Source organism: Clostridium sp. CM74B_53, assembly GCF_036318045.1.
Lineage (GTDB): Bacteria > Bacillota > Clostridia > Lachnospirales > Lachnospiraceae > Pilosibacter.
In genome coordinates, this window is record NZ_JAWQDE010000002.1 from 173,015 (window position 1) to 225,202 (window position 52,188).

78 protein-coding genes, 2 tRNA genes and 1 pseudogene (1 of these 81 running past the window's edge) are annotated in these 52,188 nt (G+C 46.2%); 13 read left to right on the forward strand and 68 right to left on the reverse strand.

The window, feature by feature from the left end:
- Positions 1-36: 36 nt before the first annotated feature.
- Together V2546_RS02190 and V2546_RS02195 are read right to left on the reverse strand one after the other, a co-directional pair.
- Positions 37-722 (reverse strand): annotated as a pseudogene (locus V2546_RS02190) (FadR/GntR family transcriptional regulator).
- A 476-nt stretch (positions 723-1,198) separates the two neighbouring features.
- A tRNA-Leu gene (locus V2546_RS02195) sits at positions 1,199-1,282 on the reverse strand.
- Between the two features lie 192 nt (positions 1,283-1,474).
- Between V2546_RS02195 and V2546_RS02200 the strand changes: the two genes are divergently transcribed.
- Positions 1,475-1,558 (forward strand) — tRNA-Leu (locus V2546_RS02200).
- Between the two features lie 551 nt (positions 1,559-2,109).
- On the opposite strand, the gene rplT is transcribed toward V2546_RS02200, so the two are convergent.
- The 8 genes from rplT to V2546_RS02240 form a co-directional block, all read right to left on the reverse strand.
- Entirely contained in the window at positions 2,110-2,466 is a 357-nt protein-coding gene (gene rplT / locus V2546_RS02205) for a 50S ribosomal protein L20 (RefSeq protein WP_118298422.1), read from the reverse strand.
- A 38-nt stretch (positions 2,467-2,504) separates the two neighbouring features.
- Entirely contained in the window at positions 2,505-2,702 is a 198-nt protein-coding gene (gene rpmI / locus V2546_RS02210; protein WP_021906099.1) for a 50S ribosomal protein L35, read from the reverse strand.
- A gap of 27 nt (positions 2,703-2,729) precedes the next feature.
- The gene (infC, locus tag V2546_RS02215) at positions 2,730-3,224 is read right to left on the reverse strand and encodes a translation initiation factor IF-3 (protein ID WP_118298421.1); all 495 of its coding nucleotides are present in this window, start codon (positions 3,222-3,224) and stop codon (positions 2,730-2,732) included.
- Positions 3,225-3,592: 368 nt separating this feature from the next.
- Entirely contained in the window at positions 3,593-3,907 is a 315-nt protein-coding gene (locus V2546_RS02220; protein WP_118322093.1) for a DUF1540 domain-containing protein, read from the reverse strand.
- A gap of 115 nt (positions 3,908-4,022) precedes the next feature.
- Entirely contained in the window at positions 4,023-4,481 is a 459-nt protein-coding gene (locus tag V2546_RS02225) for a DUF6560 family protein (protein ID WP_118529723.1), read from the reverse strand.
- Positions 4,482-4,564: 83 nt separating this feature from the next.
- Complete coding sequence (locus V2546_RS02230) at positions 4,565-5,179, reverse strand: YcxB family protein (RefSeq protein ID WP_329751431.1); 615 nt, start codon at positions 5,177-5,179, stop codon at positions 4,565-4,567.
- 10 nt (positions 5,180-5,189) lie between these two features.
- Positions 5,190-5,759 carry a hypothetical protein gene (locus V2546_RS02235; RefSeq protein WP_329751432.1) on the reverse strand — a complete coding sequence of 190 codons (570 nt, stop codon included), beginning with the start codon at positions 5,757-5,759 and terminating at the stop codon, positions 5,190-5,192.
- A gap of 39 nt (positions 5,760-5,798) precedes the next feature.
- On the reverse strand, positions 5,799-6,719 hold the full coding sequence (locus V2546_RS02240) for an AEC family transporter (protein WP_329751433.1): 921 nt from the start codon (positions 6,717-6,719) through the stop codon (positions 5,799-5,801).
- A 225-nt stretch (positions 6,720-6,944) separates the two neighbouring features.
- Between V2546_RS02240 and V2546_RS02245 the strand changes: the two genes are divergently transcribed.
- From V2546_RS02245 to V2546_RS02255, 3 genes are all read left to right on the forward strand, one after another.
- A complete protein-coding gene (locus tag V2546_RS02245) occupies positions 6,945-7,154 on the forward strand; it encodes a hypothetical protein (RefSeq protein WP_118529719.1) in 210 nt (69 codons plus the stop codon).
- Positions 7,102-7,416: a DUF3837 family protein gene (locus V2546_RS02250; RefSeq protein WP_118529718.1), complete on the forward strand. Its 315-nt coding sequence runs from the start codon at positions 7,102-7,104 to the stop codon at positions 7,414-7,416. The genes V2546_RS02245 and V2546_RS02250 overlap by 53 nt, the downstream gene beginning before the upstream one ends.
- A 74-nt stretch (positions 7,417-7,490) precedes the next feature.
- Positions 7,491-7,706 carry a hypothetical protein gene (locus V2546_RS02255; protein WP_329751434.1) on the forward strand — a complete coding sequence of 72 codons (216 nt, stop codon included), beginning with the start codon at positions 7,491-7,493 and terminating at the stop codon, positions 7,704-7,706.
- A gap of 136 nt (positions 7,707-7,842) precedes the next feature.
- Here the strand turns inward: V2546_RS02255 and V2546_RS02260 are convergent, their stop codons facing one another.
- The 8 genes from V2546_RS02260 to V2546_RS02295 all read right to left on the reverse strand — a co-directional run bounded on the left by V2546_RS02260 (position 7,843) and on the right by V2546_RS02295 (position 13,167).
- Positions 7,843-8,115, reverse strand: a complete 273-nt coding sequence (locus V2546_RS02260) for a hypothetical protein (RefSeq protein ID WP_118529716.1) — start codon at positions 8,113-8,115, stop codon at positions 7,843-7,845.
- A gap of 416 nt (positions 8,116-8,531) precedes the next feature.
- Positions 8,532-9,272 carry a M15 family metallopeptidase gene (locus V2546_RS02265; protein ID WP_329751435.1) on the reverse strand — a complete coding sequence of 247 codons (741 nt, stop codon included), beginning with the start codon at positions 9,270-9,272 and terminating at the stop codon, positions 8,532-8,534.
- 116 nt (positions 9,273-9,388) lie between these two features.
- A complete protein-coding gene (locus V2546_RS02270; protein ID WP_329751436.1) occupies positions 9,389-9,679 on the reverse strand; it encodes a phage holin family protein in 291 nt (96 codons plus the stop codon).
- Between the two features lie 3 nt (positions 9,680-9,682).
- On the reverse strand, positions 9,683-9,931 hold the full coding sequence (locus V2546_RS02275; RefSeq protein WP_329751437.1) for a hemolysin XhlA family protein: 249 nt from the start codon (positions 9,929-9,931) through the stop codon (positions 9,683-9,685).
- A 12-nt stretch (positions 9,932-9,943) separates the two neighbouring features.
- A complete protein-coding gene (locus V2546_RS02280) occupies positions 9,944-10,366 on the reverse strand; it encodes a putative ABC transporter permease (RefSeq protein ID WP_329751438.1) in 423 nt (140 codons plus the stop codon).
- On the reverse strand, positions 10,344-11,093 hold the full coding sequence (locus V2546_RS02285) for a DUF4376 domain-containing protein (RefSeq protein WP_329751439.1): 750 nt from the start codon (positions 11,091-11,093) through the stop codon (positions 10,344-10,346). The genes V2546_RS02280 and V2546_RS02285 overlap by 23 nt, the downstream gene beginning before the upstream one ends.
- Positions 11,094-11,563: 470 nt before the next feature.
- On the reverse strand, positions 11,564-12,037 hold the full coding sequence (locus V2546_RS02290) for a hypothetical protein (RefSeq protein ID WP_329751440.1): 474 nt from the start codon (positions 12,035-12,037) through the stop codon (positions 11,564-11,566).
- Between the two features lie 134 nt (positions 12,038-12,171).
- Positions 12,172-13,167 carry a tyrosine-type recombinase/integrase gene (locus V2546_RS02295; RefSeq protein ID WP_329751441.1) on the reverse strand — a complete coding sequence of 332 codons (996 nt, stop codon included), beginning with the start codon at positions 13,165-13,167 and terminating at the stop codon, positions 12,172-12,174.
- 66 nt (positions 13,168-13,233) lie between these two features.
- Between V2546_RS02295 and V2546_RS02300 the strand changes: the two genes are divergently transcribed.
- The gene (locus V2546_RS02300) at positions 13,234-13,740 is read left to right on the forward strand and encodes a hypothetical protein (protein WP_329751442.1); all 507 of its coding nucleotides are present in this window, start codon (positions 13,234-13,236) and stop codon (positions 13,738-13,740) included.
- Here the strand turns inward: V2546_RS02300 and V2546_RS02305 are convergent.
- The 26 genes from V2546_RS02305 to V2546_RS02430 all read right to left on the reverse strand — a co-directional run bounded on the left by V2546_RS02305 (position 13,737) and on the right by V2546_RS02430 (position 33,320).
- Positions 13,737-14,639, reverse strand: a complete 903-nt coding sequence (locus tag V2546_RS02305) for a hypothetical protein (protein ID WP_329751443.1) — start codon at positions 14,637-14,639, stop codon at positions 13,737-13,739. The genes V2546_RS02300 and V2546_RS02305 overlap by 4 nt on opposite strands.
- On the reverse strand, positions 14,629-15,264 hold the full coding sequence (locus V2546_RS02310) for a putative phage tail protein (RefSeq protein ID WP_215702763.1): 636 nt from the start codon (positions 15,262-15,264) through the stop codon (positions 14,629-14,631). Before V2546_RS02310 ends, V2546_RS02305 begins: the two co-directional genes overlap by 11 nt.
- Positions 15,251-16,285 carry a baseplate J/gp47 family protein gene (locus V2546_RS02315; protein WP_329751444.1) on the reverse strand — a complete coding sequence of 345 codons (1,035 nt, stop codon included), beginning with the start codon at positions 16,283-16,285 and terminating at the stop codon, positions 15,251-15,253. The genes V2546_RS02310 and V2546_RS02315 overlap by 14 nt, the downstream gene beginning before the upstream one ends.
- On the reverse strand, positions 16,278-16,661 hold the full coding sequence (locus V2546_RS02320; RefSeq protein ID WP_329751445.1) for a DUF2634 domain-containing protein: 384 nt from the start codon (positions 16,659-16,661) through the stop codon (positions 16,278-16,280). Before V2546_RS02320 ends, V2546_RS02315 begins: the two co-directional genes overlap by 8 nt.
- Positions 16,661-16,942, reverse strand: a complete 282-nt coding sequence (locus V2546_RS02325) for a DNA helicase (protein ID WP_215702760.1) — start codon at positions 16,940-16,942, stop codon at positions 16,661-16,663. Before V2546_RS02325 ends, V2546_RS02320 begins: the two co-directional genes overlap by 1 nt.
- Positions 16,939-17,925 carry an XkdQ/YqbQ family protein gene (locus V2546_RS02330; protein ID WP_329751446.1) on the reverse strand — a complete coding sequence of 329 codons (987 nt, stop codon included), beginning with the start codon at positions 17,923-17,925 and terminating at the stop codon, positions 16,939-16,941. Before V2546_RS02330 ends, V2546_RS02325 begins: the two co-directional genes overlap by 4 nt.
- Before the next feature lie 10 nt (positions 17,926-17,935).
- The gene (locus V2546_RS02335) at positions 17,936-18,595 is read right to left on the reverse strand and encodes a LysM peptidoglycan-binding domain-containing protein (RefSeq protein ID WP_215702758.1); all 660 of its coding nucleotides are present in this window, start codon (positions 18,593-18,595) and stop codon (positions 17,936-17,938) included.
- Positions 18,595-20,499, reverse strand: coding sequence for a tape measure protein (locus V2546_RS02340; protein WP_215702757.1), 1,905 nt, complete (start codon positions 20,497-20,499; stop codon positions 18,595-18,597). The genes V2546_RS02335 and V2546_RS02340 overlap by 1 nt, the downstream gene beginning before the upstream one ends.
- 176 nt (positions 20,500-20,675) lie before the next feature.
- Entirely contained in the window at positions 20,676-21,095 is a 420-nt protein-coding gene (locus V2546_RS02345; RefSeq protein ID WP_252197394.1) for a phage tail assembly chaperone, read from the reverse strand.
- 12 nt (positions 21,096-21,107) lie between these two features.
- Complete coding sequence (locus tag V2546_RS02350; protein WP_329751447.1) at positions 21,108-21,581, reverse strand: phage tail tube protein; 474 nt, start codon at positions 21,579-21,581, stop codon at positions 21,108-21,110.
- A gap of 12 nt (positions 21,582-21,593) precedes the next feature.
- The gene (locus tag V2546_RS02355) at positions 21,594-22,643 is read right to left on the reverse strand and encodes a phage tail sheath subtilisin-like domain-containing protein (protein ID WP_329751448.1); all 1,050 of its coding nucleotides are present in this window, start codon (positions 22,641-22,643) and stop codon (positions 21,594-21,596) included.
- Positions 22,615-23,073: a phage tail terminator family protein gene (locus tag V2546_RS02360; protein WP_329751449.1), complete on the reverse strand. Its 459-nt coding sequence runs from the start codon at positions 23,071-23,073 to the stop codon at positions 22,615-22,617. The genes V2546_RS02355 and V2546_RS02360 overlap by 29 nt, the downstream gene beginning before the upstream one ends.
- Complete coding sequence (locus V2546_RS02365) at positions 23,066-23,482, reverse strand: HK97 gp10 family phage protein (protein ID WP_329751450.1); 417 nt, start codon at positions 23,480-23,482, stop codon at positions 23,066-23,068. The genes V2546_RS02360 and V2546_RS02365 overlap by 8 nt, the downstream gene beginning before the upstream one ends.
- On the reverse strand, positions 23,479-23,817 hold the full coding sequence (locus V2546_RS02370; RefSeq protein ID WP_329751451.1) for a hypothetical protein: 339 nt from the start codon (positions 23,815-23,817) through the stop codon (positions 23,479-23,481). Before V2546_RS02370 ends, V2546_RS02365 begins: the two co-directional genes overlap by 4 nt.
- Entirely contained in the window at positions 23,810-24,163 is a 354-nt protein-coding gene (locus V2546_RS02375) for a head-tail connector protein (RefSeq protein ID WP_329751452.1), read from the reverse strand. Before V2546_RS02375 ends, V2546_RS02370 begins: the two co-directional genes overlap by 8 nt.
- Positions 24,164-24,171: 8 nt before the next feature.
- The gene (locus V2546_RS02380; protein WP_329751453.1) at positions 24,172-25,176 is read right to left on the reverse strand and encodes a major capsid protein; all 1,005 of its coding nucleotides are present in this window, start codon (positions 25,174-25,176) and stop codon (positions 24,172-24,174) included.
- Between the two features lie 18 nt (positions 25,177-25,194).
- On the reverse strand, positions 25,195-25,800 hold the full coding sequence (locus V2546_RS02385; RefSeq protein ID WP_215702749.1) for a phage scaffolding protein: 606 nt from the start codon (positions 25,798-25,800) through the stop codon (positions 25,195-25,197).
- Between the two features lie 131 nt (positions 25,801-25,931).
- Positions 25,932-26,123 carry a hypothetical protein gene (locus V2546_RS02390; RefSeq protein WP_329751454.1) on the reverse strand — a complete coding sequence of 64 codons (192 nt, stop codon included), beginning with the start codon at positions 26,121-26,123 and terminating at the stop codon, positions 25,932-25,934.
- 228 nt (positions 26,124-26,351) lie between these two features.
- Positions 26,352-26,567: a hypothetical protein gene (locus V2546_RS02395; protein WP_329751456.1), complete on the reverse strand. Its 216-nt coding sequence runs from the start codon at positions 26,565-26,567 to the stop codon at positions 26,352-26,354.
- A gap of 24 nt (positions 26,568-26,591) precedes the next feature.
- On the reverse strand, positions 26,592-26,837 hold the full coding sequence (locus V2546_RS02400; protein WP_329751457.1) for a hypothetical protein: 246 nt from the start codon (positions 26,835-26,837) through the stop codon (positions 26,592-26,594).
- A 29-nt stretch (positions 26,838-26,866) separates the two neighbouring features.
- Positions 26,867-27,127: a hypothetical protein gene (locus tag V2546_RS02405; RefSeq protein ID WP_215702745.1), complete on the reverse strand. Its 261-nt coding sequence runs from the start codon at positions 27,125-27,127 to the stop codon at positions 26,867-26,869.
- Positions 27,120-28,910 (reverse strand): minor capsid protein, encoded by a 1,791-nt coding sequence (locus V2546_RS02410; RefSeq protein WP_329751458.1) that lies wholly within the window; start codon positions 28,908-28,910, stop codon positions 27,120-27,122. The genes V2546_RS02405 and V2546_RS02410 overlap by 8 nt, the downstream gene beginning before the upstream one ends.
- Positions 28,910-30,307 carry a phage portal protein gene (locus tag V2546_RS02415; protein ID WP_329751459.1) on the reverse strand — a complete coding sequence of 466 codons (1,398 nt, stop codon included), beginning with the start codon at positions 30,305-30,307 and terminating at the stop codon, positions 28,910-28,912. The genes V2546_RS02410 and V2546_RS02415 overlap by 1 nt, the downstream gene beginning before the upstream one ends.
- A gap of 11 nt (positions 30,308-30,318) precedes the next feature.
- The gene (locus V2546_RS02420) at positions 30,319-31,758 is read right to left on the reverse strand and encodes a PBSX family phage terminase large subunit (protein ID WP_329751460.1); all 1,440 of its coding nucleotides are present in this window, start codon (positions 31,756-31,758) and stop codon (positions 30,319-30,321) included.
- Positions 31,748-32,512, reverse strand: coding sequence for a phage terminase small subunit (gene terS / locus V2546_RS02425; protein WP_329751461.1), 765 nt, complete (start codon positions 32,510-32,512; stop codon positions 31,748-31,750). The genes V2546_RS02420 and terS overlap by 11 nt, the downstream gene beginning before the upstream one ends.
- A gap of 79 nt (positions 32,513-32,591) precedes the next feature.
- Positions 32,592-33,320 (reverse strand): hypothetical protein, encoded by a 729-nt coding sequence (locus tag V2546_RS02430; RefSeq protein WP_329751462.1) that lies wholly within the window; start codon positions 33,318-33,320, stop codon positions 32,592-32,594.
- A gap of 569 nt (positions 33,321-33,889) precedes the next feature.
- Here V2546_RS02430 and V2546_RS02435 point away from each other — a divergent pair.
- Positions 33,890-34,099: a helix-turn-helix domain-containing protein gene (locus V2546_RS02435; RefSeq protein ID WP_118514410.1), complete on the forward strand. Its 210-nt coding sequence runs from the start codon at positions 33,890-33,892 to the stop codon at positions 34,097-34,099.
- A gap of 152 nt (positions 34,100-34,251) precedes the next feature.
- Here V2546_RS02435 and V2546_RS02440 read toward each other — a convergent pair whose 3' ends face one another.
- The 23 genes from V2546_RS02440 to V2546_RS02550 all read right to left on the reverse strand — a co-directional run bounded on the left by V2546_RS02440 (position 34,252) and on the right by V2546_RS02550 (position 47,032).
- Positions 34,252-34,446: a hypothetical protein gene (locus V2546_RS02440; protein ID WP_329751463.1), complete on the reverse strand. Its 195-nt coding sequence runs from the start codon at positions 34,444-34,446 to the stop codon at positions 34,252-34,254.
- Positions 34,433-34,690, reverse strand: coding sequence for a hypothetical protein (locus V2546_RS02445; RefSeq protein ID WP_329751464.1), 258 nt, complete (start codon positions 34,688-34,690; stop codon positions 34,433-34,435). Before V2546_RS02445 ends, V2546_RS02440 begins: the two co-directional genes overlap by 14 nt.
- A 21-nt stretch (positions 34,691-34,711) precedes the next feature.
- Positions 34,712-35,596, reverse strand: a complete 885-nt coding sequence (locus V2546_RS02450; protein ID WP_329751465.1) for a phosphoadenosine phosphosulfate reductase family protein — start codon at positions 35,594-35,596, stop codon at positions 34,712-34,714.
- A 1-nt stretch (position 35,597) separates the two neighbouring features.
- Positions 35,598-35,894 (reverse strand): hypothetical protein, encoded by a 297-nt coding sequence (locus V2546_RS02455; protein WP_329751466.1) that lies wholly within the window; start codon positions 35,892-35,894, stop codon positions 35,598-35,600.
- The gene (locus V2546_RS02460) at positions 35,881-36,072 is read right to left on the reverse strand and encodes a hypothetical protein (protein ID WP_329751467.1); all 192 of its coding nucleotides are present in this window, start codon (positions 36,070-36,072) and stop codon (positions 35,881-35,883) included. The genes V2546_RS02455 and V2546_RS02460 overlap by 14 nt, the downstream gene beginning before the upstream one ends.
- Positions 36,073-36,202: 130 nt before the next feature.
- On the reverse strand, positions 36,203-36,796 hold the full coding sequence (locus V2546_RS02465; protein ID WP_329751468.1) for a hypothetical protein: 594 nt from the start codon (positions 36,794-36,796) through the stop codon (positions 36,203-36,205).
- Positions 36,793-37,251 carry a hypothetical protein gene (locus V2546_RS02470; protein ID WP_329751469.1) on the reverse strand — a complete coding sequence of 153 codons (459 nt, stop codon included), beginning with the start codon at positions 37,249-37,251 and terminating at the stop codon, positions 36,793-36,795. Before V2546_RS02470 ends, V2546_RS02465 begins: the two co-directional genes overlap by 4 nt.
- Before the next feature lie 144 nt (positions 37,252-37,395).
- Positions 37,396-38,073 carry a DUF551 domain-containing protein gene (locus tag V2546_RS02475; RefSeq protein WP_329751470.1) on the reverse strand — a complete coding sequence of 226 codons (678 nt, stop codon included), beginning with the start codon at positions 38,071-38,073 and terminating at the stop codon, positions 37,396-37,398.
- Positions 38,048-38,284, reverse strand: coding sequence for a hypothetical protein (locus V2546_RS02480; protein WP_329751471.1), 237 nt, complete (start codon positions 38,282-38,284; stop codon positions 38,048-38,050). The genes V2546_RS02475 and V2546_RS02480 overlap by 26 nt, the downstream gene beginning before the upstream one ends.
- A gap of 103 nt (positions 38,285-38,387) precedes the next feature.
- Positions 38,388-38,702 (reverse strand): hypothetical protein, encoded by a 315-nt coding sequence (locus tag V2546_RS02485; RefSeq protein ID WP_329751472.1) that lies wholly within the window; start codon positions 38,700-38,702, stop codon positions 38,388-38,390.
- Positions 38,699-38,914, reverse strand: coding sequence for a hypothetical protein (locus V2546_RS02490; protein WP_329751473.1), 216 nt, complete (start codon positions 38,912-38,914; stop codon positions 38,699-38,701). The genes V2546_RS02485 and V2546_RS02490 overlap by 4 nt, the downstream gene beginning before the upstream one ends.
- The gene (locus V2546_RS02495) at positions 38,911-40,293 is read right to left on the reverse strand and encodes a DEAD/DEAH box helicase (RefSeq protein ID WP_329751474.1); all 1,383 of its coding nucleotides are present in this window, start codon (positions 40,291-40,293) and stop codon (positions 38,911-38,913) included. The genes V2546_RS02490 and V2546_RS02495 overlap by 4 nt, the downstream gene beginning before the upstream one ends.
- A complete protein-coding gene (locus V2546_RS02500) occupies positions 40,271-40,723 on the reverse strand; it encodes a hypothetical protein (protein ID WP_329751475.1) in 453 nt (150 codons plus the stop codon). Before V2546_RS02500 ends, V2546_RS02495 begins: the two co-directional genes overlap by 23 nt.
- 301 nt (positions 40,724-41,024) lie before the next feature.
- A complete protein-coding gene (locus V2546_RS02505; protein WP_329751476.1) occupies positions 41,025-42,929 on the reverse strand; it encodes a DUF927 domain-containing protein in 1,905 nt (634 codons plus the stop codon).
- Positions 42,883-43,464 (reverse strand): CHC2 zinc finger domain-containing protein, encoded by a 582-nt coding sequence (locus V2546_RS02510; protein ID WP_329751478.1) that lies wholly within the window; start codon positions 43,462-43,464, stop codon positions 42,883-42,885. The genes V2546_RS02505 and V2546_RS02510 overlap by 47 nt, the downstream gene beginning before the upstream one ends.
- A complete protein-coding gene (locus tag V2546_RS02515; RefSeq protein ID WP_329751479.1) occupies positions 43,442-44,065 on the reverse strand; it encodes a DUF669 domain-containing protein in 624 nt (207 codons plus the stop codon). Before V2546_RS02515 ends, V2546_RS02510 begins: the two co-directional genes overlap by 23 nt.
- Positions 44,062-44,721 carry an AAA family ATPase gene (locus V2546_RS02520; protein ID WP_117515351.1) on the reverse strand — a complete coding sequence of 220 codons (660 nt, stop codon included), beginning with the start codon at positions 44,719-44,721 and terminating at the stop codon, positions 44,062-44,064. Before V2546_RS02520 ends, V2546_RS02515 begins: the two co-directional genes overlap by 4 nt.
- A 10-nt stretch (positions 44,722-44,731) precedes the next feature.
- Positions 44,732-45,346 (reverse strand): hypothetical protein, encoded by a 615-nt coding sequence (locus tag V2546_RS02525; RefSeq protein ID WP_329751481.1) that lies wholly within the window; start codon positions 45,344-45,346, stop codon positions 44,732-44,734.
- The gene (locus V2546_RS02530) at positions 45,327-45,527 is read right to left on the reverse strand and encodes a hypothetical protein (protein WP_117515347.1); all 201 of its coding nucleotides are present in this window, start codon (positions 45,525-45,527) and stop codon (positions 45,327-45,329) included. Before V2546_RS02530 ends, V2546_RS02525 begins: the two co-directional genes overlap by 20 nt.
- Complete coding sequence (locus tag V2546_RS02535; RefSeq protein WP_117515345.1) at positions 45,527-46,030, reverse strand: siphovirus Gp157 family protein; 504 nt, start codon at positions 46,028-46,030, stop codon at positions 45,527-45,529. Before V2546_RS02535 ends, V2546_RS02530 begins: the two co-directional genes overlap by 1 nt.
- Positions 46,027-46,368 carry a hypothetical protein gene (locus V2546_RS02540; protein WP_329751482.1) on the reverse strand — a complete coding sequence of 114 codons (342 nt, stop codon included), beginning with the start codon at positions 46,366-46,368 and terminating at the stop codon, positions 46,027-46,029. The genes V2546_RS02535 and V2546_RS02540 overlap by 4 nt, the downstream gene beginning before the upstream one ends.
- A 91-nt stretch (positions 46,369-46,459) precedes the next feature.
- Positions 46,460-46,732 (reverse strand): hypothetical protein, encoded by a 273-nt coding sequence (locus tag V2546_RS02545; RefSeq protein WP_117484069.1) that lies wholly within the window; start codon positions 46,730-46,732, stop codon positions 46,460-46,462.
- 15 nt (positions 46,733-46,747) lie between these two features.
- Positions 46,748-47,032, reverse strand: coding sequence for a helix-turn-helix domain-containing protein (locus V2546_RS02550; protein WP_118515113.1), 285 nt, complete (start codon positions 47,030-47,032; stop codon positions 46,748-46,750).
- Positions 47,033-47,140: 108 nt separating this feature from the next.
- Here V2546_RS02550 and V2546_RS02555 point away from each other — a divergent pair, with 108 nt between their 5' ends.
- The gene (locus V2546_RS02555) at positions 47,141-47,683 is read left to right on the forward strand and encodes a hypothetical protein (protein ID WP_329751483.1); all 543 of its coding nucleotides are present in this window, start codon (positions 47,141-47,143) and stop codon (positions 47,681-47,683) included.
- Positions 47,684-47,899: 216 nt separating this feature from the next.
- Here V2546_RS02555 and V2546_RS02560 read toward each other — a convergent pair whose 3' ends face one another.
- Positions 47,900-48,112: a helix-turn-helix transcriptional regulator gene (locus tag V2546_RS02560; RefSeq protein ID WP_329751484.1), complete on the reverse strand. Its 213-nt coding sequence runs from the start codon at positions 48,110-48,112 to the stop codon at positions 47,900-47,902.
- 148 nt (positions 48,113-48,260) lie between these two features.
- Between V2546_RS02560 and V2546_RS02565 the strand changes: the two genes are divergently transcribed.
- The 6 genes from V2546_RS02565 to V2546_RS02590 form a co-directional block, all read left to right on the forward strand.
- Positions 48,261-48,701 carry a helix-turn-helix domain-containing protein gene (locus tag V2546_RS02565; RefSeq protein WP_142410436.1) on the forward strand — a complete coding sequence of 147 codons (441 nt, stop codon included), beginning with the start codon at positions 48,261-48,263 and terminating at the stop codon, positions 48,699-48,701.
- A 5-nt stretch (positions 48,702-48,706) separates the two neighbouring features.
- Positions 48,707-49,141, forward strand: coding sequence for an ImmA/IrrE family metallo-endopeptidase (locus V2546_RS02570; protein ID WP_329751485.1), 435 nt, complete (start codon positions 48,707-48,709; stop codon positions 49,139-49,141).
- Between the two features lie 18 nt (positions 49,142-49,159).
- Positions 49,160-49,687: a hypothetical protein gene (locus V2546_RS02575; protein ID WP_215702720.1), complete on the forward strand. Its 528-nt coding sequence runs from the start codon at positions 49,160-49,162 to the stop codon at positions 49,685-49,687.
- Between the two features lie 72 nt (positions 49,688-49,759).
- A complete protein-coding gene (locus tag V2546_RS02580; protein ID WP_329751486.1) occupies positions 49,760-50,608 on the forward strand; it encodes a type II toxin-antitoxin system PemK/MazF family toxin in 849 nt (282 codons plus the stop codon).
- Positions 50,609-50,863: 255 nt separating this feature from the next.
- A complete protein-coding gene (locus tag V2546_RS02585; protein ID WP_329751487.1) occupies positions 50,864-51,403 on the forward strand; it encodes a Uma2 family endonuclease in 540 nt (179 codons plus the stop codon).
- 215 nt (positions 51,404-51,618) lie between these two features.
- Positions 51,619-52,188 carry the beginning of a tyrosine-type recombinase/integrase gene (locus tag V2546_RS02590; protein ID WP_329751488.1) on the forward strand. 666 nt of this gene lie beyond the right edge of the window, so the window shows 570 of its 1,236 coding nt (coding positions 1-570); its start codon is at positions 51,619-51,621; the stop codon falls past the right edge of the window.

The window sequence follows — 52,188 nt, forward strand, 5'->3', positions numbered from 1 at the left end:
CAGTTTTTCTTTTTCATCACTTCTGTTTGCGGCATTTTATACACTTCCCAGCTCTCTCTCATAGCGGTTCGTATTGTAGAGCAAATGGAACCGCATTTCCATCTCCGCTTCAAAAGATTTGTGCTCACAGATGTACTGAAAAATTTTCCGATGTGATAGCAGTGTCTGATCATACTCCGTCTGTCCTACCTCTCTTGCAAAGACAGCAACGCCTTTCCCGATTACCGGCAAAAGGTTTTCCATTACAATATTATGAGTACATTCGGCAATTTTCGTGTGAAATTTTGTATCCAGGTCCGAATAATCTCCTTTTTTTCCATCACCAGTTCCATTTCCCTTAAAATTGAGGCAAACTCCTCAATATCCTCTTCTTTGGCTCGCTGGGCGGCCAGTCCCGCGATCTGAGGCTCTAACATAATTCTCACTCGCAAGAGATCCCTTGTCAGTTTCACATGATCCTCAACCATCGAAAATCCCAAAGGGTCATCAGCAACCCCCTGTTTCCCTGACACAAAAGTCCCTGCCCCCTGTCGAATTTCCAATATATTTCTGGACGCCAGGATCTTCAGCGCCTCCCTCACCGTATTACGCCCAGCCCCCGTTTTCTCACAGAGTTCTTTTTCCGTAGGCAGCTTATCTCCCGCCCGGTATGGCGTTTTCTGAATCATATTCATAATTTCATCTGCAATTTGTTCCACCAGCGTTCGTGCCTGCACTCCCATATATCATCATCTCCTGTTCCTTCATTCACCTCTTCCATTATACATAATCCATTCATTCTTTCCAAGTTCAAATACTTGTCCGTAAATTATCTTTAAAGATATTTTGATTCATCGTTTTATCATTCTCAGCTATGTTCAGTCTGCTTTTCCCTTTTACCTTCTCCAGAAAAAATTTTTCTACTATAGTAAAGCAAGAGCGGAATCCCACTCAAATCCAGGATTCCGCTCTTATATCACATTCATTTATCAGCATGATCGGACTCTAATTGACGATATATTATATTCACATCAAAATCAGGTGCCGCAGTTTTTCTTCGTTTTTCGAATACCACAGACGCCTGGGAAATCAGGCAATGAACTTTTTAGAAATAAAGTTTTTGTTGATGTGTATAATCTTACCACTCTCGGCTAAAAAAGGAAAGAAGATTTTCCGCCACAACGCAAAAAGACTCAAGTCTTTCAACTTGAGTCTTTCATGCGGAAGATGGGACTTGAACCCACACGATGTAACCACCACAAGATCCTTAGTCTTGCTCGTCTGCCAGTTCCGACACTTCCGCGTATCGGGTGTTTCAAGATTTTGTATCTCTCACCGACGCATATTAATATACCACACCTTTTCATGTTTGGCAAGTACTTTTTTGAATTTTTTAAAAAAAATATTTTTTTAGCAATATTCAAAAAACTGTTGACAAATCCATTCCCTTATACTATAATATATCTTGTCAATGAGATACGTCATCTGACGAGATGCAGAAGTGGCGGAATTGGCAGACGCGCACGGTTCAGGTCCGTGTGATAGCAATATCATGAGGGTTCAAGTCCCTTCTTCTGCACGAAGGCTTAAGTCGAAAGGCTTAAGCCTTTTTTGTTTAGTAGAAAGTTCCGATGGCACTTCCCATCACCAATTCGCCCGTTCAGTGCAATACGCATCTCGATCATCCCTCCCCTCTGTTCCTTTCACTGCCATCCCATCACCGATAAAGTTCCAGACTTGGATCGTCGCCTCTGGGAAACCGTTTGAAAGCTGCAAACATTCCCACCGCCAGCCCAGCGCAGCGTCGGCGTCCTCTCCGCTAACGCACAGCGCCGGCAAAACTCCGGGCATGGACCGCCCAGTCCCATGAATCCGACTTTCTCTTAGTCTTCAGAAAAGCATTTCCGAAAGCTACAAACATCCCCATCACCAGCCCAGCGCAGCGTCGGCGTCCTCTCCGCCAACACACAGCGCCGGTGAGGCTCCGGGCATGGACCGCCTGATCCCAGGAGCTGGTTTCCTCTTAGCCCGCAGGAGAATGCGTTGGAGAGCTGCGGACACCCCGCAAACACAAAAAACCTTCCCGACAGATCACTCCATCAGGAAGGTTTTCTCTTATCTCACTGACAATTAAGCCAGTTTTGTTTTTGCTAACTCAGCAAGCTTTGCAAAGCCCTCTGCGTCGTTGATAGCCATATCGGATAATACCTTACGGTTCATAACAACACCAGCCTGCTTTAAGCCGAACATGAACTTGCTGTAGGAAAGACCGTTGATTCTAGCTGCAGCGTTGATACGAGCGATCCAGAGCTGTCTGAACTGTCTCTTTCTCTCTTTTCTGCCAGCGTAGGAGCTTGTTAAAGCTCTCATTACGGACTGCTTTGCTACTCTATACTGTTTGGAACGAGCTCCTCTGTAACCTTTGGCTAACTTGAGCACTCTGTTATGTCTCTTCTTGGCATTTAAGCCACCTTTAATTCTTGCCATTGCTTAATTTCCTCCTTAATCTTAATTCCGAAAACAAATTATAAATACGGTAAAATCTTCTTCATTACCTTGCTGTTTGTGATATCGGTAACGATGTCTTTTCTAAGATTTCTCTTACGCTTTGTGGATTTCTTAGTTAAGATATGGGACTTATAAGCTTTATTTCTCACTAACTGACCAGTTCCGGTCTTTTTGAAACGTTTTGCAGCTGCTCTGCTTGTTTTCATTTTAGGCATTGTTGTTTCCTCCTTAAAATTGTTCCCTTATCGTTTTGCAGTTAAAAACATTACCAGGCTTCTTCCCTCTACTTTGGAAGGCTTATCGACAACAGCGATATCGGAAAGTTTCTCAGCGAAATCATCCAGAATATACTTCGTCTGGTTCATATGAGCCATCTCACGACCGCGGAAACGAAGCGTAATTTTTACCTTGTTGCCTTTTTCGATGAACTTTCTCGCAGATCCGATCTTTGTATTCAGATCGTTTGTATCGATATTCGGGGAAAGACGAACTTCCTTCACCTCAACCGTTTTCTGCTTCTTTTTCGCTTCCTTCTCCTTACGGATCATCTCATACTTGTATTTGCCGTAATCAATGATCTTACATACCGGCGGCTTCGCTGCCGGAGCAATCTTTACAAGATCCAGTTCTGCATCTCTCGCCATTTTGTAAGCGTCTTTTGCAGACATGATTCCAAGCTGCTCACCATTTTCTCCAATTAAACGAACTTCCTTATCACGGATCTGCTCGTTAATCATTAACTCGCTAATAGCCGTACACCTCCAACTCTCATACTCTACATATGTCGATAGAAAAGAAAAAGCAGATAGGTAACTATCCGCTCGTAACTGCATTGGTTTGGCATGCTGCTGCATGATAAAAACCGATGTCTATGAACCCGGGTCACTTACTCGTGCCAGGGTGAGGCGGATACCTGCTTTCCTGTCAGTTGTTCTCACAACTTATGTAAGTTTACTATAGGAATCCCGTTTTGTCAATCCCTTTCTTTAAAAAAAATCAGCAGACGTCGCGCTCTCCGTATCAGGTCGATAAGCCGCGTGAAAAAGCCGGAACGCACAGAACGCAGCCGGATTCCATGTCCGCTGCGTCCCGTCACTTCCTTTTTTTATTTTTCCCTGAAGCTCGCACACTCTGTCTGTCCGACCGCCATAGCCCCGTCACCGGCGATCGTGATCCGCTCTGCCCGGCATGTGCGGTCATCATTGTAAAGGCAGTTCATCACATCGCAGTCGACCTGCAGCTTCGATTCCGGTGTCTTAAAGAGGTTCTTAAAAAGACCTCCGCGATTTTCCTCAAAACTCCCGCAGCAGGTATCACAGCAGTTTCTCGCCTGTGCGCCCTCCACGAGGATCGTATTTTTACAGCAGCATTTTTCCGCGTTGTGAACACATGTTGTCACTGTACAGTCCAGTTTTGTCATAACATGACCTCCTTTTCTTTTCAGAGATCATTATGAACAAAAAGGTCCCGGATTATTCACCACGGAACCTTTTTCTGGCATATCTGCACCACGCAGTCGTTATTTTCTGCCTGTTTTACGCCTCTTCCACCGGATATTTCAGTCTCTTCAGGCGTTCCATCAGCGTGCTGCTGTCCTTCATGAGCGGATAGATCGTAACGATCGGCTTGTCATTCTTATCGATCAGTTCATAACTCACGATCGAACCCGTCTTTTTCTTCTTATACACGACCGCTTTTTTCAGATCCGTAAATGGGACCACTTTTTTCCTTCCGATCACAGGATTCACCCGGATCGTCTTTCCATCGATCGTAGTCTTCCATAAAAGCCCCCAAAGAGCAAACAGGAGACCAGCGATCCCGCAGATAACATAGAATGCCTTGATAAACGGTTTTCCATCCGCTGCCGGATTCATAAAAAAGCTCCCCATTGTCAATACATCCACGATCCCCATGAACGGCACCACCAACGTATACTTCAGTTTGAGTGTCGGCAGTTTCTCGATCTGCATCTTCTCTTCTTTCTTGATCTTCATCCCCACAATCCTCTCCGTTTTATTTTTCGCGCAGATCACTCATCCCGCACAGTCCCTGTCCCAGGCAGGAAGTTTTGATCCATTTACGCATTTTTTACTTTCTCGATCACCTTATTGCAGCGCTTCTCAAGGAAGCCTCCAAAAGTCTCCTTCTTCCCGCGGTAAAAACCGGCTTTCTCCACCGGTATCGCAAGAGAACGGTTCCAGAAGATCATATAATATTTGCTGGTCTCCTTGATCCATGCGATCCCTTCGTACTGGTACTCCGTGATGATCCCCGGACGCTCCACGGTAAAGGTATCCTCATAGAAATTCAGGGTGCAGCGCTCTCCTTTTAAGCCGGAACTCTCCAGAAGCTGCAGAGCCTGATTTTTATCTGCCGATATCGAATTTGTCTTTTTCCCGGAAGTCTCCCCGTTCTGTCTCTCATTCATTCGTCTCAAGACCACCGCTGCCACAAGGCCGCAGAGCACCGCCTGCAGGATCCTCGTAGACGTTTCAAGCTGTCCGAACGCCATGTAAACAGCTGCTCCCACAAGAAGCGCCATCAATGTATCCTTCAGTCCGAAATCCGGGAGCTGAAACCGGATCTTCTTTCCGTTTTCTTCCTTCGGCATCATCCTCGGTTTGGATGCCACGACCTGATGATAAAACATATCTTCATCATATGTTGATCTTACTGCGTATATTGGTTCCATCCTGCACCTCCTATCGTACCGTGAGCTGTTCCATCGGAAGATGACATTTTTCCGTGAGGAAACCTGCAAGTTCCGTGGAATTTCCCTGCACCGCGTCATCCTTCATGAAATACCGGACCACATTTCCGCGTTCCACGATCACATACATGCCGGACATATCGATGAGACGTCCCACATTATCGTACTCCACACGGGATTTCTCATTCTTTCCGACAACCTCATATCCGTCATCATAGAAGCGGTATTCCCACTGGTAATTGTCATCCATCTTTCCTGCCTCAAACTGCAGATGGATCTGTTTCTTCGCATCCATCCAACCTTTGAGGAGCGCATATCCGCCGAACAGGAAGCCCATGGCACAAAGGATCCCGATCATCATCAGCGCATCCCCGATCGTGCCTCCGACGATCGCCTTCGCTGCCATGCAGAGCAGGAACACCCCCAGAAAGATCGACATGATGCGTTTTCCGCCGGACTGGAAACCAAGTTTCCGGACTCCTTTTTCCAGATGAAGCAGCTTTTCTTCCGTCACATGGTGCCGGATGATAAACCTCGCATCCTTTTCATTCCGTAATTCCATCTTATTCCTCCTTGTGTCGCAACTATTTTTTCAGAACTATTACTGGAAGACAATGATCGCCGCTGTCAGGCTCACGATCCCCAGAATGATCGATGCCGAGTTCACTGCACTGGCCAGATTGATATCTCCATCAAGCATGGACGTATACGCGACTCCGAGCGCCGATACCGGACCAAACATCAAGATCGCAAGTGTTCTGCGGATCTCCTGGGAAAATGGAAGGAACTGATAAAACAGGATCGCCAGGACCGCCGAGATCATGAAGCGGGTTCCCAGGATCTTCGCCACACTGCCTGTCTGTTCTCTCGTCATATGTAATTCCAGTCCCAGACCGATCATTATCATGGAAAGGAATGTATTGGCATTTCCCACCGTCTCAGCAACCTGGTCCGCAAAGACCGGAAGCCGGAGTCCCGCCATGGTCAGCGCCGTCATGATCACATAGCAGTCAAAAGGAACCGACTTTAAAAGCTGCACCACGATCCTGCGGATCTGGTGTTTATCCCCGTTTCCTCCTTTTCCGGCAACTGACATCGCCACTGCATAGGAACCGCCGGTACAGACCACCGCGTTTCCCGTATCAAAGAGACTCGTGCACGCCACGCCGGGCGCACCTAAAAATCCCTGGACGAACGGCATGGTAAAACATCCAATATTATATCCCGAAGCATTCACAAGACCAAAGGCCTTCTGCTCTCTCGTTCCCCTTGCGAACAGTCCGTAGCCGATCACCGCGTACGCGCCGCTGCACAGGAAGCCGATCAATACGATCACCAGCATGGAGACATCCATAGTCGCCTGGCCGAAATTATGGATGATCGCCGCCGGCAGCGTGATCTTTGTGACAAGTTTTGAGAAGACCGGAAGATCCGTCTGATGCAAAAGACCAATCTTTTTTAAACCGTATCCCATCAGGATGATCAGAAAAAAACATCCCGCTTTCAATAATACTGCACTCATTTTTCATGTCCCTCTTTTTATGTCTTTTTGGCAGAAATATAAACAAAGGTTATTATATCTCAAAGTCGCGATCGAATCAATCACTCTTTTCCATCCGGAAAAGTATTGATCCCATATCCCAGAGTGATTTCACATAGCGATTTCGTTTTTCCCGCACTGGACAGTTTTCTGTTCTGATGTTATACTTGTTCTGTTCTCATACAGTTTTCAGGGAGGTTTTTTACCATGTCCGAAGAAAAAGATGCAAAAATTCAGGAACTGGAAGCCGAGATTGCCCGTTTGAAAGAAGAAAATTCAAAGCTTCAGGAGACTGTCCAGTGGATGCATGACCTGATCTGGAAGATGGTCCGTGACCGCGAGGGGCAGAAAGGAGATCCTGCCGATGGTACATACGCTTGTTCCGATGTCCGTGAAGATCAAGATCAAAAACTTTGAGACACCGGCACGGCTGATCAATCACATGGAATTATCCTGTGCAGTTGGTATGGCATGCCGCGAGGCTTCGCTCCCATGCCCGGTGGGAACTGCAGGAATGGGGCTCAAAGAGTTCGTAAAGTCGGTTCCGGATACTATTTTTTCAAGTCCGGCCGTCAATGAGAAATTGAAGGTTCTGATCCGCGATTATATCTATAAGAAGGGCGAGGTTCTGGATGACGACTCACTGATCACCCTGAAACTCGGATATGAAGAATCTTAGGTGTGGCTGCCGCGAGCCAGGTCAGCCGCATAATCTGATCCGGATCCGGATCATAATGGAAGGAGTTTACAGCGATGGGAATTACTGAAAAAGAGTTTCTCGATAAAATGATCGCGCTGGCAAAAGCAGGCGAGGATGAAATGGAGCATTTAAAATGCATGTTTTACGCATGGGCAGAATTTTTCGAAGCTGACGAGGAGACCGTAAACGGGATTGCCGAACTTCTCGCTGACGCCGCAGAGATTTCCGATAAAGATGCGTTTATCAAAAATTTAAGCTGTATTTTATAATTGCAAAAAGACCGGATCCTGCGTAAAGAACGGATCCGGTCTTTTTTGTTTACGCGAATAACGAGCCAAAGTCCGCGCTTGCGCGAGACCTTGGCGACTGTCGTGATAACTTCCCGTTACGCAAAAAGGTTCATTTTTATTCCTCTGTGCTGTCATCTTCCGGGCAGAGATACTCGATCAGAGCGTCCTGCTCTTTTCCGGACAGGCGGAAGAAACCTTCGCCTACGCAGAGGTAACCATCTTCAACATAAACTTCGCTGGAATCAAAATACTCGCCTTTCGCGAACTTGCGGTTTAATTCCGCATTGATCTCGCCGTAGTTTTCCACTCCGAAGATCTTGTTCTTCTTCTGTTCGATCTTCATTAAGTGATAATATGCTTTCTTTAAGTAATCGCCCCGTTTTTTCATAAGAGTTCTCCTTTGCTTTTTATATTCTCTGTAATAAAAGTGTACGGGATAATGCTGAGTTTGTCAATCAGCTATCCTGTTTCTTTAAAAAAATAAGAACCCCGCAACCCCGCATAAACGCTGGATTTCTCGAGATTCTTATAAGTGGACCTGAGGGGAATCGAACCCATAACCATTGATTCCATGAATGCCCCATAAATAGCGTTTTCCCTTATTTTATGCGGGTTTCGCAGGAATGTTATAAACCTATTTCTTGCTGTTTTTTCTCCCAAAAACGCTCTTTTTCGCCATTATGCAACACGAAATGCAACACGAATAAGCTCTCTTAGATGTCCTGCATTCTTTCCTTATATGAATGTATTCTACATTTTTTGTTAAGAAAGCGGCTCTTACTTATGCAGGACACCACCTCTTCCCTACTTTTCTACATGCCACACTTCCATCGCACCATTAGTTTTGCTGTGCCAGCACGCGCCCTGCAGATCTCCATCCTCCTGAAGGTAATACCAGTCTCCGGAGCCGTCAGCCGGATCCACCTGCTTTGTGTCTGGATTCCAGCGGTGCCAACCAGTCCTGACGTAACCGTTTGCTCCGAAGAGGTAATGGTGACCATTGATCAGGCGCCAGTCATTCGCTACCCAAGATCCGTCTTCAAGTTGCCACCACCAGCCGTGCGCATCATGCTGCCAGCCCGGAGTAATGGTCTTCCGCTCCGTCGCTGGCCATGTCTTCATGAACTCTTCCGGGGTCTTGTAATGTTTCTTTATCCCACTGGTACTGCTACCCCAGTCGGGGAGCTGGAAGTGAGGTTTATCTGTGATGGATTTCCAATTTCCACCCCATTCGAGGCCAAGTGTCACTCCGATCTTCCCGACTTTCGTGAAAAATCCATCTTTGTCATAATACGCACCATGCCCATCTGCCCGGTAAAAATCAAAAGCTGTACCCCACTGATGATAGCTGCTATAGCTGCTGCCCTTTGCATTCGTGACGATCTTACCCGGCTTCGATCTCCCCTGTGCGTACAAGGCATCCTGCTCTGCCGTGGTGCGTAGCGTCTCACCGATTTTGATCTGCAGTCCCTGCTTCTCGCATTCCTTGATTAACTCAGTAGCCAGTGTCTGGAGGCGTGGGTGGCATAATGTAATATCTCTCATAATTTTCTCTCCTCTCCTATCAGAAGAAAGCCCGGAAGGATATCCCCTCCGAGCTGTTGCGACGTCGCAACGGCCATATCCCGGACCGTGACGGGAGATAGTGGGATCACCTCCTCCTAATCTTCTTTTCCTGACTGTTTTAATAACTGATTCACATAAGTAGAAAGTCCGGCTACGAGAATTCCCTGAGTGATTGCGGTAAACACAGCTAAAGCAATATCCTGACCATTGGCACATGCACAAGTAGCAAATACATAGATAGCGCAAATCGCAATACCCATTCCGCCGTTGATCAGCGGAATATATTTATCCTTCACGGTTTCGCTCTGCTTTAACCATGCACCAACAAAATATAATACAACTGCAACTACCAACAATTCCGGTTTTACATAATCTTTAATCTGCATACATTAATTCTCCTTCTGATTTTCCTCCAGATCTGCGATCCGATGGTTTGCAACCTTAATCTGTTCTTCCATGACCGCCTGCGTCTCCTCTAATTTATATGTACGCTCGATCACGGTATTATGCTTATCCACTTTTTTCTCAAGCTGCTCTAAGCGATATGCAGTCAGCTTGGCCGATGCAACAACACCAGCTAAGCTGCCAAGGCTGCTGCCTGCTAACCCCACCAGAGCAACTATAACTTCTGTCTGCACACCATCCCTCCTCTATATCAATCTGTAATGCGGTCGTTCTTCTCCGAACTTTCGGTACCGGATCCAGTCGTCCAGGACGATTCCGGCCAGTGCCACCGGCAGCCACATAAGAAAGTACTGCGGACAGATCTGCCCCAAGAGGTTGCCCGGAAGCCCGCTGTAGTCCCAGACTCCCCAGCCGAGCCACAGATTGACGATGCAGCCGGTCAAGAACTCTAATGTCGTGATTCCGACCGCTCCAATCACAACCTGCATCCACAGCGGCATCTGCCAGGACAAGATCTCGTTGATCAGACCGAGAAATACGAAACAGATTCCACCCAGAGCGAACATGGTCCAGTGACTGTACCCTCTCCAAATCAACTCGATCAGTATGTAGAGCAATCCGCCTGTGCCAAATAAGAATAAGTATTTATCTAACAGCTTCTGATTCATCCGTACCACCTACGCTTTCTTTTGCTTTAAGATATGCTTTGAGGACATCTGACTGGTATGTTTCCGGCACATCCGCACCATAGTAAATCTCCTGCAGTTCTTCAGCTGTTTCCGTCGCTTCCACCCAAATCTTAAGGCTATTGCAGTAAGTAGTGTGGAACGTCCGATGCTCATACGCTGCATCCGTGATTTTCTGCATGTCATCGGTGCTATAAAATACACATGGCTGAGTGCTACTGCCATTTGGATGCCAGGGAATTGCAGTTTCTCCTTTGCTGATTAAGGCCAGGCATGTTAAAAATGCAATCTGATCTTCTTCTTTCATCGTAAAATGATGTATCTGACCATCAGAAAGCTCCACGTCAAATCCCTCGACGATAGTTTTGTTACAAGCAGCATTCACTTCCTGTTTCTTTGCTTCCTGTAGTTCTTCCAGAGTCGGGACATACGGCTCCGGCGGAAGGATCTCGCCACCAGTATCCGGATCCGGTGTCTGGTACACGCTGTCATCATCTGACAGATAGACTGTCTGTCCCTCATCGCGATATACTGTAGTCCATCCCGTCAGCGTTGCGCATTCGATGCCGCCGTCCGTGTATAGGGTGATATCTCCCCATTTTGTCGGCGGTGTACCCACGAAGACAATCTGCATCACGTGTGGTTCGATCGTCTGGATGCTCCGGATCTCGTATGACTTGCTTGATCCCTTGATTTTGATTTTTTCCATGGAATACCTCCTAAAAAAATAATTTTTTGTATATAAAAAGGACCCTCGCGGATCCTGAGTTTTCAAATTTATGTGATTTGTAGTTGATTTTTGTGTTGATGAGTTGATTTTTCTCTTTTTCCTCAATTGTATAGTGATACAAATGCAATTACAGCAAATTATAAAAAAGGAACAACGTTTTTAGATAATATTGACTCATTATCATCCGCATCCCAATTGACGCATTCAGGTTTTTATGCTTTCTTAACTATAACATCGAAAGTGAATGCCGATGCAGGAGAGGAAATTATGTCTGAATATACTTCTGGTGATTTTTATGGAGTCTTAATTGGAAAAGACATAAGCGCAGATAACGGATGTCGATTTGGAACGCTTATCATAACGTCTCCTCGTATAAATAGTGGTATTTGGGGATGTACCATTTGGGAATATAAATTTATCCACTGGTACAAGATTAAAAAGCAATGAGTTTAATTCTTTTTTTCCCAGTTGTTTCCAGATGTTAGTCCATATATGCTTCCGGTCAATGAAATAAAGATGGCACAATGCGCTGCGGCAAGGACAAATCCAGTATTTCCATCTGGCGCAATCGCTGAGGTATAATTTATATATCCTACAATTGGTATGTTGGTACCGTAAACGGACTTGATTTTCTCAATTGTGAAATCTGACATGTCCATGAAGCGAGCATTCAAATTATTCTTTGTAACATATTCAGTCCATTCTTGGGTTAATTTGCTATATATCCACATTTTATTGGAATTTTTTGCAAACGCAATCACTGTCATGTAACTATTCCAGTTTCCATAGCAGAATGCAAAACCTTCCTGACAGTCTGTAAGACCAGCTTTAAGGGGGGTGTTAAGCGTGTCGCCATTCCAACTTACAAATGCCGGCTCGTTTCTATCGTAAAACAAATCATTTGTATATTTTGCCTTACTCAAATTGTTATTTGTGGTATTCAAATCACTATACAACTAAGCCGGTCCGCATCCCGTCCAGACTCTATCTGGAAAATCTCAATGCACATCAAATAAGCGGCCGTCTCCGCCCGCCTTTTTTTATCATTTTCTATTGATTAAGCATACTTCCGATGACTCGCCTTAACCTGTTCCTCCTTTACTGTGCAGTATATCAACGTGGTATCCAGTTTTTCATGGCCAAGGAACTCCTTTACCTGTTCGATCGGCATCCCTCTGGCCAACAGATCCGTGGCAATCGTCCGCCGAAATCTATGCGGGTGCGTCTTTTCGACTCCGGCCCGCTTGCCGAGTTGCCGAAGCATATACTGGATTCCGGCCACGGACATGCGACCGTGCGGCTTATCTCCTGTCACGAAAAGTGGATCACTGTCTTTTGCATCCCGCTCCTTCAGATATCTCTTCAGATAGAATTTGGCACTATCTGTAATGTACGTTTTTCTCTCTTTGCTCCCCTTACCGTACACAATCAACTCTTGTTTTCCCATTTCAATGTCTCCGATATTCAGTGAGACCATCTCTGAGACCCGAACTCCTGTGGAATACAGAAACTCGATCATGGCCCTATCACGCACTCCGGGGCACGCATCCCGGAGCCGCTCCATCTCTTCGGCTGAAAATGGCTTCTTGATCTCTTTCTCAAGCTTCAATGTCCCGACTTTGCGAACCGGATTGCTCCGGACCAGTTCCTCCGTGATCAGGAAGTCCCAGAAGCTGGATAGGTAATGCAGACGTGTCTGCATCGTCACCGCTTTGATTCCTCGCTTTTCCCTCATGTAACCGTAGTACATCCGGAGATCCATGCCGGTTACTGCATCGATACTCTTCCCTAAGAATTTCAGCACGTTCCTGACTTCCTTGATATAATGCTGCAACGTTTTCCTCTTTCTGTTCATGGCGATCTTACTGGCTACAAACATCCGGATCTTCGCCTCGTCTCCATCCACACCGGTATCCATCAGTTCTGTGTTCTCTTCTTGGATCTCTTTTCCATGGAAATTCAGGTATAGGACGTTTCCAAGATGCTCCAGTTGCTCCGGAGTTAGGTGCGGTGTCATCTCTGTCAGCACGTTTTTGATGATTTTCTCTATCACAATAAGCCCCTCCTTTACACAGATATTGTAAAGGATAGGGGCTTTCTCTGCCAACAGCACACTCAATTGTATAGTGAGAAAATTACGTGGTGCGGGAATATCACTGATTTATCAACGCTTGTATCTCTTAGCCAACAAAATAAAACTGTTTATATCGGATATATCGATTGGAGGCAAACAGATATTTTGCCATCAGGATCAAAAAGCGGCACCACTATTTGCTTTGCATCTAATTGGTGGATATGGGCACTCAGTGGATCCAAAGAGTTCTTCTGTCTTACACAAGAAGCAAAGTGGGAAAAAGCACCATACTTATTGTCTAATGATCTTACCGATTTTCAAAACAAATTTTTTATTAACATGACCAATTATACATTTGACGATTTGAAAAAGGTCTATACTGGTGCATTGCCTAAAATTGGTTTTGTCGGATATAGTGGACCATTTACTCCAAACAGACAAACCGGATATGTATTATGCGGTGGATCATGTGCATTATTATTCAGCGTAAATGGTGATCGATATCAATATAACACTGGAAATGGCGATACTGCATGGGTTAAACTTACTTAGTTTTTTGTCCAATTTATCGTAAAATCCTTTCCTTCATAATTTATAAAATGCAGTTTGTAATCCGTTGGATCGAGGTATAAAGCACCTGAATTTATGCCGATATTTTCAAATCCGTATGAAGCGGCTCCGGTTCCGTTATTAGGTCTTTGCGCTTTAAAATTTGCTGTGGAAAACAATGTCCCATCTATAGTTGTGCTTTTGTTCACAAGAAAAGACTGACTTTGAGCGGCAAACAGCTGAGATTTTGTAATATAGGGTGATAAATCCGGCTTCATAGTTGCATACGAAAAATTGCTTTCAGGATTCGAATAATCACATGTGGCCAGATAACAGTTATTGTTCAGAAAACATGCAATAGTGATTTTTCCGCCTATAACATTTCCGATAGAGAACCCATAAGTCTTGCCCTGCCATCCTCCTATGATCACATAAAATCCATCTCCCTTATTTTGGTTCGAGATGAGTTTTGCCTTTGCTTTTAAGAGCGAAGGGATATCATCTGCTGGTGTATCATTCACGATAATTGCTCTATAGTTGCTCATGTCACTATACAATTGAGTGTACAGGTCTTTCAGCACCTTCCCCTGCGCCGCCGATAATGGCAATCCAGCGTTGTCCGTCACGCAGTTATTGACAATATGGCCAATTAAGCAAGCCCCTTTAAATGCAGCCTTGATATTTGATAAGAGTGTCCCCAGCTTTCCTTTCGATTTGATCTGATCGATTGCATCCGTTGCTGACGGAACTGCGGTTGATCCAGTATAGTCTTCAAATGTCGGCGTATCCAGATTTTTCAGTGCTTCATCTGCCAGATCCCAGTTTTTATTCTGATCCGCCACGTCATAGAAATCACTTTCATCTGGCTTTTTAAATCCATAATTTGTTGTGTTAGTTGCCATTCGGTAAATCTCCTTTCGTAATCTGATCATGAGTCAGCTGCCCAAGTTCGATATGCTGATAAGTCCCCATCTCCATGATTCTGGTCTTCAAGTGTCCATTTCGAATCTTATAATGAGTAAATGCAGCAAGCTGTTCATGCGTGAAGGTTCCAACAGCTCCATAGGTGTTGAAAATATACTCATACAATATCCTGATATGGCATGGAATCGCTTCTTCGATACTCTCTTTGATGTCTTTAATGTTCCCAGGAATTCCCGATGTTCCCGTAAACCGAACCGTTGCTCTGTATTTCGGGTTATCCTCTTTTATCTCTACCGCTGCATTGGTATAACTTTCTGCGATATTCCGGATCAGTGCCACCAATGTGGTCGCGGCCCCTGCCGCTTTTGCTGAAATTTTTTCTCTCCGGTAACGATCTGATTTTCCTGCATCAGGGATAATTCCGAATATTCTCTCATGTCTTGAGAGCAATCCTTTTCCCGTAGCGCTTGTCCAATATATCTCCTTTAAGGTATTTGCAAGGCCATCTTCCAAGTTATCCGACTCCTGCGATAGATTTCCCTGAATCTCCTGCATCGTTTTGTTATCATCGTAATAATCTGGTAAGACCTCAATCAGCCGCAATTGTATGCACCTCCTCCAGACTTACCGTACCCATCGCAGGAATTTCTTTCTCTCCTACTATGATATTGCCGGTGGAATTATTAAGCCTTAAATCATCGTAATCCTGGACTCCTTCAATATTGAGAAGAAGACTTCCGATTTTCGCATAGCTGACACGATACTCCACAAAAACCAACGATTTCAAATACTCCGTGAACTGGCTCTTGAACATAGCAAGCACATCATCCAACGTTTTTGTTCCATCCAGAATCACATTCGCTGACACATTGACAGACCTCATTGTCGGACTCGAGACCGTGACCGTTGCTCCGATTGGACGAACTGTTTCTATGTAATCTCGCACGGCAGGCTCCAACGAAGGGTTTCTTGCCTTGTCTACATCTACAATCATTACTGTTAATGTCCCATCTCCAGAATCAAGAGGAAATACTTTCGCATCTCCGACGCCAGGGACTTCAAGAGCCCACTGTCTGTAATGATGTTTATTTCCCGATGTCGCTGGATTCCGTACCTTCTCATAGAAACGTTCTCTCAGCGCTTCATCTGTCTCTTCATCGGCTCCATCAGTAATAATGTCTGTCAGTTCTGCGGTCACATTCGAAACTGCCGATAGCGGCTCCAGAGAGCCCGAATATGTATTTCCGATCTTCCCTGCTGTCTCGCATTCTGCCTCATAGACGTTTTCATCTATCCGACCGATTATCCGATATGCCACATCACTGATCATCCATCTTGTCCCGATTGCAACATCTCCGGATGTTACGATTTTCCGAACTGCCGGGCTTGCAACTTTTCTATTCACTCCATATCCGCTAACGGCACGGTCCAGATACTCTCCGACCGCTGTGTCCGGGAAAACAAGGTCAACAAAGTTACTCAGCTGAAAATACTGATCTGCCAGAAAATACGCCGCCGGGGCAAGGGCGTCATAAATCACACTGCCTTCTCGTTTGTCCACATCGTTAGAGACACGATTGAGCATACCTTGAAGGATATTTTCATACGTCTTATCTTCAAACATTCATCTCAACTCCTTCCCGTAACTGACCAAATATGCTCGACACATCAAAAGAACATACGCAGGTGATTCCCTTAAACTCAAACAAAAAGCCAGACACATCGCTGATCCTGTCATCCTGCAGCAGTGTCTCCCGGATCATCCGCTGCATCTCAGCCCGAATATACTCCTGATCCTGTCCGATCAGGTCCCGCCAGTTCACTCCATAATTGAAGCTGTAGATCGGATATTCAAACTGCTGCGTCGAGAGTCGTTTCCGGATTGCCTGCCCCAGTGCCTCCAGATCATTTACCATTCCACGAATACAGGTGCCTGAGTCGTTGTAGCTCCGATTTGAAAATGTCTGTTTCTGAATTCTGGTATCTGTTGTCAAAGCCATTACTTCAGCGCCTCCTCTTTTATTTCCTCCTTGAAGGCCAGACGCCGTTCAATGATCTCCAATACGTAAAATTCCTCCCAACCGGTTCCCGCAATCATGCGAACCTTATCTCCTGTCCTCAGCTGCGCTTTCATGTTTCCAGAAAGCTGTGCCGCTGGGATCTTGAACTTCTCATTCACCCGAACCCCGGATCCGTCATAGGTACCCACAATTATCGCGGGCAGTTTCTGATTGTTCAGAAATGCACTCATCACTTTCTTCAGTTCTTCCGTCAGCATCATTGGGCGATCACCTCCAGTTCCATTGTGTGCGTCGGCAAATATTTGTGTGTTACTTCTTTTACGATCACACGCCGGTCCAGTTCGATATCTGCAATGCTGCCATAAATACTGCATCCAGCTCTCACAGAATGATCCCCGATACAGGACAGCTTTATCGTTTCTTTCTCATGGTTATATAGCTGTAGAAGCTTCTTCGCCTTCTCCTGAAGCTTTCCCGCGTCAGCGCTCTTATCCGAAACATGCTCATAATACTGCAGGTTTCCATATCGATTTACTGAATCCTGATCTGCAGCCTGAGTGGTCTGCGCCTTTCCGTTCTTCTCATCCATCCAGGAGATCTTCACCACATTGTAAAATTCATCATCGATGGACTTCTCCCAGCTGTATCCATATGTTAGGGAATCATCACCAAGTACCAAAGGGAGCTGAAGGTCCCGGAGGTTATCCAACCGGATTTTTCCGTAAACGTCCGCCAAACGATACCATTCTCCCTGCGGATTATCCGCAGTTTTTGTATTAAGAAGGGTATCTCCGATCAGTTCATAGATCACATCAATCCATGTGTCTTGGTACTTTACTTTATCCTTTGGAACTTTGTATGAAATTCCTGTCGGCATATCCCCGGCCGTTAGATTCAGATATCTGCACATCGACTGAGTAACAGATACCACATTGTCCTGTCCGCCTTTTAATGGAATGATATCTTTAGACTTTCCGCGTCGTAACTGATCATACGCCTTTACTTTCACCCGCCGGTCTTCACCCATACTGACACGGAATACTTCTCCGAAAAAGATGCCATCCTTCTCACTGGTATTAGTGAGTCGGACGACATCTCCATTTTTGATCATCAGTTCTCCGTCATACAAGTATGTAAATTCCAGGACGGAAGCGCCAGAATTCAATTTGTCCTGCCAGCTAAGCTCCGAGCACATTTCTGATATTTCATAGATCACACCATTATTTTCCACGCATAGCTGCATAACGTCCTCCTCATGATGGAATCGTGAATACCTGCCCCGGATAAATCAAATTTGGATTTTTGATCTTATCCGCGTTCGCACTTACGATTTTCGAATACTGCGCCCCATTCCCATAGAACTGTTTTGCGATCTTCCAGAGGGAATCTCCTTTCTGCACAGTATATGTCTTTCCTTCCTCCACTGCCGGGTTCGTTGGCTGCGGTGTCTCTGGCTGGGCCACCGTCGCTACCGGTGTCACAACCGCGCGGTATTTCTTTGACGGTTTCCGATACTGAAGGAACGAGAGGGCAAGATATTTATCCCCCTCTTCTCCCGATTTTTCCAAAATTTCACAGGATTCCACCAGCACCATCACCGACTCATCATCCGTCATGCCATTGGAATAAATGAGCCGGACCGGCGTTTTCTCTTTTTGTGCCTTCGTGAGCATTCGAATGTACCAGTCCGGATCCGCGCGGCTGCCCGGTTCCATATAGTGCATCTCATGGTGCGGAAGTTCACATTCGAAGTTATACTCATTCAATGCCTGGTAAGTTGGAACGCTTACCTGTCCGCTGCCGAGCACCTGGTATTTCTCAATATTCAGCTTCTGTTTCTTCTTGATTTCTTCCGGGTTCACCGGAAGCTTATACCGTTTACTCCTGTATTTGATGTACACGCTGTAGCTCATCAGTATAATCCCTCCGGTGCTGTTTCCAGTTCATCTCTAAGAATCTGAGCGATTGCCGGTCCGATCTGCTCGTAATCCGTTTCCTTGTGAATATCCCCGGTAAATGTGATTGCGATGTTCGGCGCCAGTGTATTCTGGGCGATTCTCGCAACATAGTCACGTTCTGCAAGTTCCTTCAGATAGCTAATATCCTCATCTTCCAACGACGCCTTGATGCTGCCATTCTTTTCAGTTCCCTTTACGACAGCCGGATCCCCGACGGTTCCGATCGAAGATCCGACACCGCCATTAAAGAAATCGGTTGCTTTACCGGCTGCGTTGGATCCCCAGTCATAACCTTTCTTAAAAGAATCACTGTACGAAATCCGATTCATCTGATACTTACTTGTATCGACACGATCAAAGCTAATCTGTCCTTCCGATTTGATTGCTCCTTTGAATTTATCAACAGCACTGGACCATCCACTTACAATACCAGATAAATTAGATCCAAATACTGCATCGATGGCCTTAGCCACGGATTGCATGGTTCCCACCACAAATTTGGCAAGATCAGTGATCAGGTTCACAATTGCAAGGACCGGATTATTTAAGAAATTGGCAAAAAACTCAGCAAACGAGATGCATGCGTTCACCACGTTAAATACAATTCCTGTGAATAGATTCCAGGTTCCAATGAAGACATTTCCAATCACTGCCCCTGCTGTAAACACTGCTCCAACAATAATTCCCGTTGCGCTAACCGAAGCACCAGTAATTTTATTAAACGCTGCCACACCGGCGTACAGGACTGCAATCAAGCCTATGACTCCTATCATCATGAGCCCCGCTGGATTCATCGTGCACAATGCATTCCACACCGCTGTCGCCGCATTCAGCACCCACTGGGCTGCCGCAGCTCCATAGGTAAATGTTGCGTATACCGCAAGCGCCGCACCTAATCCCAAGAGCAGCGGCCCGATGATCGACATGTTATTCGCCAGCCAACCGACTACCGTCAAGAACGGAGCTGATCCTTTCTGGATCATGTTCATGGCGCTTGTCCAGACCTGTGCCCAGGTCATCGGCATAGAATTAAACTTCCGGTCAATCTCATCCATCGCCGCAAGCTGGGCATTTTTTACCATCTCTGCCGACAGCATGCCTTTCTCGGCATACTTCTTGATGGATCCTTCCGCCCATCCCATGTATTTTTCGATATTTCTGGCAATGCTCGGCGCTGCTTCCAGGACGGAATTCAGCTCATCGCCACGGAGTGCGCCGGATCCCATCGCCTGGGTTAACTGGACCATGGCTCCTGCCGCAGCTCCGGCTTCTGTTCCACCGATTACAAACTGCTTATTGATCGACTCAACGAAGGCAATCAGCTCATCCTGGTTTTTAAAGGCGCTGCTGGCATTTAAGCCCAGGCTGGCAATTCCGTTCGCTGTGCTCTCAAAAGATGCCCTGGAACGCTGCGCGGAGGCGTAGACCTTATTCTGGAAACTCGGGTCGATAGCATTCCCGGAATCATCCGTATTCACAAGGTTCAGCCTGGTATTTGCATTTGCATATGCATCAGAAGCAGAACCAAGCATTTTTCCAACATCGACAGCAGTTTTTACAGCGAAGACACCCGCCAGAGCTTTGGCAACTCGATCAGCAGTTTTCTTTGTCCGCTCCATCTCATCGCCAAGCCCTTTCATCTTCGTCTTGGTCTTGTCGGCACCCGCGCCTGCTCCGCTTAATCCTACCCCAGCCTTTGTTCCTGATTTTCCTACCTTATCAAGTCCTGTACTGACTTTATCGGCCGCCGTACTCGCCTTTTCAATCGATGCTGCCGCCCGGTCGGAGGCCTGCATGATTTTCGAGATTCGCGATGAATATCGATCCTGCAACTCAAACACTGCTCTCAGTACTCCCATGTGATTCCTCCTTCCCTAATGCTTATTCGCAGCTCTCTTCTCCGCCTCAATTCGAAGTTCAATACTTGCTAATACAATTGCTTTCTCCCTAATCGGCATCGTTGCCAGTGTTTCAGGGAGAATATGCAGTTTCTGCAGGGCATAATGAGCCAGACAAAATTCCAGATCATTATGCCTTATGCGTTTTTTGCTTCATCCTTCAAATCGTCGAAATTCTCCAGACCAGATAGCGTCTGAACCTCATCGATCAGACGATCATATTCATTTGTGTAAAGCATCTTTTTGAGAAGAGACACCTCTCCGATTACGCCATAAGTTTTCTGAAGCTCGGCATTCTTCAGATCCGGGAACACCACTGCGGCCGTTGTTGTCTCCGCTACATACTTCACACGGTCAAATGTCTGGTTCCCTTTCTTATCCGTCTTGATGCAGCCTCTCTGGATCGCATCACAGATATCCTGTGTCAGCGGTCTGATCACAAAAGGAAGAGGATCCCCTCCTTTTGTTTTAAAACGGCTGGATACGATAATCTCTTTATCCGGAGTTATTTCCGGATGTAAAAAGCCATATAAATCCATTTCTTTCATATCTGCCATAGTCTTCTCTCCTTATCTAAAATTCTCCGGTAACTGGAACGCCTCAAGGCAGTCACAGTCATCGAATGTAAAATCAGAATCAAATGTGATCGGGTCCTCGCTATCGTCTTCCAGGTATGCGACCGGGACTGTCTTTAAGATCACATGGAACAGCGTCACTGTTTGCCGACCCACCGTGGACTGCGGATCTTCATTCAGGAACTGCAGGGTGGATGCCGGGTAAACGCCGTTCTTTTTGTATCCGAGAAACTCTTTTAATGCATCCGAATTCATGAAGTAAAATGTGCCAGATCCCTCTCCGGTTGCTCCAACAACTTTATGCTGCTTCATACGGTGCCCGAGAAGCTTTTTCTCTGCAACAGTCAGTGTGACATGCGCATCGATCTTCGAGATCTCAAACATTTCACGGTTCTGTCCGCTGCGGGTGATAAAGCCTTTTCCTTCAGATCCACCGAGGGTATCACTGAGCTGTGTATAATTTGCCATCTGTCTCCCTCCTTACGTCAGATTTACTGTGATGTAGGCAATCTCCATGCTGCCAACAAGCTGAACTGCAACGGTTACTACCACAGCGTTGATCGCCGTTCCGGCTTCTACTGTGATGTCATCTGCACTGAAATTCTGAATCGCACCACGGCGTTCCAGATCAGCGAAATACTCAACCAGGGCGCTCTTGAAAATAGATCGTCCTTCCTCGTTATTGTTGTACTTACCTTTGATGTTGGAATCCCAGACCGTTCCGATGTCCTCCCGGATTCCACACGCAGTACGTACAGACCGGTTCTGCTTCATGATGTCACCGAGGGTCTGTGTCGTGCTTGTCAGCGAGTTTACATCTGCCACGACCGTGACATTCTGGGACTTGTCCACAGTAAGGATCAGCTTTCCTGCCTTGATCGCCGTCTCCATCTCCGTCTTTGTCATTCTTGGTGTTACATCGATCGCGCCGACAAACTTTCTTGCGGTATTGGATTCCGTGATCTTTGCCCCGGCCGTTACACCGCCGATCCATGCACCTGTTTCTGCTGCAGTCAGTGTGGATCCATCTGAAAGCGTTACTCCCTGTACGTTGTTAATCACATACTGGCTGTCTGCAACATAATTGGTCAAAACCGCCGTAATGTTCTTACCTTCCTCTTCCTGCATTGCCTTAACCCAGTTTGCGATCGTCTGCTGAGCGGTTGATGCAGATGTTGTGGACTTCAAATACGGATACACGATCACGTTTGCGTCTTCCGTCTTTAACTTTGCAAGCATCGCTTCCACATGATCATCCGTATGATTTGGCGGAAGCTTATATAAAAGCACCGCCTTGGCTCCCAGAAGTGCCAGATTTGCCAGTTTCTTATCTGCAGCAGTAGCGTTCTCCGGATAATTTGCCTCCGTCGCTGTGATGCGATAGATAGCACCATCATCTCCCACGGACAGTTCCTGTGCCAGCGCCACAGTTCCCCGGTCTCCGGCCGTGATGCTCAACGGTGTATTGGTAACAAGGTTGATGTACGCTGCCGGAATGACCTTATTCTGGCTTTCCCATATTCCTGCCATCTTTTTCCTCCGTTTCTATATTTGTGTTCATTTCTTCCATCTTCGGGATCTCTTTCTTCTCGTATTCGGTGTAGGTCACATCGAACAACAGATGAAGAACATCATCCACGATAGATGCATTTTTGTTCCTGACATAAAAAAAGATGCCATCGGCGCTTACCACATCAAAACGCCGGAGCATCTTCTGTTTTACTTTTTCACATTCTTTTCTGCGGTTTTCGCTTTCATCACCAGGGAAATACTGAACATCAAAGTTCTGTTTGATCCGCTGTCTTTCTGACAGACGCCGGTTTGCCGTCGTTTCCGTAATCTCTACCAGGATACACGGAAATTCCATATTCTGTGGAATGTTATCCCGGTAAATCTTCTTAAGCTCCGGCACAGATGAGCGGCATTCCGCGGCAATCGCTTTATATAGACTCTCAACCATCGTGTTCCCTCCTGACCCGTTCGATCTCTGCTTTGAAAAGTCCCATCAGCCGCCTGTCGATATAGGAAATACCTTTCTCCAGCATATGGTTTCCCGGAACAAATCCTGTTGTCTTTCCCGATCGGCTTACAACTCTGTGCCCATAGTTTACAAACTCAGAATAGTCCGCCACATTGACCAGAACTTTCTTTACCCCAGAAGGACCTTTTACCGCAGGAGCCGACCGCCAGGACTTTCTCAAATGTCCGGTTCGTACTGGTGTATTCTTTTTGATGTCCCGTACCCCTTCGTTCACTGCCTGGTTTAAGAGCTTGATATCGATTTCCGAGAGATCACCCATCTCTGCTTCCAGATCTTTCCGAAACACATCCAGCGCCGCCTTATTTCTTCGATAATTGGAACTGCTCACGCCTTCTCATCCCTCTCTACCCGGCACTGGTACTGGAAACTATAAGGATGTGCTTCTCCAACCCGAAGTTTTACCTTCTGTCCGTTGTACAGCGTGACCACCACTTTGTCACCTTCCCGGATATCTGTTTCCAGTCCGCAGAAGAGCTGATTAGCCGCCTGCAGGAAAGGCACCGGGCTTCCTGCGGCTCCCTGGTTTGAAATGCTGTACCGGCACTTTACGCTTGATGCCACCAGGCTCTCGCCGGACGCGTCGAAACCGGCGTCATCCTTTTTGTCCTGATACCGATACACATCCATAACCGAATCATACATCACTTCATAAGGGTTAAACATATCCTCTCAACCTCCTGTAACGCCGCAGTACCGCTTTATCAGCATCTGACAAACCGTATATGCCCTCACGGCTGTTACTGCCACCCATGGCGTAGGTAATGCTTCCATCGCCCTCTTTAATGCTGGCAATGTCCTGCTGATAACCAGTTCCTTTCACTGCTTCATAATCCATCGCATCTTTCACCTTCTTGCGAATAAAAGGTTCCAAACGTTCCGGAAGTTTCTCCTGGTCCAGATTGCAGTAATCGCAGACTTCGAGGATGACATCGGAGATGCTAAGATCCCGTGTGTCATCCTTGATTTTCAGATTACTCTTCACTTTCTCTAACATCTCCGAAAATGTCATAACGCCTCCTATCCCAGTTTGTGCTTGAATGCCACGATACGGATCTGCTTCGGCTCATAGACCGGTTTCCAGTTTTTCGGGTTTGCCACCTCAGTTCTGGACGGACCCTCGGTCTTTGCCACCTCAGCATTCTGCCATGCGATTCCTCTCGGATGCAGGATCATGGTCTTACGGTTGATCAGATAATCGACACCGGAACCCTTGCGCTTTGCACGATCGGTCTCAGTCGGTACGAATCCAACAGGATGACCATTTCCAAGTGCTACAGCCCCGTTACCGAAGAGATACGTCGTGTAAGTACCGTCAGATACCGGACAGCCATCATCAACGATAACGCGTTTTCCCTGATACAGACCGAATGCAACGTCATTGGACGGCTGCACGGTCTCGATCAGATTCTGTTTTTTCAGATATGCTTCTGTTGCAGAGTGCATGCAAACACCGGTCAACTGCGCCTTCGCATCACCTAACTTCTGTTCCGCATCAATAAACGCAGCTCCGGACCAGTTCGCCTTCGTTCCGCTTAATCCGGAAATGTCCAGGATGTTGCTTTCAAGCCTGGTCTCTGCCGGCGGAGTTCCGGATCCGCCGGCCGGCACAGTTCCAAATACACCACTGAGGATGGCAATTAACTCCTTCTGCATGTCACGTTCCCAGAAGCGTGCCACAAGAGTACCAATTGCCTTCATCGGATCTGCTCCGGCCAGTGCTGCGGATAAATCTGTCGCGGACCACATCTTTGCACGACGGAGAATTGCTGCCACATCCTTGTTTGATGTGATCTTGTTATCTTCAAGATCTGTTCCCTCGATCACCTGCTCAGATTCTCCTGTCAGATCCTCGAAAAACGGCATGTTAACGGTCGGCGCCGCCTGGGATGCCAAATCGTCGAACTCCGAGTTATTTGCAATGATGCCACTCTGCACCAGTGCAGACAGCTCCATTGTCCGGTTAAGCACGTACGGGTTAAAAAGTTCCGGGACAATTACGTCCTGTAAGGTTGTTCCTGCCATTTAAAATTCCTCTCTTTCTTAAAGTTTTACTCCGGCCGCAGCTGCCAGCTGTCTGGCCTGCTCCGGATTCTGTTTGAACAGGCGTCCCTGTTCTGTAAGGTTATAGGTTTCCTTTGCAAACGGATTATTTCCTGGCGGATTTCCGCCTCCCGCCGGATTATAGCCACCAGTTCCGCCGGCATTCTTAAACAGGTGCGGAGAAGCTTCTCTCATCGGTTTGAGAACGTCATCCAATCCGATGACCTTACCGTCCTGGTCAAATGTGAATTTATCCAGACCGCCCTGCTTGTAAATGATGTAATCCGCATCTACAGCACCAGCTTCCTTCAGCTTATCCTTTAAGGCGTATTCCTTTTTGGTATTCGCCGCTGCTGTTTTAAGTCCTGCCACTTCAGCTTCATAGTCCTTGACCTTTTTCTGCAGATCTGCGTTGTCCGCATTATTTTTCTTAAGGTCCTTGATCGTATCATTGGCTGTTCCCAGTTCTTTCACCTTATCATTGTAGTCCTGCTTCGGTACTGCATGCTTCGGGAACTCCCCATTGATTTCCTTCATAGTGGCATCAACGTCCAGCTTCCCGTCGGTGATCACTGCCTTCTCTAAAATTGTCTTTAACCATTCCATCGTGCTTACCTCCATAGATTTTTATTCCCGCTCTCCGGGTATTGGGATCGGCCGGTTATACTCCCGGCAGAGTAGCGCCCAGTTTTATGCCTTATGGCAGGGCATAAAAATAACATGCCTTTTAAGCATGTCTAAACCTCTACTGTTGATTCTGCAAAACCAATGACTGTACCCTTTCTGATCGCTCCTTTGGTTCCATCTTCAAAGACAAACTCAATAAAGTCCTGATCTTTTACAAAATCCTCTCTCATAATGATTTCCATTGCTGCATAGCTGAGCTTTACGCCGTAGAAGGATGCTCCGGTACAAAAAATATCAATCATACCGTCCCTTCTCTTTCCCGCATAATGAGCAGCGCATCACATATCCGCCATACGGACCAGAATCCCGGCTCCAATGCTTGCGGTAGTGATGGCTGCAACGGTGCTGTCTGATCCATCTGATCCACTTGAAAAATCCTATTGTAATCACCTCCCTGTTTGTTGCGACGTCGCAACACCTGAAAATGGGTATAAAAATACCACCAGCCTATTGACCGGTGGTTGATTTCATTATCTTCCAATGCGTTGTTTTCCCTGACCTGGCGGAGTTTTGTAAACCTCTTCTATAAGACCATGTTCAATGTCTCCACCAACGTATCCTTTTCCATACAGCATATTCAAATGTTCCAACACTTCTTTGTCCCTAACAAGACTTCGGAATTTTTCTCTCTGAGGTTCATACTCTTCATATGTTTTGATTTGCAGAAGTTCCTCTTTCAAACTCATTTTATTATCCTTTCAAATACAACATTAATCCTTTCCATAAAATCTATCACTTCTCTTTTTTATGAACTCTGTCCATTCATCCCTCTGCTCCTGTGGAACACGCTGCCAATATGATTCGCGAATAAAGAAACAATCACTTGTGGACTCTGGAATAAATGTTTTTTCTATCGGTGGCTCAACAGCATGACATAATTTCGGAACTTTATCTTTTAAATGACATTGTCCACAAATAAACTGCAACTTAGGATTATCCCAGGAGTACTCACTCATTTGATATCACCTCACACTGCAAATAATGTTTACTCTGACTTCTTTTTTATCCTCGAATAATATCTTTCGCTTCTTTCCCGTATATCTTCCTTAAATCCCTCTTTCTGTTCCTCCGGTATTCGCTGCCAATATGATTCGCGAATAAAGAAACAATCACTTGTGGACTCTGGAATAAATGTTTTTTCTATCGGTGGTTCAACACCATGACATAATTTAGGATCTTTATCTTTCAAATGGCATTGTCCACAAATTAACTGCAACTTAGGATTATCCCAGGAATACTCACTCATTTGATATCACCTCACACCATACTTTTAAATCCTTATCTTCTGGAATACGCGGATTTACTCTGTATTCTGCCTTAATTATCCTATAAGAATACCCTCTTTGCAAGAGGAATTCTTTTTCTTCCTCGTTAAAAGCTTCGTGCGCGATATACGCCCCATGTGTCCCTTTGGGCACCCTTATAAACAATTCAGCGTTGCCTTTGCCAGCGCCGCTAAAACCGCCTTCTTTCATTGGCGAAGTGGCGGTAAATCCTTTATCCGAAAACTTCTGTCCTACTAAAACACTCGGATCCTTTTTCCAGTCACCAGTCATTTTTTCAAAAATCTCTCTTGTTCCGGTTCCTCGCTTCACAATGATCTCTTTTTGTGTCGTGACCTTGCCAAGCACCGCCTCAATGTCCTTTGCCGCCTTTTTGGAAATAGGATCAACATTGATTCCGTATCTTAGATAGCGATTGATATTTACATAAGATCCACCGCTCCATGTGCGCAAGGCTCCAAGCTCTGTATCTGTTGCAGCTTCCAGCAACTGATTAACAAACGGTTTCATTGTCGTTTCCGACTGCATTTTCAAAATAGATTCCCAGTTATCGGCACTCTTCGACATTTCAGATAAGAGTTCCTTTTCCGTTTTGCCCGATATCTTCTGCAATTCGCTCCATCTGGTCATATCTTCAGCAGTGCCAGTGAACATGATGTTGGTCAGATTGCCATACTTTTTCAAAAGTTCTATCTGACCATTCGCCGCCTCTTCCTGCGGTGTTACAACCGGCTGAAGACCTGCATTTAAATATTTCTTCTTCCATTCCTCATACGTCATACTCTCCGGCACTTCGATGTTGTTGCCATCTTTATCCCTGGCGGCCCGCTTCATTCCCTCCGTCGGGGTATCCGGGTAATACGGAACATCCGTGCATCGGCAGCACGGATGGAACGGCGGCATGTTCTTTCCTGCCACCGCTTCCGAAACAAAATAGATCTTCCCGTCCAGCTTCCCGCAAACACCGCAGGTCTTACTGTCCAGCGTGGCCAGAATCTCATATTGCTCCACGCCGTCCTCTTTATACCCGGCGTGAGTTGCCTCACTCATCAGGAATGAGCTCTCTGTGTGCAGGAGCCGGTACGCATCCGCCTTCTTTGACTGCATCTTCTTAGCGAACTCTCCGGCCAGCTTCTGCGGGGATGCTCCTTGGACCATCATAGTTGTAAGCGATTCCATGAGCTGAGACTGCAGGTGCTCTTTCTGCTTCCAGAGTCTGGATGAGAAGTTGGCGCCATTGAATGGATATTTGATCAGCTGCTCAATCGTTCTCGGCTCAATCTGGGCGAACTCGGCATGAAAGCCATGGTACTGATCGATGTTATACCAGGTTCGGTAATAGGTATCGCCGTACACCTCCTGCATCGTCCGTGTCCCTTCTGCCTCATACTCCACAGCATACAGTTCCCGGAGGATCGCGTCCACCTGCGCTTCCAATGTCTGATAGCGGGTCATCCGGGCCTTGATGGACATGTTGTTGACATCCTGGTTATATTTCCCGATGTTGTTCATAGCCTTCTCAACGAAGTCCTTCAATTCTCCCAGTTCCGCTTTATCGAGCCGTTTCTGGGCTTCTGAATACGTCAGCCCATTCTCCTTCGCATATCGCCAGTAAAAGCTCTCCACGGTCTTCTGAAGCTCCCGTTTCGCCTGATTAAATGCTTTCTCCAGTCGCATGAAATACTGATTTACCTGCATCTCTCCGGCCTTGTATGCTTCTTCCTGGCGTTGCTCCCAGTAGGACATCACGCATCACCGCCTTCATCACCCGATGCACCTTCTTTCGGGAACATGTCCGAGATATCTGCCGCTGAGCTTTCTTCCTGTTCCTTCAAAAGATCCATTTCTTTCTCAGGATCATCTACCCACGGGTGGTGGCTGACGATCGTCTCATCAGAGATGGTTCCTTTGCTCTGAGATGCGATCTGGGATAACTCCTGATCATTCTTTACACTGGTCCTCGTCCAGGTCTGCACGATCGTGCCGTCTTTGATCTTGATCTCCTGAAGCCGGCAGATGCAGCGGATGAACCGTCCGAAGCCTAAACGGAACTCCGTTTCCTGCAAGCCGGCTTTCTGCTCCAGAAGGGAATACAGGAACTGCAGCGCAACTCCGGAACTGTTTCCGAAGTTCTGCGGATCCGGATCGATACCCATGCCCTGTTCGAAAATACATTTTCTTGTAATTTCCAGAAGCTTTTCTCTGGCTTCTACCGGCAGCTCAATTGTTAATGTTGAAACGCCGGAATGATCCCCATCTCCGTCGCTCTCGATCTGGATTGCTTTGTAATCCTTGAGGTCCCGAAGAAACTGCCCCAGATCCTCGCCTCCATAATTGGTCAGAACAAAAATCACTTCCTGAATGTCTTCCAGATCATTTACGAAACCGCTGAACACCTTACAGTAAGTATCGATCAGCGGCTTGATGTTCTTCAGATCGTCTGTGTCGATGTTATTGTTAAAGAACGGGAAGAATGGCACCTCCCCGACTCCGTGCTGATAGCAATCCGAATATTCACACAGCTCCGGATCAACCAGAAACATCTGATACGGAATCAGCTGATCCAGCTCGTCTCCCGCTTTTAGCCGGTATGCCGTGCATTCTTTATCGTTCCAGTACTCGTAAACGGTATACCTGTCACCGGTTTCCTCATCGATGCTCTGATAACTCCGAAACACGCCAGAAAGCTCCTTTTCCAAATCACTCGTCCATACCGGAATGATCTGTTCTGCCGGAACTACCGCATACTTCCATGCACCTTTCCCATCCTTCCAGACATGCAGCCATGCGACCGTACAGTTCGATGCCTCAATGCACAGGTCTTTACACACTTTCGGATATTTATCCCCAAGAAACTGTGTTAACTTTTTGTTCGCATCCTTGTTTCCAAGATCAAAAATCGGAGGTGCCGCAAACATATACGATGCCTTCTGGTTAACCAGCAAACCGTGGAAGTTGAATGGAATCCGGTTGTCTGCATTCCGTAGCGGCTTCTCGTTCTTCTCCTGCTTCTCCTTCAGCGGTGGGAACATAATATCCGTCTCATTCCGATAGTAAGCCTTCGCCTTTTCAGCTTGCCTCACAAAATCCGTATGCCCACTCTGATATTTTCGGATCAGCTTCTTAATTACTTCAATGTCCATGTTTCCTCACCTCACTTTAAAATCTTCATGCCACCAACTCCGCGAATGATCGTGTAGCAAAAATAGCGGAGAGCATCGAGCGCGTGATCATGCTCCTTCACCGGCTTATCCTCCCCGCGGTCTCCGGCTTTTGCATCCCAGATGTAAGAAGCAAATTCCTTCAGCAGGTTCTCGCAGGATGCATCAATAAAAATAGAACCCGAAAGCAGCAAGGTTGCCACAAAACGGATCCCATCCAAAACATCATTTTTCGCTTTCTTTACTTTGTAACCATCTTTTTCTAACTGTGTCTTAAAAGATGCCGCCGCCGGGTCCAGGATCACCGTCCGGATCTTTTCTCCGGATAGCCACGCCGTCAGATCTTCAGCAAATTCTTTGTCTGTCTTCTGCTGCCCTTTATCGCGTCCGGAATAATAATACTCCCTACGGCAGTACCACTTGTTATCAGCTCCCTTGCTCCACAGCAGGAACGCCGTCGGGTTCTGGGTACCATAGTCACAGCTGACATATTTGTCGCCGATCCAGAACTCCCGTCCGGTTTTCTTCCGGTATTCCGCCGCAATAGCTTCTGCGTCCACCACATTTCTGTCCGGATCAAACATGTCATAGATGATCCCTTCAGCCATCGCCCAGAGTCCTTCGATGTAACGCTTAAAGAACACGCCGCTGTACATGCTACGATATCTGGCTTTGATCGCTTCTGACAGGCTCAGGTTATCGTCCATCGTGAAATGCACATACAGGAGTTTCTTGAGGTTCAGCTCTGTGCCTTTCGCGGTGGCTTCTTGCTGCAGCCTGGCTTCCTTCTTCTTTCCGAGGTATCCGATCGCCTTGTCGATCCAATTGACCTTGAACCAATGATATGGTCCGTCCGGGTTGCAGTTAAACCAGTACTTGGATCCTGTCACCGAGCAACGTCCTGTTGCCTGGTTAACGAAGCTCTCCGGCATCAGCGCAACCTCATCGCAGAATACCCCCGCCAGAGTGATACCCTGAATCAGGTCCTGGCTACGTTCGTCCTTACCACCGAAGATGTAAAAGTAGTTCGTGACATTCTTTCGGGTGATTTCAACCAAATTATCGGCCCGATGATCCGCAACCTTATACCCTCGGCTCTTGAGCATCAGCTTCAGCCAGAATAGAACGTTTCTCCGGAAGGAACCGATCGTCTTGCCGCACATGGCGAAGTTCTGACCATTGAAGTTCTCCATCGCCCAGAATACGAAGGACAATGACATACAGACCGTTTTTCCCGATCGGATCGCACCGTCCGCAATAATGCCATCATAATCTTTCACAGGGCTCCCCGGCATCCACCAGGTAAGAACCTGCTTCTGTCTTCTGGAAAACGGCTGGAACTTGAATATCTGAACCTTCGTCAGAATCCCTCGCTGTGACTTCATCTTCTGAAGCTTGTCACGCATATCGGCGATACGATCCTTAATCTCCATCGACATCACCCCAAAGCGTATCAGACTCTACATTCAGTGCATCAAGGAATCCGTCATCTTCGATCTCCTGCTCCTGACCGCCAAGTTTCAGTGCCGCCAGGTCAAGCTTCATCATCTCGATCTCCAGGCGTGCATCATCCACACCATAACGGTGCAGCGCATCGATTGCAGCCTGTTTTCTTGCCTGAACTCTGGTTAAGGCTTCCTCAATGTGCTGGATCTGCCCCAGCTTCCCCTGATATTCACGAAGATCTGTATCTTTGTCCTTATCGATTCCCATTTTATGACTCACAACAGTCATCCCTGTCTCGTCTCCGGAGACCTCCTCGGAATCATCCGGAGACTGTCTCAGAAGGTCGATCCGCTTCAGCATCCGGCGTTCCCGAACCGTAAGAAGCTGGATCTCCTGCATGAGCAGCGTCTCTTTATCTTCCGGAACTGCCTGTGCCAGCCGCCGCTCCTCCGGTTCCAGACAATCAAAAAGGAGAGTCTCAAACTCTCCCGTAGTAACTGCTTTCTTATTCCCAGGCGGACCACCAGAGCTATTCTTGTTCCCCGGCTGCGCGCCGCGCTTTCGTTTTTCCGAACGTTCGCTTTTCTTATCCGAGCGTTCGTTTTCCCACTTATGTGTGGACTTCCATCGGCGGACCGTTCCCTCCGGCAGATTTAGTTGACTTGCAATCTCAACTAATTTCATACCTTCCAGGTACATGGCCTTCGCCTTTTCAATTCTCGGATCCGGCGCTCTGGCCATGCTCATCACCTCCGATTCGTCGGTTTTGGGTAAAAGAAAAGAGCCACGCGGTGGTGGCTCCCAACATCTTTTTACATATTCAATTCAAAGTTTTTATCAAAACTCCATTCTCAAATTCATGTATCTTGCCATCGATTACTAATCTGCCATTCATAAAAGCTTTTCCATCTTCTCCCAAATATCTCTTTTTCCCATCAATTTCTATAAATGTATTATTTACTCTGATTCCTTTTTCGTCCACATAATATATATTACCATTCTCAAAAATGAATTTGTTTCTTTCAATATATCCATCAAATCCTAAATGATACCAATTATTTCCGCTTTTTTTCCATTCATTCCTCACCATTTTTCCATCCGCATCAAAATAGCACCATTCTCCATCTTCCATTTGCCATGCATATTTACCATTTTTTATGACATCTGCAGTTTTCTCAATTGCACGCTGCGACTTATTAGCCTGATCAACATTGTAAAAACTTAACCACAGTGATATTATTCCTACAATCAAAGCAACCAAGCCCAACACAATACTGACCCAACTATTTATGTCCGCCAAGGTAACATTGTCTCTTTTCACTATGCTTACTATAAAAATTCCAATAATGCTTGTTGCTAATACATAAATTATAAATTCTCCCCAAAAGGCTCTAAAACCTTCAATGGTATTTTCTATCTTGTCCGCCCCTTCCAGCTTTTTTCTCTGTTTTGAAAGTTTAGAAATCACAATTCCTTCAGCAATTATTATGATAAGCATAATCATTAGTACTGCTATTATATGTTCTGGCACTGAAAACCAATATGTCATATCGTCGCCTCTTCTTCCTTTTTTTCTTATTATACACAAAAACATGTACGATTTGCAATCAATAAGAATAAAAGAAAGGCACCTCATCTCGGGTGCCTCAAAATCTATTATAATCATATCACAGGTAACTACTGCAAAACAATGCAAACATGGACCACTTTATGCAGAAATCGCACACTTTTATGTGCTTTTTACTTGACCAGCACATATTTATATTATCAAAAGGAAAGGAGGTAACCGAATGGGAAAGAAAAAGAGGAAAAAGCAAGAACGCCTCATCAATCTGATGATCGAAGCTGTGGCGGCCACCGCAACATTGATCTTATCCATAGCAGAATTGATAAAGGCGCTCAAGTAAGAACAGGGGAGAGAGATCTCCCCTCCTCAAAATCATCTTACCACATTCGGTTGAAAATGTAAAATGAGAATCCGCTTTCATACGTTATTCCTGTTGTTTTCCGTGCTTTTCGCAATCGGATCCGGCTGGTCCATCGTGTCCTGCCTCTTCACGATCTGCGCGTCGGTGTTCGTCCTTGCCGACGTAATTCCAAAAATCTGGAGGTATTATCATGCGTCTAAAAGAAATCCGTAAAGCCCGGAAGCTCTCTGTTCCGGCACTCGCAGAATTATCCGGTGTTCCACGCCGCACGATCCAGGAACTGGAGGTCCGGAACGATGGCCGGGTCTCTACAATGATCAAACTGGCTGATGCCCTCGGTGTCTCCCTGGATGAGCTCTGCCGGGATCCGGATGACTCTGATGATGGGGAACCTGTTTAGGTTCCCCATCATTTTACAACGCAATGTTTATTGCAACCGCCATCATGCTGAAATAGATTGTACGTGCTGTGTCCCGCTTATTCGCATAATAATACGCAGTCATCCAACAACATACCGCTGTAATTGCCTTTATCGCCTTCCAAATCATCCTCTCACCACCGATCTCCATTCTCATCAACCAGTACCACTTTGCCAAGGATCTTCAGATGAAAAATAATTCCCATCGCTTTGAGCATCCGCCGGAACTGGATCACGTTCTCCGGCTCCCGCTTGGCAGCCCGGATTGCGTCTCCCGGTGTTTTATCTATGTACCCTTCACCATTTCTGTACAGTTTAGTCTTCTTCATTTTCCGTTCCCTCTCTTCCGTTCCCTCTCTTAAACATTCCCAGATTTTCTCCAAGATAGATGCAGCCTGTTACAATTCTCTCAAGTTCCTCTCCCTGCACATCGACCATGTTGAAGATGAGATTTCCGCTGCCGTCCTCATTTTCCCGCATCTCACAGAAAAATCCTTTTTCTACGGTTTTACTTGTCCCGTCCTCATAATTGATTATAAAGTTCTTGATATCCTTATCTTTTTTATCGCTCATGATATCCTCCAGTTTTTATTTCTACTCATTTAGCAATATTCTCTTAGCATCAGCGACATCTCTCCAATCCTGATAGCATGTCGGATGGCCAAAGCTATCGTCCTCATACATTTGATTTATTGGAAAACCCATTTGTCCTTCTACCCCTTTCGCCTCAAGCTGCTTATACCGTGCCTCAGATCCATAAATGTACCACTCCATGACATCTGCTGCTGTTTTCCATTTATCAAAATGACGTCCTTCCAGCATATGCTTAAATGCCAAATAATAGGCATTCTCGAATTTCGGCCAACGTCTGAACTCTTTGATAATCTGCTTACTTGATGTAAGGGGACACCCAACACAACCAAGGCGTGTAAATCCCTCATCATATGTACAGCAGTACGGAATATGATTATCATCTATAACGGCCCACACCTGCTCTTCAGTCCAATCTATGATCGGATTGAAGAAACCCACTTTTGCATCTAGTCTGCAGATTTCATACTTTCTTCTATTGGCCCGCTTAAGGCTTTCTTTTTGCCTCACTCCTGTGCATGTCACGGCGTTTTTGGAACAAGTGTTTCGTTCCTTAAATTCCCGGCAGCAATACCTGCACATCCTTGTCGGCGGAAATCCCTTTTTAATGATGAGCGGGAACATCCCAATTCTGGGCATATCCCATAGTACATCTTTATGATACTTCCTTACAAAGTCTAATGCCTCCGGTGGATCTACGGTTGTAGGGCTGAATCTCGCTGTGTACTCGATTCCAGCTTGATCAAACAGCCATTTAAGGACGACGCTATCCTTTCCGCCTGAGAATCGAACACATAGGTGAATCCCATTTCGAGCGAACCGCTGGATCTCTTTGATAGCTTGTCCTACATAATCACCATATACTGGCAATTCAACTTGTCCTCTCATCCTACTCTTTGCTTTTCACTCCTGTCTTCCAGTCTAACTTCTGTCCGCAGTCATAACAGTACTTCATTTTCTGTATACGAAGCTCCCATCCTAATCCTGTTTTGCATGCCGGGCAGGAACACCAATTTTTTTTAATATCATTGTTATAATCTCGTATAGGCTGCATCTCGACCTGCTTTTTAATGGCTTTTTCAGCGATATCCAATCCCTTGAGGAATTCTGCAACTCTGGTTGCCCGCCCACATATTTCAAAACCACCCTCAAGCTTCAAGGCCTGTAACGCTTCACTCTCTGTCATACTCTCGCTCCTTTCTCTCGGAGTTTTGCTTATAATAGCTGTGAAGAATACTCTTGGCTGCAAGAATCCCCTCTTCATAACCTTTTTCGCTTTTAAAGTTGCTGGTACGACTATAGGGATTGTTCTGGATTTTTTTTTCAAGGCGTTCTTGCAGCAGTTTATATTCATGTGATTCCATTTTTACTACTCCTCCTCGTCCGAATTCATCGGGCAACCCGGACATCTACATACCAGATTGCCCTCCTTGTCCTCATAATAGTTATCGCCGTATCCCGTACATTCATAGCAATAATCATCGTCCATAATATTTACAGCTGCTCCTTTATCGTACCATAACGCTTTTTCTTCGCATTCCACTCGACAGCAACCGGTGCCCCGCAGGAAATGCAGTTCACATCAATCATCGGATCCTCAATATTGGTGCGGTAATAGAATCTTTGCCCGCACTCACAATTTGCATATAACGGCTTCAAATCATGGAGATCTGTTTTATGACCGCACTCACATTTATGGTATGTAACAGGATAATTACTGCAGTACGCCCGTATCTTTCCACAATGTTCGCAACGGATCAGGAGGAATCCTCTATACTGCTCTGGCTCATTTTCTGAGAGGCTATTAGCAAGTCCTGACATAGCGTTTTGAAAATTATGCTGCGCTTCTTCCGCTACCCTGATCAGCGGCGAGAACGGACTCCGCTCCTCGGGTTCATCCTTCATGTTCACGTCTTCCCGGACGATCTTCGCTGGAGGCTTTTCGGCTTCTTCTTTTTCTGTTTGTGGCTCCGACGCTCCTGTCTGCAGCAGGAGTCTTTCCGCCAATCCACGATAAATGCCCATTGCCTTTTTGTCGGACACTTCCACGTTCAAAGATGCTCCCTGCATCGATAACCGAATTTTCATGATGCTTCCTCCGTTTCTTTCTTCCATTCCTCAGGGACCTGCAGCTTATGCAGGGCGCGGCCGTGAATGTAATAAACAGATCTCACAGAATATCCCAGTCCATCGGCGATCCGTTCCCATCCCCATCCAAGGAGATACTTTTTCGTGAGAACGTACCGTTCGATTCCTTCCGGGACTTCACCGATCGCCCTGTTGATTAACACGGCGGCCCGCACCAGCCGATACCGTTCCTGATTCATTTCTCTTATCAGTTCATCAAGTTTTGCTGCATAATCCGACAGATCAGACCCAGCATGTGCGTGCGGCATTCCGTCCCCGATCCCGCAGGAGACACCCATCTTAGCTGCTCTTAACTCTGCAATCTGATCGGACAGGACTGCAACATTCCTTTTGATTCTCCGGTATGACCGGAGAAATGATTTCTTGAATTCGTTTTCTGCTCTACGCTGATCCATCGTCTATCCCCTACTTTCCTGCTTCATATGGCTCCGGACATTTGACACAGGTCATCAACTCCGCAACCGGATAACTTAAGTCTCTGATCTTACTACTGTCCCCGACTTTAATGTCGGAAACAGTAGCTCTTAATCGTCCTGACCTTATTCAACTTTTTCAAATCGTCCCCTATAGTGGTCTTTCCATCCGGTATCCGCAACAAGCTTTTCTTCCACCTCTGACCTGTACGGCTCCGGCAATGGCATCCATGCATTCACATAAAATCCCACAGAAAGATACGTATAATCCTCATCACCCGGGTAAAAAGCTCCGCTGCCGTCATCATCAACTCTATAAGTCGCAATATCCGGGAGTGTAAAATTATCAAACGAAACCAATATGTAGGTCTCTGGTTCCGGAAGCTTTTCTGTCACCGGGATCCACCGCCGGATCTCTTTCAGTGCCTCTTTCGCATCCTTCTGATCTTCCTCGCTCTCGCAGTGGATCACGATGTCATAGGTATCGTCATATACGTCTGCGACTCCGTCCTTGTTGATGAAAAATTTTATACCAGGATCGCCACCATGCTTCAGCTGCTCAATCTCATCCGAGAGCTTTGTGACTCGCTCCAGCATCTTGCGCGCCTCCTTCTGTGTCTCCGCATTCAGCGCTGTTACTTCATTCGGCATCAGCCCGGTATCCTCATAGTCTTTCAACTTCCAGAGCACCCCATAGAGCTTTTCCCAGACTTTTTCTGTAAGCACTACGCCGGGCTTCAAGTCGGACCACGGGACGTCCCGCAGGCACCAATGACCACTATCTTTCTTTTCCGTCAGTCTCACCGCTTATTCCTCCCAGCTGTTCTTTCAGACCTTTCAGTTCGCAAGCTCCTGTGCCGTAAATGCTTACGTTTGCCCAACTGCATCTATCGCAATCATAGTCCTCGCCACGTTTCATCATCTTCTGGCACTCCGCATAATCCCTTTCCATCTCCTCCGACACATGGATCCGGATTTCTATATGCGGCGTCAGAAATAATTTAACCTTTCTCATTCATCTGCCTCCCTGTCCTCATACACTCATGGTGGATATGCAGTGTGGTGTGACGCCGTGTCTGGATGATCACATGATCTCCGGCTGCTCCTTCGGCGTATCGTTATTCTTCTTCATCTTCATCCTCCATACTGCTGTTCATGATATCTGCCCAGAGAACGCTTTCGCATACACCGCTCTGAAGGCGTACATGAACAAAGTTGCGGAAAATGCCGATCACGGTTCCTTTTCTCCAGACACCAGATTTGCCGCTCATTCCCTCATCGACACTGCAGCATTTATTTGTTTTCACATTGATCGTATCGCCGATCTTTACCTGTCTCTGAATCGCCTCAATCCATTTCGGTGATGCATTTCCCTGATCTTTCTGTCTGTGGTTTTCCACCGCTGCTCCTGTATTGATCTTAGTTTTTGTCATCTCGACTCTTCCTCCAATAAGCTGAAAGCCGCCAGCATCAGCCGTGCGCAGATGGTTGAATTGTGATTTTTCTGAAGGATATCTGCAAAGTCATCTGTCGCTGCTTTCCACATCCCAGGCTCCACCGGATGCCCATGATATTTCTGATAGAAAAGGTACGAATCACACCACGCTGCTTTCGCTTCGACTGCCTGTTTTTCACGTTTTGTCATAAAATGCATCCTGCCTTTCTGTAATGGGTCTTTCTCCGCTTGAACTGATTCTGGCAGAACTGGATATCATCCACATAGTCAAAGCAGATCGCATCCTGTTTTCCATCGAAGTTCCGTGCGATACGGCCAACAGACTGGGTGACCACCGCATAATCTTTCTTCGGTGTCACAAGATACAACCGGTCAAGACGCGGGATATCCAATCCTTCTTTTGCAAGACCATATGAAGCGAAGAGGAAGTGCTTTTTCCCGTTCCGCATATTTTCAATGGCCTTTTCTCTTGCCAGACGTCCGCTCTTGCTCTGCATCTTCCCGTCGATCATCACTGCCTGCATCCGGAGATCTTCTGGCAGCAGATCCATAAGATTCTTCAGATGTTCCAGCCGATCCGAGAGAACCAGATTAAAATGTTCCGCATTGTCTTTCAGATCCTTCACAATCTGATCATTTCGCTCTGAGCAGTTGATCAGATACGGGATCAGCTTCGAATACTCCAGTGTCCCGTCCGTATCCAGCACGCACCGATTGACCTTTACTCCCGTGCTTCGTTCACAGATCCGGACCTTCATGGTCTTGTCCGCAACCGCCTCATCAGGCACCCGGTACACCACCGGTCCAAGAACGGCAAATGTGCTTCTGATCATCCCATCCGACCGGTGCACTGTGGCAGATAACCCATACTTGTGTCTCGCCGCCAGACTGTTCAAGATCTTATAAAACATCGTGACCTGCGTCGGCGTCCCTGCGAGCCGGTGACACTCATCCACGATGACGGTATCCCATACGTATTCGTATCTGGAAAGATCCAGCTTGCAAAGCGTCTGAGCTGTCGCGAAGGTCATATGGCTGCCGATCATCACCTCCCCAGCTGTGATCTTTCCCAGGGTGCTCTTCGGGAAGTACTGTGCTGCACGCTCATAAGACTGATTCAAAAGGTCTTGGGTATGTGTGACCCATAAGGTCTTCCCGCAGAGCTCCGCGGCCAGTGCAATTCCCATCTGTGTTTTTCCGGATCCGCAAGGTGCCTGCAGGATCCCGCAGCTCTGTTCCTTCATCGCATCCACCGCCGGTCTCTGGTAGTCATACAGCGGCAGCTCTCCATCGTACTGAACATGTGCCGGGTCTGCAAGATGGATCTCAATCGGGTCCTGCTCTGTTAAAAACTTCCGGATCTCCTTTCCGGTCCCGGTCGGAACCACCAGATCCTGACCATCCACCCGGAACAGCCACAGGTATTCCGGTGTCTTTCCGGTCCAAAGTCCCCGGCGCATCCGGTCATCATACTCCGGGTTCCGGATCACAAGATTCTCATCACACCACTTTTTAAGCTGTGGAGTTGGATCTTTGATGCGGATCTCAGCGCCAATCTGTATGATCAATTGTCTCATCTCCTGTCTCTGAATCGTTTAATTCCTGAAGCCAGTCATTCAGCGTTCTACCGTATCGTGTCATAGCCACGCGCGGAATCGACCGGACTCCCCTGTCCTGTAAATCTTTCAGGACCTGATAGTCAACCAGAAAGATCACTTCCGGATCATATCTGACTGCAAACATCCCGCGGCTGTTTCCAGTCAGGTGAAACAAATACATTGCATTGTACTGGTTTTCCTCCACCCTGCTTAACTGAAATGCGCCGGCACAGTCTTTGCAGTCAAAGAGATATGTTTTTCCGTTCCTGGCTGCGATCACATCACAAGGCTGCCCGTTTTTGTTGTCCTGAAATCGGTGCACCCAGAAACGGTTCTTTGCCAGTTTCCCAGCAAATTCACGCTCAAACATTGTGCCGGCTGATTTATTGCTCATTTTCATTGTTTTCATCCCCTCATAGCTGCGGTCTTACCATTTTCCGGAAATGTCTTTCCCGAATCTTACCTGAAAAATGCCCGCAAGCCCTTATTTTACTTAGGGTCTTACTGTCTTACCTAAAAACCCGGATAATAAGTCTATATTTTTATAAGAGAAAAAAATAATGACGTTTTTTCCTCGCGTCACGAGACTATATAACAGGTAAGACCGGTAAGACAGGTAAGACCTTATTAAAAAAGCCAGTGTTTATGCGGCTTCAAGGGTCTTACCAAGGTCTTACCTTTTAGAAATCAGGTAAGACCTTTTAGTCAAAAGGCAGTGTCTCCTGCTCATAATTTTCGACTTGCACAAACCCATCTTTGTCCGTAGTATCGTCATCCTCTGGCAGGTTGAATTTGATGTAGCTCGATTTGATTCCATATACCTTCGTCTGATGTACCATCTTCCCTTGCGAATTGCGCACCAGATAACCTTTCTCTGCCCATTTTCGGCTTACTGCCGTATAGTCGAATCCATTCTGATCCAGAAAACTTAAAAGTACATCACGGTTCACGATCAGCTTCCCGCCATCGATCTTTCCCCAGACCTCGCCCTTATTCAGCGAGTTTTCGGCTTTCGGATCTTCAAAACGGATCTGGTACTTTGCAACCCAGTTCAACACCTGCTGATATGCGCGCTCAGCAATATCCACATCAAGTGCACTCTGCAGGTACTGCTTTACCTGAACAATCTGCAGCGGCTGCTCTGCCGTAAAAAAGAGCTTCACCGCAATCTCATCTGCCAACAGCATGCAGGCCATAGCCATAGCCTGCTTGTCCGTAGTGTCAAGCTTACAGAGTTCCTCAAAGAGTTCTCTGTAACGGTCCATGATTTTGCAGGTTTCTGTCTCCTGTATGTACTCCACAAATTTTCTTCCAGCAAAGCCATAATTCTCCTGCACCATGCTGCTCACATAATGGCCATCTGTCACCAGTGGACCGTCTATTGCGATCTCGATAACACGGTTTTTTGAACCACCTCCGGAGTTCACCTTCGTGATCGGTTCCTCGCCGGTAAAGATAAAACTGTTCTTCCAGGTCTTGGTATCCTCTACACCGCCATAAGCCTTCGCGCGGCCGCGATCCACGCCCTCTGTGATCTGGTAGATCAGCTGGTCAAAATTTCCCTGCCATTTGTCCTTGATGGTCTGCAGCTCATCTCCCGCAAAAGGGATGCTGCATAAAAAAGCTGCATTACGCATAATGGCATTCTTGGTCATGTTCATGGTCTTTACCAGACCGCCCATCCGCGGGTTCCCCCAGATGGACATTGCCACCATAAGCGCCACCGTCTTTCCTGTTCCGGTCGTTCCCCACAAGTGCAGCACAAACGGCAGTACCTTAAGCGGCTCCAGAAGCACAGAAGCGAAGCTTGCTGCCATCATCATGCGCAGAGGTATATTCTTCCTGAGATCACTGCAAAGCTTCTTCCAGACGTCAAAATCGCCCTTTTCAGACACATTTTTAAAGATCGCCTCGAAATCCATTCCACCCTCGTACCGGATATCTTTCTCATACGGGGTAAAGGCTACACCGACCCATCCCAAACGGTTAATGGATTTCTTCGGTTCCAAAGCGACAGGATTGTAACCTACGCAGTCACTGATATAACGCACCAGACTCTTCGCATTGTCGGAAGTAACCTCAATGCCATATTGAGACAGCACGTCCACAATTTTGTTGGTATTGGCGCAAACAGACCGGTCTACCGTAATATGCTGCCAAGACGCTGACTTGAAGTAGGCAAGCGTGATCCTTTCCTCCGATGTATCCACGTTTTTAAGGATCTCGATCGGCATAATCGGATGACTGCACGCAATCACCGGAATCGGCTGCATATTCTTATCGTACCGGATCGTTTTCACGCCCATATCGGTAGCGCTCCATTCTGCACAGATCAGTTCCAGCGGCTGATCGGTAAAAGCCGTTTTGTTGCCGGTCTGGCGCATCCGCTGAATATAGTCAAGCTGGAACTGCTTCAACAGATTGTTAAACTCCGTGCTGCGCTTTAAGATCTTGGCTTCGTTCCGCAATGCCTCAATATACTTCTGCCGTTCCACATTGTCCTCAATCTCAAAGATCCGGTAAAAGATTTCATCCGGAAATGGACTCTGCCGCTCCAGCTTAGCTATACCAGTCAGTAACTCTTCGTTCGACTTTTCCAATTTCACTCACCGCCTTCTTGTCTGCGTATACCTGTTCCGGACACTGCTCCAGACATTCAAGCAGGTAGTCCACATACGATAAATTGCCCAGCCCCTCCCAGAAATGCCTGTCCTGCGTTCTGACCGCCTCGCACAGGAGGCTTCGGTACACCATTAGCCATTTCCTCGCATATCGGGTAAACTCGTCTTTCTCTCGCCTGCAGCGCTTCTTTTTCTCTGCTTCACGTTTCTCCCGATATGTGACCGGCTCCTCAATGGGAATCCCAAAGGCCTGCGCCAGCTCCTTAGCTGCATCATAATTATTTACGCCGAGGTATCTTGCCACAAACTTGACCTGATCCCCACCGGATCCACATGCAAAACAGTAATATCCTTTTCCATCCGGATAGATCTTCATGGATGGATGCTGGTCCTTATGGAACGGGCACAGGCATTTATCCTTTATGACACGCAGGCCGCAATACTCTACGGCCTGCTGCATCGTTACTGATTCCTTAACTTTCCGGTACAGTTCCGGATCATAAGAACGGGATTCCCTCATCTCCGGCTCCTTCCGGAATATTCATAAAACCATTGCCGTCCACCATAGAAGGAGGTGCCGCATTTGCCTGTGCCTGCTGGCTTCCGGCTCCCGGTCCTTCCGGAAGAAGCTCGTCCTCCGGAACCTCTGCCTCTGAAAGTCCTGCCAGACTGCGGATCTGCCACAGCTCCGTAACGATCGGACGGTTTCCGTTCTCGGCTTCATACTGTCTGCGACGGAAGATTCCACCAAATTTCTTACCGTTCAGCGTTTTCTCGTTGTCCTCTCTGTCCCACTGGAACGTAAAGTTGTTTGAACGTTCGATTGAGGTAATAATACCCTTAAACCAGGAAAGTCCCTTGCCTTCCATGTTCTGTTTAAACACACCGCGCCACTTCGCTCCGGAAGGATTCTGTGATTTGTCATTATCAAACATCTTCTGGTAGAAGCCCTTCTGATCACCCTCTGCAATGTCATACAGAATTACAAACTGCTCGTTTCCGTTCTTGGACTTCTGTGTCGCAACCCGCTTGATCACGCACACATACTTTCCTTTCGGCAGCTGCTGGAACTCCCCAGTATAAGCTGCCGCCTCATCATATCCTGTTGGTTTCTTAATCATTCCTGCTTGTCCTCCTTGGCTTTATACTTCTCCCATCCATAGAAATCACGGATGGTGTCATCCACTAACTTCAGGTTATTTTCGATTTCTGGGCTCTCAAACATATCCTCCGGCGTCTTCGTAATATCGGATCCATCCGTAACTGTCCGGAAGAAATGTGTCCCGTTTTCACTCATGCAGCGAATGCAGATCGTCACCATGCCCTCCAGACAAACCTTGCGGTCCAGCTGCTTTCCAATGGTTCTGAGACGGGAGACACCGAAGTCATCCGTGTCCTCATGGAAAATAATGTATACGATCTTTTCCGGATCCTTTACCTCATCCTTGATTCTCTTGACAAGACCATACATGGCATCTGCAATATCGTCATACATCTCAAAAGATGCATTGCCTTTTTTATTCCGGTGTTGGGACATGAACAGGTGCGTCATAATATACCCGGCGTCATCGATCACGAAGACTTTCTCCGGATTCTGGTTGATTGTTGCGATAATCTTTCCAATGTCATCGCTGGCTCCCATTTTCCGGAAACGCTTGCGGAACGGCAGCGCCTTTCTTTCCGTGTTAAACAGTACAACTTCATCCTCTGCGAAGAACTTTAAGCTCCGGCTCTTTCCGCTTCCGGACTTTCCATAGATCAAAACTGGTAATCCCATAACTCCTCCTCTAATACGGAATGACTTCTTCTCTTTCGTTGAAGAAATCCAACGATTCTAACAATGATAAAAATTCATTTCTTGTCTTTTCCGGCATTGGCTCTGCGGCCACCCAATAGATCATCATATCGTTTTTGAAATAGAGGACCGTACCGTTTCTGACACTCGGATTCGGCGGCATCAGCTCACCTTCCATTTTGTCCAGGTCGCTGGGGGAAATCATCGGTTCCACATGCCGGCGCTCAATTGCGACGCATGCATGTGTCTGCTTGACCTGATAGAACGCATATTCGTGCGCAAACAACCGTACATTTACGCCGGTTTTAACTGCCACATCCTTCGCAGCCATCCATTCATCGTACGGATCCACCGGGTCCAGATCCGGCGCCCGCTTAAGCCCATGCTCATCGATGTTGTACAAATACGCCTCACCCTCTTCCGGGAGATCTCCGATCAGCTCGATCACGGCTGCCTTAAACTTGTTTGAGAGATACTGCAGCTCTGTGGCAACGCCCCATTTTTCCGTGTATACCAAGAACCACTCTCCTGTATTACCCACGATCAGTCCGGAGCTCTTCAGGGCATCTTTCATGATTCTTTTCAATTCACCGATTTTCAGAAACATCGTCGTTTCCCTCCTCGTACTTTCTCTTATAAGCATCAATGCCGTACCGGATATACTCCAGTACGATATCCATCTCGTCAAAGGATAAATGCCATACACCTGTTGTCATAATCTTGACTGCCTTCGCTGCTACTTCCATAAGCAGCTGCATGCGAAACGGTCCAATACTTTCCCGGTCCATCAGCGGATCCTCAGGCTTTCGCCGCGCGGCTCCAGATGTGCCCACTCAACCGGCTGCTCTTCCAGGAGTTTCCGGATTTTCATGTTATCCGGAATCGGCGGCTGCTGGATCAGGTAACGGCCCGGAATGTCCTCAAGCTCTCCAGTGATTACCAGCGGTTCCAGCCCGCCATTCTTCTGAATGCTGAAGGAAAACAGCGGTGTTTTGAACTTCATCTTTCCGGTATAACGCATATTGGCTTCCAGAGTATCCTTCAGCCACTTCTGTCTCTCTTCGAGGGCTTTTCTTCTGCCGGAAAGTCTCTGCTCTTCGTCCTTCAGCGCCTTGATGCTGGCATCCATTGTACGGATGATCTTCGCATAGTTATCTGCCTTATCCTCAAAGTCCATGTTGATCATCTCTAAGGTGTCCTGTACCGTCTCCTGATCAACCGTATCATCGTAAAGCATGTCCTCCAGTGTCATGAGCTCTTCTGAGATCTCATATAATTTAAATCCACTCATTCCTTTTCTCCCTTCAGCTCTTCCATTATTTCATCTGTAATCGCACACGCACTCTCCTTAATTGCCTGGTTGACCGCATTATCTATACGCTTGGCAAGCTCCGCCATTGCCGCAACATAGCCAAGCTTGGTTTTATACACCGTTCCAAAGGTACTGACAATCCATTTCGCGACATTATTCGGGAGATCCTGCACGCATGTATTTCCTGTTCCGATCGCGCACGCTTTATAAGTTGTGCTGTCCTTAGTTTTCTCTTCTTTAGTAAGCATAAGCCCCATAAAGAACTCACCTGTAATCTCATTCTTGTTTTTGTCGTTCTCAATCGTTACTTTTACCATCTTGATTTTCTCCTCTTTCTCCTCTAAAATAGAGGTGTAAACTTTTTACATGTGATCCCCTCGGAGTTGCCGCTCCGCTATGGGGATCTTTTTAAATTAAAATCCCGAATCTTACAACCATACAGCCGAGGACATACACCATTCCCAGACTTGCCAGGCCGCCGATCACGCTGCCAGCCTTTTCCATCACATCAAACAGCGTTGACTGCCTCTCGATCCGGATATGGATCTCCTTGAGGACCGCACCTTCCTTGTGCATTTCGGACATATGTACTCCCCGTGGATCACTGCAAACCGGGATATATTCCAGATCCGGTTGCATCGCTGACAGAGTGCCTGTCGTCCTTTTATTGATCTCATGCATCTGTTTCACCTCCTCTCACAGCAGGATAAATTCCTTGATTTCTTTTGACGTAAGTTCCCGGCCCAGGAGCACAGATGCTGCCTGGATCGGAGTGAATTTTAATACAGTTGCGATTTTCTGTATCTCATCCAGGGAATACGTCTCTGGCCGGTGATACTTATTCTGAATCGTTTTCTTCGTTACCCCGACCTTAATAGCCAGAGCGGCATCATCGATCGCCAGCCGCTCCTTATTCCCCGCAATACATGCACGAACGATCCTGTTCCGTTCTTCCTGTATATTTGGTTTTAACTTCGGCATACTCTTTCACCCCTTCCGCATCTTTGTATGCTTGCTCTCACATCCCTATTGCGTTATACTTTCTATACAGGCGTTGCACCGCCGAGTACATTGCAAAGGAGATTGACTATGCAACAAAACGAATTACAACTCTTAACTGATGCCTACAATCGCTATAAAGATACAAATATGCGCGGATCTTCTATTTGGTTTAATGACATGTCATCCATTGAGAGAAAAAGCATACTTGACTCTCTATCTCTATTAGAGGAATACGGATATATCCGCCTTACCGCACGTGCTGTTGGATTTTGTGAATTCAAACTTACTGTTGAGGGCATAAAGTTTGCTGAAAACGGATACAAAGAACCAGAACCAGCTCCTCTATTCAAGGGCGATAATTCCGTTTTCATCAATGGATCGCAGAACACCGTAAGCAACAACTACAATGAAATTTCTGTCGATGTCTCTTCCTCAGATCTCCCTGATGACTGTAAGAAACTAATCGAAGAATTACTATACGAATTAAAAAATCCATACATCACTCCAGAAAAGAAATCTAACGTGATAAACAAATTTCTAACCGATATTTCTTCTGGAGCAATTTCCGGCACAGCCGCGACCGGATTGACTTTTCTTCTGAAATCTCTTTTTTCTCATATAGGCCTGTAAACATTCCAGCCAGTACATAATTGCTTCTTTCATTGTGCTGGCTGTAACTTTAACTGGAATCGGATCTGCTAGTACACTGCCCTTATTATCTTTGGACAAGTAATATTTCTTTTTCAGAATACCTTCCACAAACATCGTGTACTGCTCACCAGAGATTTCAAAAGTTATTCTGGTTTCCATCTCTCTCACCCCTTTCACGTCTTACGATGTATCACTTTAAGTGGATTCTTTGGGCAAAAAAATATTATCCACCGGGATCCCGTAAATCTTGGAAAGCATATTCATATCCGCAAATGACGGTATTGATGTTCCCTTTTCCCAGTTAATTATCGTTCTTTTACCCACTTTAAGCTTCATAGCGGCTTCTTCTTGGGTCATTTTCGCATTTACTCTGGCAGCCGCCAAGCTAATCTGTATAGCCTTGGGCAATTTATCTCACTCCTTTCCTGAATCTGGCTTTAGTATACCATCACTTTAAGTGTGTGTCAACACTTTTAGTGAAATATTTTCACTTTTAGTGTTGCATTATCATTACTTTTGGTGTATCATCAAGGTAACAACGAAAGGAGTGAATCTAATGCCAGAGCAAGATTTCAATGCTGTTTTTTCAAAACGCTTGCGCTATTATTTGAATAAATTTGAAATTACCCAAGTTGAATTAGCAAAAAAATTGGGTGTCGGTACAACTTCTGTATATAACTGGTGTAACGGAATAAAATCTCCACGAATGGACAAAGTCGATGCCATGTGTGATTTATTTCATTGTAATAGATCTGATTTAATGGAAGACAAATCAACTACATCCTCTGAACTCACCGCCCGCGATGAGAAAGACATCGCCAAGATTCTGGAGCAGACTAAAGAGCAGCTGCTCTCCCAGGAAGGACTGATGTTCGACGGCGATCCGGCGTCTCCGGAGGCGATCAATTCAATTCTGGATGCAATGCAGATCGGAATGGAAATGGCTAAGAAAAAGAATAAAGAGAAATACACGCCCAAGAAATATAAAAAGGACTGATTTCCATGCGCATAAAGAAACTGGTATCACGTCTCGTCCGGAAATACCAGACGCGTGATCCATTTGAAATGATAAAGGGAATGAATGTGATCCTGGTCCACTATCCTCTGGAAGGCGTCCGTGGGTTTTACCAGTACTTCCAGCGGAATCATATCATCTATCTGGATGAACGGCTCACAGAGGCGGAGCAACGCTTCGTTCTCGCCCATGAGCTGGGGCACCTGTTCCTACATAAGAAAGCGAACGCGATCTTTATGGATTCCAGAACACAATTCAACACGGACAAATATGAACGGGAAGCCGACACCTTCGCGATGGAACTTCTGGTTCCGGACTCCGTGATCTTCGAGCACCCCGATCTGACGATCGGCCAGCTGGCCCGTTTGACCGGTTATGCCGAAGAACTTCTAAAGAACAAAGAGTTCTTTACATCACAATAAACTATTAGGAGGTCCATCATGGGATTCTTTTTTAAATCTTCAGAGGAAAAAGAACTTAAGCAGCGGAAAAAAGATGAGATTATAGAAAGTGGAGCCAGTTATATGGGATATGCCACTACTAATATCGGCCCTATCCTCAAGGACTCTGTGGTAACCATTAAAATGTATCCTAAGGAACAAAAAGTAACACTTTCTGCCAGCAAGGATAAATTGGATTTGCCTTATAATAGAATCCTGGGATTTTCAATCAACGAAGAAAGCGTTTTATCTTCCGGTAAAATAAGTCTTAGCGGTGCAATCATCGGTGGCGCATTATTGGGTCCCGTTGGAGCCACTATTGGTGCTCTGAGCAAAAAGAATAAGAACAAGGTCAATTGGATCGGAACTTTACTGTATGAATCAAAAGAGGGTGAACAGCGAGAGCTTACCTTTTTAACGTATGCTCTTGGCTCTCCTACCAAAAAGACATTTGGTATGGAACAGTTCGAAACAGCTATGAACAAAGTTGCATCGCGGCGCATTGATAAAGATTCTTTTGAATTATAGAACCACATCTGGCGGTGATGGAAAAGATATAATCACTGATTGAACTAAAATCGATATGGAAAAGGAATTACTATGAGTAAAGACTTCACTAAGGAAGATGTAATTAGCAACAAAAAGGCTGCTATAAAAGCCTTAAATAATCTGCTCGAACATTATATCAATGATCCATCTGGCAATCATTTGAAAAAAGCTAATTTGATTTCATACTGGTTGAAAGATTATGTGCGATTTATAAACTTTGAGGAGCAATTTGATCCTAAGCGAAATATATCCTATAAACGCGGAAATATTGTAAAACTTAATTTCGGTTTCAACATTGGCAGTGAATACGGTGGTCTCCATTATGGGGTGGTATTAGACAACCACAACGCTCAATCATCTCCAGTCATTACTGTTATTCCTCTAACTTCAGTAAAGGATAATGGGCCAATCCATAACAATAATGTCGAGCTTGGTAACGAACTATACCGTTTATTAAAAATAAAATATGATACCATCAACCAAACTCTAAAAGAAGAGCAGGAAGAGATTCTTACCACCATTCAAGCTTTTTCTGCACTCGTTTCCTTAACTGACGATGTTGTTTTAGAATTAGCCGATTGTGACAAAGGCAGCACTGAATTTTCCCCAAAATTATTAACAGGCCAGCAATATCTTGATGCTGCCAAATACCTTCAAACGGAATGGGAACAAAAACAGAAACATAATCAGGAAGAACAGGATTATTTAAATAAAATTGGGAAAGAAATAGCTCAAATGAAAGAGGGGAGCATTGCATTAGTAAATCAAATTACCACCGTAAGTAAAATTCGCATCTTTGATCCTCGTAATTTGAAAGGTGTTCTCTCTGGAATATCACTTTCTGAAGAAAGCATGGAAAAAATCAATGATAAGCTGAAAGAATTATATGTTTTTCGGTAATTTTTTTCTTTTTTTCCGTAATATTTTCTTGACTGCGGGCATACTGTTTAGTATAATAGCTATGCGCGATAGCTTTGGTTATCGTCAACATCGCCTTTAGGGCATTAATGAAGACATATGCTATTATGTGAAGACCCCGTAGTAATACGGGGTCTTTTACGTTATATAATCTTTAAAACCATTTCGGTGATATCGCAAAATGGTTTCTATTAAGGAGCTCGAAACACAACCCTATCGTAGAAAGGAAGTGTTCTTATGCCATTACTTAACGACCATTATACATCCGAAGACTACTGGAACTTACCAGAAGAAGAACGCGCCGAGCTGATCGACGGAAAATTCTACAATATGGCTCCGCCGAGCCGGATCCACCAGAAACTCGTGAGCAAACTGACAGCTCTCTTTAATCAGTACATTACTGATCACCACGGATCCTGTGAGGTCTATCCTGCTCCCTTCGCCGTCAACCTCGACGCCGATGATAAGGACTGGGTGGAACCCGACGTTTCCGTGATCTGCGATCCGAATAAGCTGACCGACCGCGGATGCTCCGGAGCTCCGGACCTTATTTTCGAGATCGTCTCTCCGGCCAGCCGCAAAATGGACTATGGCCTGAAGAACACGATCTATTCCCAGGCCGGCGTCCGGGAATACTGGATCGTGGATCCTGCCAAGGAAAGAACCACCGTGTACCATTATGAAGACGATGCAGCTCCAGCAATTTACACGTTCAGCCAGGAGATTCCTGTTGGAATTTACGATGGCTTGACGATCCGGATCAGCGATCTACTATAACTCTTTAAACTTCCATAAAATGTAAAACCGCCCGGTGCTGGTAACACCGAACGGCTTTACATAGATTTTCTCTTGCCGGATGCTCCGGAAGATATAAATCAGACTTAGAACACCTGAATTATATCATTTTCCGAGCACCCTGGCAAGGGGTGTTCTTTTTATACCCAAAATCGGGCCGTTGCGACGTCGCAACATGGAAAGGAGAATTGATATACATGGCTACTGCGAAAAAGCTACCCTCCGGATCCTGGAGGTGTCTGGTGTACAGTCACACCGAGCGTATATTTGACACGAAATCAGGTACATGGAAGGATAAACGAATTTATGAATCATTTACCAGTGATGACCCATCAAGACGCGGGAAAGCGGATGCTGAGCGTCAGGCCGCCGAATTTCAACAGGATCGTGACACCAATGTCAGCCGGAAACGTCAAAAAAGCGGAAACATTTTGCTGAAAGATGCAATGAAGAAGTACGTAGAAGCCATCGGTCCATCGCTCTCAGGTACCACCGTCCAGGGATATTCAAAAGAACAATATGACTCCTATGCTTTTCTGATGGAAAAGAAGCTTAAAGACATCACCACAGAGGACTTACAGAAAGCTGTTGATGACGATACGAAGCGCCCCTCAAAACGTTCAACAAAAACGAAAGCACCTATATCACCCAAGACTGTTCGAAACACTTACAGCTACATACGAAGTGTTATAAACTATTTTTATCCGAACGATAACTATGATGTAAGGCTGCCTAAGATACCTAAGAAAGTTAAAAATCTTATTCCT

What these genes read in the sequence shown, in the direction of transcription:
- rplT (WP_118298422.1), bottom strand. Translation starts at nt 2,466, where the DNA reads ATGGCAAGAATTAAAGGTGGCTTAAATGCCAAGAAGAGACATAACAGA.
- rpmI (WP_021906099.1), bottom strand. Translation starts at nt 2,702, where the DNA reads ATGCCTAAAATGAAAACAAGCAGAGCAGCTGCAAAACGTTTCAAAAAG.
- infC (WP_118298421.1), bottom strand. Translation starts at nt 3,224, where the DNA reads ATGATTAACGAGCAGATCCGTGATAAGGAAGTTCGTTTAATTGGAGAA.
- V2546_RS02220 (WP_118322093.1), bottom strand. Translation starts at nt 3,907, where the DNA reads ATGACAAAACTGGACTGTACAGTGACAACATGTGTTCACAACGCGGAA.
- V2546_RS02225 (WP_118529723.1), bottom strand. Translation starts at nt 4,481, where the DNA reads ATGAAGATCAAGAAAGAAGAGAAGATGCAGATCGAGAAACTGCCGACA.
- V2546_RS02230 (WP_329751431.1), bottom strand. Translation starts at nt 5,179, where the DNA reads ATGGAACCAATATACGCAGTAAGATCAACATATGATGAAGATATGTTT.
- V2546_RS02235 (WP_329751432.1), bottom strand. Translation starts at nt 5,759, where the DNA reads ATGGAATTACGGAATGAAAAGGATGCGAGGTTTATCATCCGGCACCAT.
- V2546_RS02240 (WP_329751433.1), bottom strand. Translation starts at nt 6,719, where the DNA reads ATGAGTGCAGTATTATTGAAAGCGGGATGTTTTTTTCTGATCATCCTG.
- V2546_RS02245 (WP_118529719.1), top strand. Translation starts at nt 6,945, where the DNA reads ATGTCCGAAGAAAAAGATGCAAAAATTCAGGAACTGGAAGCCGAGATT.
- V2546_RS02250 (WP_118529718.1), top strand. Translation starts at nt 7,102, where the DNA reads ATGGTACATACGCTTGTTCCGATGTCCGTGAAGATCAAGATCAAAAAC.
- V2546_RS02255 (WP_329751434.1), top strand. Translation starts at nt 7,491, where the DNA reads ATGGGAATTACTGAAAAAGAGTTTCTCGATAAAATGATCGCGCTGGCA.
- V2546_RS02260 (WP_118529716.1), bottom strand. Translation starts at nt 8,115, where the DNA reads ATGAAAAAACGGGGCGATTACTTAAAGAAAGCATATTATCACTTAATG.
- V2546_RS02265 (WP_329751435.1), bottom strand. Translation starts at nt 9,272, where the DNA reads ATGAGAGATATTACATTATGCCACCCACGCCTCCAGACACTGGCTACT.
- V2546_RS02270 (WP_329751436.1), bottom strand. Translation starts at nt 9,679, where the DNA reads ATGCAGATTAAAGATTATGTAAAACCGGAATTGTTGGTAGTTGCAGTT.
- V2546_RS02280 (WP_329751438.1), bottom strand. Translation starts at nt 10,366, where the DNA reads ATGAATCAGAAGCTGTTAGATAAATACTTATTCTTATTTGGCACAGGC.
- V2546_RS02285 (WP_329751439.1), bottom strand. Translation starts at nt 11,093, where the DNA reads ATGGAAAAAATCAAAATCAAGGGATCAAGCAAGTCATACGAGATCCGG.
- V2546_RS02305 (WP_329751443.1), bottom strand. Translation starts at nt 14,639, where the DNA reads ATGGCAACTAACACAACAAATTATGGATTTAAAAAGCCAGATGAAAGT.
- V2546_RS02315 (WP_329751444.1), bottom strand. Translation starts at nt 16,285, where the DNA reads ATGTTTGAAGATAAGACGTATGAAAATATCCTTCAAGGTATGCTCAAT.
- V2546_RS02320 (WP_329751445.1), bottom strand. Translation starts at nt 16,661, where the DNA reads ATGGCTTTGACAACAGATACCAGAATTCAGAAACAGACATTTTCAAAT.
- V2546_RS02325 (WP_215702760.1), bottom strand. Translation starts at nt 16,942, where the DNA reads ATGATGCTGACGGAAGAACTGAAGAAAGTGATGAGTGCATTTCTGAAC.
- V2546_RS02330 (WP_329751446.1), bottom strand. Translation starts at nt 17,925, where the DNA reads ATGCAGCTATGCGTGGAAAATAATGGTGTGATCTATGAAATATCAGAA.
- V2546_RS02335 (WP_215702758.1), bottom strand. Translation starts at nt 18,595, where the DNA reads ATGAGCTACAGCGTGTACATCAAATACAGGAGTAAACGGTATAAGCTT.
- V2546_RS02340 (WP_215702757.1), bottom strand. Translation starts at nt 20,499, where the DNA reads ATGGGAGTACTGAGAGCAGTGTTTGAGTTGCAGGATCGATATTCATCG.
- V2546_RS02345 (WP_252197394.1), bottom strand. Translation starts at nt 21,095, where the DNA reads ATGGCAGATATGAAAGAAATGGATTTATATGGCTTTTTACATCCGGAA.
- V2546_RS02350 (WP_329751447.1), bottom strand. Translation starts at nt 21,581, where the DNA reads ATGGCAAATTATACACAGCTCAGTGATACCCTCGGTGGATCTGAAGGA.
- V2546_RS02355 (WP_329751448.1), bottom strand. Translation starts at nt 22,643, where the DNA reads ATGGCAGGAATATGGGAAAGCCAGAATAAGGTCATTCCGGCAGCGTAC.
- V2546_RS02360 (WP_329751449.1), bottom strand. Translation starts at nt 23,073, where the DNA reads ATGGTTGAGAGTCTATATAAAGCGATTGCCGCGGAATGCCGCTCATCT.
- V2546_RS02370 (WP_329751451.1), bottom strand. Translation starts at nt 23,817, where the DNA reads ATGTTTAACCCTTATGAAGTGATGTATGATTCGGTTATGGATGTGTAT.
- V2546_RS02375 (WP_329751452.1), bottom strand. Translation starts at nt 24,163, where the DNA reads ATGACATTTTCGGAGATGTTAGAGAAAGTGAAGAGTAATCTGAAAATC.
- V2546_RS02380 (WP_329751453.1), bottom strand. Translation starts at nt 25,176, where the DNA reads ATGGCAGGAACAACCTTACAGGACGTAATTGTCCCGGAACTTTTTAAC.
- V2546_RS02385 (WP_215702749.1), bottom strand. Translation starts at nt 25,800, where the DNA reads ATGGAATGGTTAAAGACAATTTTAGAGAAGGCAGTGATCACCGACGGG.
- V2546_RS02390 (WP_329751454.1), bottom strand. Translation starts at nt 26,123, where the DNA reads ATGATTGATATTTTTTGTACCGGAGCATCCTTCTACGGCGTAAAGCTC.
- V2546_RS02395 (WP_329751456.1), bottom strand. Translation starts at nt 26,567, where the DNA reads ATGAGTTTGAAAGAGGAACTTCTGCAAATCAAAACATATGAAGAGTAT.
- V2546_RS02400 (WP_329751457.1), bottom strand. Translation starts at nt 26,837, where the DNA reads ATGAGTGAGTACTCCTGGGATAATCCTAAGTTGCAGTTTATTTGTGGA.
- V2546_RS02405 (WP_215702745.1), bottom strand. Translation starts at nt 27,127, where the DNA reads ATGAGTGAGTATTCCTGGGATAATCCTAAGTTGCAGTTAATTTGTGGA.
- V2546_RS02410 (WP_329751458.1), bottom strand. Translation starts at nt 28,910, where the DNA reads ATGTCCTACTGGGAGCAACGCCAGGAAGAAGCATACAAGGCCGGAGAG.
- V2546_RS02415 (WP_329751459.1), bottom strand. Translation starts at nt 30,307, where the DNA reads ATGGACATTGAAGTAATTAAGAAGCTGATCCGAAAATATCAGAGTGGG.
- V2546_RS02420 (WP_329751460.1), bottom strand. Translation starts at nt 31,758, where the DNA reads ATGGAGATTAAGGATCGTATCGCCGATATGCGTGACAAGCTTCAGAAG.
- terS (WP_329751461.1), bottom strand. Translation starts at nt 32,512, where the DNA reads ATGGCCAGAGCGCCGGATCCGAGAATTGAAAAGGCGAAGGCCATGTAC.
- V2546_RS02430 (WP_329751462.1), bottom strand. Translation starts at nt 33,320, where the DNA reads ATGACATATTGGTTTTCAGTGCCAGAACATATAATAGCAGTACTAATG.
- V2546_RS02435 (WP_118514410.1), top strand. Translation starts at nt 33,890, where the DNA reads ATGCGTCTAAAAGAAATCCGTAAAGCCCGGAAGCTCTCTGTTCCGGCA.
- V2546_RS02440 (WP_329751463.1), bottom strand. Translation starts at nt 34,446, where the DNA reads ATGAAGAAGACTAAACTGTACAGAAATGGTGAAGGGTACATAGATAAA.
- V2546_RS02445 (WP_329751464.1), bottom strand. Translation starts at nt 34,690, where the DNA reads ATGAGCGATAAAAAAGATAAGGATATCAAGAACTTTATAATCAATTAT.
- V2546_RS02450 (WP_329751465.1), bottom strand. Translation starts at nt 35,596, where the DNA reads ATGAGAGGACAAGTTGAATTGCCAGTATATGGTGATTATGTAGGACAA.
- V2546_RS02455 (WP_329751466.1), bottom strand. Translation starts at nt 35,894, where the DNA reads ATGACAGAGAGTGAAGCGTTACAGGCCTTGAAGCTTGAGGGTGGTTTT.
- V2546_RS02460 (WP_329751467.1), bottom strand. Translation starts at nt 36,072, where the DNA reads ATGGAATCACATGAATATAAACTGCTGCAAGAACGCCTTGAAAAAAAA.
- V2546_RS02465 (WP_329751468.1), bottom strand. Translation starts at nt 36,796, where the DNA reads ATGAAAATTCGGTTATCGATGCAGGGAGCATCTTTGAACGTGGAAGTG.
- V2546_RS02470 (WP_329751469.1), bottom strand. Translation starts at nt 37,251, where the DNA reads ATGGATCAGCGTAGAGCAGAAAACGAATTCAAGAAATCATTTCTCCGG.
- V2546_RS02480 (WP_329751471.1), bottom strand. Translation starts at nt 38,284, where the DNA reads ATGAGAAAGGTTAAATTATTTCTGACGCCGCATATAGAAATCCGGATC.
- V2546_RS02485 (WP_329751472.1), bottom strand. Translation starts at nt 38,702, where the DNA reads ATGACAAAAACTAAGATCAATACAGGAGCAGCGGTGGAAAACCACAGA.
- V2546_RS02490 (WP_329751473.1), bottom strand. Translation starts at nt 38,914, where the DNA reads ATGACAAAACGTGAAAAACAGGCAGTCGAAGCGAAAGCAGCGTGGTGT.
- V2546_RS02500 (WP_329751475.1), bottom strand. Translation starts at nt 40,723, where the DNA reads ATGAAAATGAGCAATAAATCAGCCGGCACAATGTTTGAGCGTGAATTT.
- V2546_RS02510 (WP_329751478.1), bottom strand. Translation starts at nt 43,464, where the DNA reads ATGAGGGAATCCCGTTCTTATGATCCGGAACTGTACCGGAAAGTTAAG.
- V2546_RS02515 (WP_329751479.1), bottom strand. Translation starts at nt 44,065, where the DNA reads ATGATTAAGAAACCAACAGGATATGATGAGGCGGCAGCTTATACTGGG.
- V2546_RS02520 (WP_117515351.1), bottom strand. Translation starts at nt 44,721, where the DNA reads ATGGGATTACCAGTTTTGATCTATGGAAAGTCCGGAAGCGGAAAGAGC.
- V2546_RS02525 (WP_329751481.1), bottom strand. Translation starts at nt 45,346, where the DNA reads ATGTTTCTGAAAATCGGTGAATTGAAAAGAATCATGAAAGATGCCCTG.
- V2546_RS02530 (WP_117515347.1), bottom strand. Translation starts at nt 45,527, where the DNA reads ATGGACCGGGAAAGTATTGGACCGTTTCGCATGCAGCTGCTTATGGAA.
- V2546_RS02535 (WP_117515345.1), bottom strand. Translation starts at nt 46,030, where the DNA reads ATGAGTGGATTTAAATTATATGAGATCTCAGAAGAGCTCATGACACTG.
- V2546_RS02540 (WP_329751482.1), bottom strand. Translation starts at nt 46,368, where the DNA reads ATGGTAAAAGTAACGATTGAGAACGACAAAAACAAGAATGAGATTACA.
- V2546_RS02545 (WP_117484069.1), bottom strand. Translation starts at nt 46,732, where the DNA reads ATGCATGAGATCAATAAAAGGACGACAGGCACTCTGTCAGCGATGCAA.
- V2546_RS02550 (WP_118515113.1), bottom strand. Translation starts at nt 47,032, where the DNA reads ATGCCGAAGTTAAAACCAAATATACAGGAAGAACGGAACAGGATCGTT.
- V2546_RS02555 (WP_329751483.1), top strand. Translation starts at nt 47,141, where the DNA reads ATGCAACAAAACGAATTACAACTCTTAACTGATGCCTACAATCGCTAT.
- V2546_RS02565 (WP_142410436.1), top strand. Translation starts at nt 48,261, where the DNA reads ATGCCAGAGCAAGATTTCAATGCTGTTTTTTCAAAACGCTTGCGCTAT.
- V2546_RS02570 (WP_329751485.1), top strand. Translation starts at nt 48,707, where the DNA reads ATGCGCATAAAGAAACTGGTATCACGTCTCGTCCGGAAATACCAGACG.
- V2546_RS02575 (WP_215702720.1), top strand. Translation starts at nt 49,160, where the DNA reads ATGGGATTCTTTTTTAAATCTTCAGAGGAAAAAGAACTTAAGCAGCGG.
- V2546_RS02580 (WP_329751486.1), top strand. Translation starts at nt 49,760, where the DNA reads ATGAGTAAAGACTTCACTAAGGAAGATGTAATTAGCAACAAAAAGGCT.
- V2546_RS02585 (WP_329751487.1), top strand. Translation starts at nt 50,864, where the DNA reads ATGCCATTACTTAACGACCATTATACATCCGAAGACTACTGGAACTTA.